Here is a 55,794-nt window from a genome sequence, read left to right on the forward strand (position 1 = left end):
AGGGCGCGGCGCGCGGGCGAGGGCGCGGCGCGCGGGCGAGGGCGCGGCGCGCGGGCGTGGGCGCGGCGCGCGGGCGAGGGCGCGGCGCGCGGGAGCGCGAGGGCGAGGGCGTGGGGGCGGGGGCGCAGCACAAGGGCGTGCGCGCGGCGCAGCGCGGCCCAGCGAGGCGGCGCAGCGAGCGGAGGCTGAGCACAGGCCAAGGAGTGGGCGCGCAATACAGCCCGGGAAGGGGTCTCACAGCTCAGCGTGGGCCGCGGAGGCGGAACGGGCCCGGGCCGAGTAGGTGAAATTCGGGCGCGACGCGGCTGCGATCACCCCGCCGGCGTCAAGCGCGCTGGGCTGAGTAGATCGCGAGGTTTGTGTAGGCGGCCGCCAGAGCCGGCACCGGGACACCGTGTTTGTCGGCTTCGGTGACGAAGTCGCCGAGGATGGCGTCGGCCTCGACGGGGAGGCCGGCCATCATGTCGCGGTACATGGACGAGGTCATGGGCTGGTCGGTGGCCAGGCCGTTCTGCAGGACGCTGACCGCGCCGGGGCGGGGGGTGTGGCCGGCGGCGGTGGCGATGGCCATGGCTTCGGCGGCGATGCGGGCGCCGAAGGCGTTGCCACCGGGGGCGCGGTTGATGTCGCCGACGGTGGCCCGCATGAGGGTGGTGGCGGCGCCCAGGCTGGCCAGGAAGACCCATTTCTCCCACATGTCCTGGACGATGGTGGGGGTCGCGAAAGCGTCGAAGCCGGCGTCGCTGAGGGCGGCCACGACGTCGCCGGGGACGTCGGAGCCGTCCAGGCGGCCGAAGCCGAGGCGGTGCAGGTTGGTCAGCTGCACGACGTCGCCGTTCTTGTCCAGGCTGGCGTGGATCATGCAGACGCCGCCCCAGGCCCGGGACGGGCCGAAGGCGCCGACCAGCTCGTCGACGTGCCGCATGCCGTTGAGCAGGGGGATCACGACCGTGTCGGGGCCGACGGCGGGGGCGAGGTCGATCATCGCCTGTTCCAGGCCGTAGCTTTTCACCGCGATCACCACGACGTCGTACGGGCCGTCGATCTGCCCGGCGACCACCGTTCGCGGGCGCACCTCCGTCGTACCGTCGGGTCCCATGATCTTGAGGCCGCGGGACGACAGGGCCGCGGCCCGGGCCGGGCGGACGAGGAACGTCACGTCCCGGCCGGCCGCGGCGAGCCGGCCGCCGAAGTAGCCGCCCGTGGCCCCGGCCCCGACGAAGAGGATGCGCACGTCAGTAGCCTAGAAGCTCGTCGTCGAAGCACCACTTCCAATTCTCACCCGGTTCGAACGAGCGCATCACCGGGTGACCCGACTCCTGATGGTGGGCCGACATGTGCCGCCGCGGCGACGAGTCGCAGCAGGCGACCTTGCCGCAGGACAGGCAGACGCGCAGGTGGACCCAGTCGTGGTGGCCGGCGGCCACGCACTCGGGGCAGCCGTCCTCGTACGCCGACAGGGGCGCCGGGTCGCCGGACTCCTTGAGGTGCAGGCAGGTCAATCTTCACTCCGTAACAGCTGGGACTCTTCCAAATCGAGGTCGCGCTGGGCGCGGGTCAGCACCTCTTCGGGGATCCGGCCCTCGTTGCGGGCCACCTTGAAGACGCGCCGTTCCGCACTGATCATCTCGCGCCGCAGCCGACCGTACGCCGCCGACGGCGTCTCCCGCTGCTGATCACCGAGCCGCTCCCACGCGTTGTTGGAGCGGCTGTCGACCAGCGCGCGCAACCGGTCGACGACCGAGGCGGGCGCCCCGTCGGCGTTCTTCTCCAGCGCCTCGAGCGCGGCCCGCGAGGCCTGATGCTGCACGCCGGCCTCGGCCAGCGCGTCCTCGGTGCTGGTGTCCTCGCGGACGCCGAGCTTGCGGGCGAGCCAGGGCAGGGTCGTGCCCTGCAGCAGCAGGGTAACCACGATCACCACGAAGGCGACGAAGACGAACAGGTCCCGAGGATAGTCCGGCACGCCGTCCTCGCCCGGCAACGGCAGCGTCTGGGCGGCGGCCAGGGTCACCACGCCGCGCATGCCGGCCCAGGAGATCACGGTCGGCACCGACAGCGGCGGCCGTTCCTCGCGGTTGCGGACCCGCGGCGCCAGCCGGGCCAGGTACGTGGCCGGGTACATCCAGATGAACCGCATCACGATGACCGCACCCACCACGGCCGCGCTGACCGACACGGTCGTACCGACCGGGGTCTCGATGCTCTCGCCGATGCTGCGCAGCTGCAGGCCGACCATGAGGAAGACGACACCCTCGAGCAGGAAGTTGATCATCCGCCAGATGGCGTCCATCTGCAGCCGCGAGGTGGCCGAGAGCAGGTACGGCCGGCGGTGGCCCAGGTAGAGGCCGGCGATCACCACGGCCACGACGCTGGAGCTGTGCACCTCCTCGGCGATGATCACGACGACGAACGGCGTGAGCAAGGACACGGCGTCGTCCAGCAGCGAGTCCTCGATCTTGCGGTGCAGCTTGGCCGCCAGGAAGGCCGCCACGAAGCCGATCACAAGGCCGCCGCCGGCCATGAGCGCCACCTCGCCCGCGATCGGCCAGAAGCCCACCGCCGCGCCGGCCAGCGCGCCCACCGCGACCCGCACCATCACCAGGGCGGTGGCGTCGTTGAGCAGGCTTTCGCCCTCGAGGATGGTGACCACCCGGCGAGGCAGGCCGACCCGGCGCGCGATGGCTGTGGCCGACACCGCGTCGGGTGGGGCCACCACCGCGCCCAGGGCGACGCAGGCCGCGTACGGAATCTCGGGAATCAGCAGGTGAACGACGGTGCCGACGACGAACGCGGTGACCAGCACCAGCCCGACGGCGAGCAGCAGAATGGGGCGCAGGGCCCGGCGGAACGCGGGCACCGACGTCTCCAGCGCGGCCACGTAGAGCAGCGGCGGCAGGATGCCGATCAGCACCAGCTCGGGCTCGAGATGAGCCTCGGGGAAACCGGGGACGTACGACAGCGCGAGGCCGGCCACCAGCAGCACGAGGGGCGCGACGAACCCCAGGCGGCGGGCCAGAGCGGCGCCGACCACCGAGATCGCCACCAACACGACCACGTCGACGATGCTCTCCATGGCCGCCAAGCTTATAAGTATTCGGGCTCATGACCATCTGGCGTTCGTACGGCAGGCTGTCGCCCATGAATGTGGGAATCACCGGGATCGCGTACGCCCTGCCGGCGCGCGAGGTCACCACCGCCGAGCTGCAGCAGCGGGTTGCCCCGGGGCTTCCGCCGCGCATGTTCGAACAGGCCACCGGCATCGCCCGGCGGCGGGTGGCGGCCGACGACGAGTACGCGTCCGATCTCGCCATCGACGCCGCGACCAAGGTGCTGGCCGAGACCGGCCGTGATCCGCTCGATGTCGACCTGCTGCTGTTCGCCAGCGCCACCCGCGACATGGCCGAGCCGGCCACCGCGCACGTCGTGCAGGCCGTGCTGGGCAGCCGGGCCCACGCGCTGGACGTGACGAACGCCTGCAACAGCTTCCTCAACGGGATCGACCTGGCCCGCTCGATGATCCTGGCCGGCCGGGCCCGGACCGCGCTGGTCGTGACCGGCGAGACACCGACCCGGGCGATGCGGCCTTCTCTCAAGAGCCTGGCCCAGGCCCGTACGGCTTTGGCCGGCTACACATTCGGTGACGCGGGGGCGGCCGCGCTGGTGGAGCCGGTCGCGTCGGGCGGGATTCTGGACGTCGACGCCGAGACGCACTCGGAGCACTGGACCGTCGGTGGCATCTTCGGCGGCGGGTCGCGGAATCCGCGGGGCGACGAGCACACGTACTTCACGGGAGACGGCCGAAGGTTGCGGGCCGTTTTCGAGAGCATCGGGCCCGGCCTCCTAAGCCGAGTGTTGAACCGGTTCAACTACGGGTGGGACGACTTCGCGCATGTCCTCGTCCACCAAGTCACGATGCCGTACCTCGATCGGTTCGTGGAGGTCGCCGGCGTCCCCCGGGACAAGCTCGTGATCACGGTCGACGATCTCGGCAACATGGCCTCGGCCACCCTGGGCGTACAGCTGGCCCGGATATATCCGGATCTGAACCCCGGCGATCGGGTGCTGCTGGTCGGCCTGGGTGGCGGCGTCAGCCTGATGACCATGGTGTGGGAGGTCTCGTGACGCTCTGGGTGATCGTCCCCGCCTACAACGAGGAAGCGCGGATCAGGACCACCCTGGAGGCGCTGCGGGCGCAGACCGACACCGACTTCACCCTGCTGGTCGTCGACAACAACTCCACGGACGGCACGGCGGCGGTGGTCCGCGACTTCCGGGCGCCGTTCCCGGTGCTGCTGCTCACCGAGACCGACAAGGGCGTCGGCTGCGCGGTCGACACCGGCTTCCGGCACGCCATCGCGGCCGGGGCGACACACCTGGCCCGTACGGACGCCGACTGCCTGCCCGCGCCGGGCTGGGTGGCCGCCGCCCGGGCCGCCCTGACCGCCGGCGCCGGCCTGGCCTGCGGCAAGATCACCGCGCGGGCCGACGAGCACGGCCCCTTCGGCCGCGCCTTCTTCCGGCTGCTGGTCGTCACCGCCGCCGGCTTCGGCCGCGTCCGTCCGGCCCACCGGGGCTCCGAGTTCAAGGCCCCGTACCGCATGCATGCCGGCAACAACATGGCCATCACCGCCACCCTGTACGAGGCGTGCGGCGGCATGCCGCGCCGCCCCTCCCCCACCGACCGGACGTTCCTCAACCGCGTCCGCCGCACCACCGGCGCCATCACCCACCGCCGCGACATGGTCGTCGCCAACTCCACCCGCCGCATCCGCGCCTACGGGGTCCTGGGCACCGCCAAGTGGTACCTCGACCGCGGCAGCGGCCCCCGAACGGCGGACCCGCGGTGACGCCTCGAGCCTTTTCCCCCTGCTGGAGCGTGTGCTGATGCTCACCGAACTCATCGACGGCCTGCGCGAGGGCGACAACCGGCCCGCCTTGCCCGGCGCGACCCGGGGCGAGCTGGCCGAGCTCGTCCGTGGCTACGCGGTCGCCCTCTCCGGGCTCGCTCCGGGCGACACTGTCGCGCTGGCGGTACGCCCGGGGCCCCGATCCCTGGCCACCTTGCTCGCGGCGTACCACCTGGGTCTGCGCGTTGCCGTCCTTGACCCGACCGCCGGCCCGGACGTTCTGAGAGCCCGCCTGGCCCTGGCCGCCCCCAAGCTGGTGCTGGCCGACACCGCCGCGCAGGCCGTCGCCGGTTGGGCCGCCCGCCTGGCCCGCCGCGCCCACCTGGAGCTGCCTACGCTCGGCGCCATGGCGCCGGTCAGGACCATCGGCCGCCGGCTCCCCGGTTCGCCGCCGGCTCTGCGTCCCCTTCCGGGCCGTCTCCCCCAGCCGTACGAGGGTGAGGGTGACGCGGTGATCGTCTTCACCTCCGGAACGACCAGTAAGCCGCGCGCCGTGGTGCACACCCGCCGCTCGCTGTCGGCCGGGATGACCGCCGTCCGCGATCTGGTGCGCCCCGTCCCCGGCTCGCCGGTGGTCGGCGGCACCTTCTTCGTCCTGCTCCCGTCGCTGGCGAGCGGCGCCCCCGTGGCCTTCCCGTCGCGGCGCCGCCTGGCTCGCCAACTCCGCGAGCTGCGGCCGCAGGCCACCTACCTGACGCCACCCCAGATCCGCGCCGCCCTGGCCGCGGGCACCTCTTTCACCGGCCGCGTCTACAGCGGGTCGGCCCCGGTGAGCGCGTCACTGCTGTCGGCCGTACGCCGCTCCGGCGCCTCCGAGGCCTGGGGCGTCTACGCCCTTACCGAGGTCTTCCCCGCCGCCGCCATCGAGGAGTCGGAGAAATCCGCCCACACCGGCCCCGGCGACCCGGTCGGCCGCCTCCTTCCGGGCGTCACCGCCCGCGTCGGTTCCTCCGGCGAGCTGCTGCTCGCCGGGCCGACCGCAGCCGACCGCTACCTGGGTGAGGAGCCCTTGGACTGGGTGGCGACCGGCGACATCGGCCGCGTCCGGGACGACGGGTCGGTGATCCTCGGCGGCCGGGCCAAGGACATGATCCTGCGCAACGCCGAGAACGTCTATCCGGGCCTCTACGAGCCGTCCCTGCACGTCCCCGGCGTCGAACTGGCCCTGCTGGTCGGCGTCCCCGCCGGCGACGGCGACGAGCGGGTGGTCGCCGTCGTGCAGACCACCGCCGGCACCAGCGAGCGCGAGGTCCGCTCGGCCCTGCGAGACCCGCTGGCCCGCATGGGCTCGGCCCGCCCCGACAAGCTCATCTTCGCCCAGATCCCGCTGTCCGGCCGCTCCCGCAAACCCGACCGCCAGGCCACCGCCACCCTGGCGGCCCGCCGATGAGCGCCCGCGGCAGGGATCGCTGGGTCTACCTACGTAGCCATCCCGTCCTGTTCGCGTTGCTGGCCGCCACCCGGCACCGGCCCGCTCTGCGTCTCGGCGGCAATGTCCTCGTGCACGACCGCGAGGCGTACCGCGCGGCCCTGACCAAAATCCCGCTGGACCGAACCGCCGAGGGCACCACCGGCGGCGCCGCCGGCTCGCTGGCCGGCCCCGGCGCCCTCTTCGACCAGCACGGCGACGATCACCGGGGCACCCGCCGGGATACCGCCGACCTGCTGAGCGCGGCCGGCGTGGCTCGCCTGCGCCCGGTCTGGACCACCCTGCTGGCCGACCGCCTACCGAGCCTGGCCACCGGCCATTCCCTTGACGTGGTCCCCCTGGCCACGGAGCTCGCCGGGGCCACCGCCGCGGCCCTCCTGAAGATCGACGTAGACCCCCTCGAACTGGCCGCCGCCGCTCAGGACGCCGCCGCGACCGCCGCCCGCGCCCACCTACCCGGCCCGGCCCGCAAGCGCTCCGAGAAAGCAGCCGAAGCCAAAGCCGCCTACCTGCTCGACCTGCTCACGACGAAGATCCCGAGCAGGACCCGCCCTCAAGATGACGGGCACAGACAAGGCCCGGGCAGCTGTCCAGCGCGTCAGCCGGACACCGGCGACCGGGACGACGCGGGCCTTGCGGCGATGCTGGCCGTGGCGGCCATCAACACCACCGTGGCCGCCATCCCCCGGGCCGTGGCCTGGGCCTGCGACGCCGACCTCTGGGAGCACGCCTCCTCCCCGGCGCTGGCCGACGAGCTGTTGCGGGTCACTGCCCCCACGCCCCTCCTTCCGCGAGTGGCCGCGGCCGAGGCCCGACTCGGCGGCTGCCCGGTGCACCCCGGCGACCGCATGCTGCTCGTCGCCCGTCACGCGGCCGATGCCCACCGCAGCGACCCCGGCCCCGCACATCCGGCGCCCGCCCAGATCTCCCAGCTGGTCTTCGGCGCCGGCCCGCACGCCTGCCCCGGCGCCCGCCTGGCCCGCACCCAAATGCAGGATGTCCTGGCCGCTCTCGCCCCCTACCGCCCCGAAGTCATCCGCGCCCGAGCCGACCGCCGAGCAGCCCTCCCCGGCTGGCGCTCGCTGACTGTGCGAGCCACGCGATGAAGGTCGCGGTCACCGGCGCCAGCGGGTTCTGCGGCGGCGAGGTCGCTCGGCTCGCCGCGGCCGAGGGGCACGAAGTCGTCTGCTTCGGCCGGCGGCCGGGACCCGTCGGACGGCACGAGAGGTGGGATGCGACGCGGGACATACCCGACTTCACCGGCGTCGACGTCGTGGTGCATCTCGCGGCGGCCGTCGGCGACACCAAGAGGGGCGACTTCCACGGCGTCAACGTCGGCGGCACCCAACGGCTGCTCGCGGCGGCCGGTGACACACCAGTGGTCTGGGTCAGCAGTGCCAGCGTCTATCGCCCGGGTCCCTACGACGGCCCGGTCACCGAGGATCATCCCCAAGACGGGCAACGGACGGCCTACGGGCGCACGAAAGCCGCCGGCGAGCGGCTCGCGCTGCGAGCCGGAAAGGTCGTGCTGCGACCCCGCGCCGTCTACGGCGACGGCGACCCGCATCTGCTGCCGCGGCTGCGCCGGACAGTGCGCGCGGGCCGGGCCTGGCTGCCCGGCCCGGACGTGCCGTTGAGCCTGACGAACGTCACCAACCTGGCGGCGGCCTGTCTCATGGCCCACCGCTGGCCCGCCGGCGCCTACAACATCGCCGACGATGTCGTCTACCGGCGGGACGAGGCCGTCGCCGCGGTGCTCGGAGTGCCTGTCCGGCATGTCCCGGTACGAGCGGCACGAGCGGTTGCGGCCCTGTCCGCGCTGAGGCGGGCGCCGGCCGTCACCGCGTACGGCATCGACCAGGTGACCGACGGCCTCGTGCTGTCGATCGAGCGCGCCCGAGCGCGGGGTTATGCCCCGGTCAGCCGGTTGTGGTGACGACGCCGGAGCGGGCGACGGTCTTGGAGTAGGTGCCGTCGAAGCCGCGCCGGGTGGACACCGCGTCGACCGAGAAGACATAGCGGGTGCCGCGGTCGAGGCCGGTCACCGTGGCCGTCATGGTCGAGCACTCGGCGCCGGGCGTGACGACGGTCCAGCCGATGTCGCGCTGCTCGCCGAGCATGGCGTCCTGGCTGATCGCCGTGACGCGGTAGTCGACCAGGTTCTCGGCCGAGCCGTGGAACCAGGAGACCGTGGCCGAGGTGGCGCCGGCGACCGCGGTGGCGCCGTTGATCGGGTTCCGCTTGTTCGGCGGGCAGGTGGGCGTGCCGGTCGGGGTGGGTGTCGGCGACGTGGTCGGCAGCGGCAGGTAGCCGGTCGGGAACGGGGTCGCGGTCGACTTGGCGCCGGTCACGACGGGGGACGGGGTGGCGCTGCCGCTCGTGACGACCACCCAGGCCCGGCCGTCGGCGGCCTTCTCGGCCTCCGGCTTGGTGTCACCGCTGCCGCAGGCGGCCAGCAGCGGCACCAGCGCGAGCGTGCCCAGACCCATGGTGCCCAGCCAACGACGACGCACTCGCAGCCCCCATTCCGTTCGGTAACCGTTCAGCGGTTCCGTTCGGCCGGGGGACGCTTCTCCTTAGTCGCGGCGGTACAGCTCCCGCGTACGGCCGGCCAGGTTTTTCGTGGCGGAGGAGTTGGCCCACGTGCCCAGCACCACGGCCGCGCCCGGGACCAGCTTGGCGAAGACCTTCTTGGCCGTGTGCACGCCGGCCATGCCCGCGAGTTTGACGCCGAGCCGGACCATGACGCCGCTGAGCGGACGGCCGGCCGCGCTGCCGAGCAGGCGTACGGCTCGTTCCCGGCCGGCGGCGACGCCGAGGGCGAGCCGGGCCGACTGGGCGACCTTGTGCACCCGCTGCAGGACCAGCAGGTCGGTGGCGCGCTCGGGGGCTGTCGGATCGTGGTCGTAGGCGGCGGCGACGTGCAGCACCATGCGAGCCTGGTTCCACGCGAGGACGCCGACGTCGAGGACGGCGCCGGGCAGACCGGTGGCCCCGGAGACGGCCCCGGAGATGCGGGCGAGGGTGGTGAATCGCTTGACCGCCAGGTCGGCGAGCTGGTCGGGGGTCAGCTCGGGATTGTCGGCGCGGGTGATGCGGGCCCACTGCTCGGCCTCGGGACCGAGGCGGCGGACGGCTTCGAGGGCCAGGTGCTCGGGGGCGTACTGGGGATCGGCTTTCATGCGCGCCCAGAGAGAGCCGGGCGGTTCCGCGGTTTCGGCGACGAGGGCGGGACGTTGCGGGGCTTCGGTCACAGATCGCTCCGAGGGGGAAGGGAACGTTCCTGTGCCATTGTGCCGTGCGGATGCACGTGCACGCGAGGTTCGATCTTCAGTTGTGCCTTGTCTGAGATCTTCCCTGCCCGAACGTCAGGGCCACATCACCGATTCGGTACGTTTTTCATGTGTTCACGGGCACATGCTCATCGCCCGGAATGAAACACGCGGCAGGCTTGTTCGCAGGGGTTACCGCTTTGACCCACAACAGGAGGCGTTCGACGTGCTCGACCCACACGAGCTCTACGAGCTGGCCGACGACCTGCCCGAGCTCGACGAGCCGGTCCTCGTGCAGGCGCTCACCGGGTTCGTCGACGCGGGCAGCGCCATCCAGCTGGCCCGGGAAACACTTCTGGACGCCCTCGAGAGCCGCGTGATCGCGACCTTCGACGTCGACCAGCTGCTCGACTACCGCTCCCGCCGCCCTCCGATGATCTTCGTTGAGGACCACTGGGAGAGCTACGAGGAGCCCCAGCTCGCCCTGCACCTGGTGAAGGACCAGCTCGGCACGGAGTTCCTGCTCCTCGCCGGCCCCGAGCCCGACCTGCAGTGGGAACGCTTCATCACCGCCGTCGTGGCCCTGATCGAGCGGCTCGGCGTCCGCGTCACCGTCGGGCTCAACGCGATCCCGATGGCCGTCCCGCACACCCGCCCGGGCAGCGTCACCGCCCACGCCACCGACAAGTCGCTGCTCGGCGACCGCGAGCCGTGGCTGCAGCGGGTGCAGGTGCCCGGCAGCGTCGGCGGCCTGCTCGAGTTCCGGCTCGGCGAGGCCGGCCACCGCGCCATGGGCTACGCGGCCCACGTCCCGCACTACCTGTCGCAGACCACCTACCCGCCGGCGGCCGAGCTGCTGCTCGACTCGCTGTCGTCCAGCACGGGCCTGGCCCTGCCGACCGGCGAGCTGCGGTCGGCGTCGCAGGCCGTCCGGGAGGACGTCGACAAGCAGATCGCCGACGACGAGCAGGCCACCCGCCTGGTCGCCTCGCTCGAGGCCCAGTACGACGCGTTCCTGCGGGGCCGCGAGACCAACCTGCTCGCCGACACCGACCGGCCGCTGCCTACCGCCGAGGAGCTGGGGGCGGAGCTGGAGCGCTTCCTGGCCGAGCAGGGCCGCGACCAGGAGTGAGCAGGAAGTCCAGCACCGTCTGGATCTCCCGGTCCCAGTACGCCCAGTTGTGGTCGCCGGGAGTGAACGCCGCATCCAGCGTCACTCCCGCGTCCGCGCACGCCCCCACGAAGCGTTCGTTCTGCTTGACCAGGTAATCCTCGGTGCCGCACCGGAGCATCAGGCGCGGTTTCTCCCCCGGCCCGCGTAGCAGCTCGAAAAGGTCGTCGTCCGTGCCTTCGGTCGCCGTCCCGGCGAAGACCCGGTCCATCAGGGCGCGGATGTGCGGCCTGTCGTCGTGCGCCTGGAGGTACGCGACGTCGAGCGCCCCGGAGAGGCTGGCCGCGGCCGCGAACCGTTCCGGCTGACGCAGCGCCCACTTGAAGGCGCCGTAGCCGCCCATGGACAACCCCGCGACGTACGTCTGGTGGGGTTGCCCGGAGACCCGGAAGAACCGGTGGACCAGGCGCGGCAGCTCGTCGCTGAGAAAGGTCCAGAACCTCAGGCCGTACGCCTCGTCGGCGTAGAAGCTGCGGTGAACCTGCGGCATGACGACCGCGAGACCCCGCTCCGTGGCGTACCGCTCGATCGAGGTGAACCGCGTCCACGCGGTGTCGTCGTCAGTCAGACCGTGCAACAAGTAGAGCAGCGGCGGCCTGTCCGGCCCGTCCTCCGGCAGCACGACGGTCATCGAGGTGTCCAGCTCCAGCACCTCGGAGGCGAAATCAACGCGGATCAAGGCCATTCGGCGACGGTACGCCTCGTGTCGCGCCACGCGATCCACCCCGTACGCCACCGGGGTGATCCGACCTCCCGGCCCTGCCGGCGAGCGGCGAGCTCGGACCGCAGCCAGGCCGGAGCCCGAACCTGGTCGATGGCCCGGGTCTTGGTCAACAGGTCGCCGTCGGCCAGGGCGTGGCGGGCGCGGGCCATCGAGGTGAGGCCGAGATCGGCCAGGCCGGGGTCGAGCCAGATCCACGGGCGGCGGGCGGCCCAGGCCCAGTAGCCGGTGAGCTCGGCCCGCGCGGCGGCCCGGATGTCGTCGGCGGTGACCGCGGGGAAGACCTCGCGGGGCTCGCGCCCGAAGATCGCGTAGCCGTGGCGGACCAGCTCGGCTCGCGTGATGCCGGACAGGATCCGGTCGACCAGCCGGCCGTGGGTCCAGGTGGGGTGTTTGCCCTCGAGGCCGGCTCGCACATCGACGTAGACGCAGCCCAGGTTCTTCGTCTCACTCTGATCGACTTGGCGGTGGAGGCGGACGACCTCGGCGGTTCGGACCGGTCCGTCGACCAGCGCCACGAGGTCGAGATCGCTGACCCCCGGGACGTAATCGCCGGTCGCCAGGGAGCCCGCGACCATCAGATCGGTGGCCAGCCCACGCCGGCGCAACTCGTCCCCGAAATCGTTCGCGGCTGCACTTCGCATATCGACCATTGTGCCCGCCGCCGGGTTGGGAATGTCGTACCCGTCGATTAGAATGTATGTACGAAAGAGGCCCTCTGACCTGCTGATCTTCAGCCGGTTTCCGGGTGCTCGAGTTAGGAGATCGACGTGACCTCGTCCGTCCTGAGCGTTCCCTCGACCAACCCCGTGCCCGTCATCCCGCCGTATGCGACCATGCTCGGTTTCACCCGGTATGTCACCCGCACCGGCCCGGCCAAGGCCACCTTCGTCGGCGGCCTGCGCCGCGCGCGCGAACGCCGTAGCGGCTTCAACCCGCACGGCCAGCTCGTCAAGGCGCTCAAGGCCGACATCGCCTTCCGTACCGGTGGCAGCTACCTGTCCGGCGTGGTCGATCTCGTCAAGGAGCGGTGGAAGCCGCTGTACGAGTCGGTCAGCGCCGGCGCCAAGACCTATCTGGCCTCCCTGGGCGACCCGGCCCAGGTCGGCCTGGCCCAGACCCGCGACGCCCTGGCCACCGTCGGCCCCCTCGCCGTGAAGATCAACCCCCACTTCGGCCTGCGCTACGAGGACGGCCGCCGCGAGGCCGTCCGCCTCCACTTCGACGAGGCGCCACCCACCCCCGAGGCCATCACCGCCACCCTGCACCTGATGGCCCGCCACATGGACCAGATCCTCCCCAACGCCGAGCCGGTCCTGGTCGATCTGCGCCGCGGCACCACCCACCGCATGGACCCGGCCGCCAAGCCCAACGACGTCGAGGCCTGGCTCTCCGGCGAGGCCGCCGCCTTCACCGCCATGTGGGCCGCCCCCGCCTGACCCCACCCACCCTCCGACCCGCGGCCGCCCCGACCCGACCGCCCAGTCCACCGGGGGCGGCCGCGCCCTTTCCCAGCACCCCCACGCTCGCCGTGCAGTCCCACCCCGAGCCCCGGACGCGCCCTTAGGCCGCGCCTCGGCCCACGACATCGCCGATCCTCCTCCACACGCCCCTCTGCCTCGCGCAGGGGCGGAGCACCACGTCTGACCTGCCCTGGAACACCGGAGAGGGAATTTCCGGGTTTCGGTTGCGGAATGCCTTAGGTGCAGATCGGTTGCGACGATGCTCTCGGTGTACAGCAGGGGTCAGGCGCGTCGGGGGGCGTTCGTCATGAAGGCATTTGGTCGAGTAGTGGGCCTGACGCTGGCGGGGGTCGCGGCGGGCGCCTTGATCCAACCGGCGTCGGCGTGGGCCGGCGCGCGCGGCATCACTTCCACCAGCGCCGCGGGTGCGAACAGCGCAGCCGGCGCAACCAGCGCGGCGAACACGGCCGGCGCCGCCGCCGTGAGCCTGCCGGGGTTGGTGGCTTATGTCCGCAGTGGCGACATCTTCGTCAGCCGAGGGGCCTCCGAGAAGCGGCTCACCAGCGGGGCCGACCATGCCCGGCCGCGGTGGGCGCCGGACGGGAAGCAGATCGCCTACCTGAAGGGCGGGCTGCTCTGGGTCATGCGGGCCGACGGGAGTGGGCAGCGGCGGCTCACCACGCGTCCGGCGGCCGGGCCGTCCTGGTCGCCGGACGGGAAGTGGATCGCCTTCGCGTCGCTGTCCTGTTCGGGTGGGCCCGGGGTTTATCGGATTGCCGTTAACTCCAAGGCACAGCCCGAGGTTCTGTTTCCGCGGGACTGTCGCGGGGAGGATCTGCCGGCCGAGCCGAAGCCGGTGACGTCGCGGACGGGGTCGCTGAGCGAGCGGCTGGCCGGGGACGACGCGGTGGCCTGGTCGCCGGACGGGACGAAAGTAGCGTTCCGCGGTGGGGACTGCGAATCGGTCTACGACGCCTGTCTGAGCGTCGGGACCGTCGCCACCGGCGGGGAGCAGACCGTGGCCGCGTACGGCGGTGGCTCCTTGCAGAATCGCGGTTTCGCCGTCGTGCCGAGCTGGCGGCCGGACGGCAAGAAGCTGGCCTGGACCGCGTACCAGCAGGGCGAGACGGCCGCGCAGAACGAGCCGGTGCACCTCGTCGAGTACGACACCATCACCAAGGCCAAGCGGACCGTCGGCGGCGCCGGGGATCGCGAGATGGCGTACGTCGACAAGACGCGCGCCGTGGCGACCGGCCAGAACGCGGGCGGGTCGTGGGTGATGGTCGTGGGCCTGACCGACGGGACGCGGCGGCCGTTCCGCTCCGGGTCACAGCCCAGTGTGCAACCGGTGCGCTAAGCAGGCCGGTGGACAGTGCCGATGAGGTTGTCGACCGGTGGCAACGAGGTTGCCACCGGCCGGCGCATCTGATGGAGGAAACATGTCCGTCTCCGGTCTCGGCACCGCACGAACCCCGCACCCACCGATCACCCCGGTGCACCGGGCCTCCCGCACGGAGAAGCCCCCGGCGCCCCGCAGCGACTTCGACACGCTCACCGGAGCCGACCGCGAGCTGATCTTCCAGGTCACCGGGCAGCGCGTCCCACCCGGTTTCGACCCGGCCAAGGAGCACCCGACGGCCTTCGCCGCGATCATCGCCGGTGAGCGCGCGGCCGGCCGTCTCGCGCCCGGCCAGGAGGCCTCGGCCCTCTACATCAAGGACCTCAACCGGCGGTACGAGCGCACGGGCGGCCCCAATCCGGTGGCGCCGTACATGGACAAGGCCCTGTCCTACCTCACCGCAACCACGGCCGCCCGCCGGATCGACGTCAGCGCCTGAAAAACTGGGCGGGTGCAGCATCACCCACCGATCCGTACCTTCCATCCGCGCCGGGGCCGCATGTCGGCCCGGCACGCCGACGCCCACGCCGAGCTCTGGCCGCGCATCGGCCTGACCGTCGAGGACGGCGACCGTACGCCCCTCGACCTGCCCGAGCTCTTCGGCCGGGACGCGCCGGTGGTGCTGGAGATCGGCTTCGGCATGGGTGACACGACCGCGGCGATGGCCGCCGCCGACCCGGCCCGCAGCTACCTGGCCATCGAGGTGCACACACCCGGCATCGGCAACCTCCTCGCCCTGGCCGGCGAACAAGGCCTGACCAACCTGCGCGTGGCCCGCGGCGACGCCATGGAGCTCGTGCACCGGCTCGCACCGGCCTCCCTCGACGCCGTACACATCTTCTTCCCCGACCCGTGGCCCAAGGCCCGCCACCACAAACGCCGCCTGGTCCGCCCCGGCAACGTGGCCCTGCTCCGCGAACGCCTGCGCCCCGGCGGCATCCTGCACTGCGCCACCGACTGGCCCCACTACGCCGAAACGATGGCCGAGACCCTCGACGCCGACCCCGGCCTGCAACGCCTCGACACCGGCCGCGCCACCCGCCCGGAAACAAAGTTCGAACGCCGCGGCACCCTCGCCGGCCGCCCCATCACCGACCTGCGCTACCGCCGCCGCGCCGGGTAGGCGCAACGACGCGTACCTCGGGAATTGGGGCTTTCAAGGTATTGGCACCTTATAGGGTGAAGGGAACGGAGGCGGGCCGGAAGGTAGGCGATGCGGCGAGAGGAACCCGGCCTGGGCGGCGGACGACCCGCGCCGGACGCCGGGGGTGGGCTCCCGTGGCGGCCCGAGGGGCTTCTGGAGCAGGTGGCCGAGCTGCATCGCGGGGTGCTGACCAGCGGGGCCGCCGATCAGCTGGCGGCGCTGGTGGCGCGGGCCGCGCACGCGCCGGTCGGGATGATCCACTTCGTGCAGGCGGGCAAGCTCCGGCTGTACGGAGGGTACGGGCTCACGACTCCGTGGGAGGACGTGGCCGACACGCCCCTCGACGATTCGCTGGCCGGTCTGGTCGTGCGCGGGGACGCGCCGCTGGTGATCGACGACATCGGCGCCGACGAGCGGGTGCCCGCCGACAGTCCCGGGTCCGGTGGCGCCTATCTGGGGCACCCGATCCGGGACCGGGACGGCGCCGTGCTCGGCATCTGCTGCGCGGTCGACGAGCGGCCCCGGGCCTGGTCGGCCGCGGACATCGCCTCGGTGGCCGAGGCGGCGCAGGTCAGCACGCTGCTCATCACCGAACAGCTCAACCGCTACGAGATCGACCGGCAGCGCCGCTTCCTCGACGCGGTGCTGGACAGCTTGCACGATGGGGTGACCGCATGTGACGAGCGGGGGCGGATCGTCTTCGTCAACGAGCGGATGCGCAAGCTGTGGGGCGACAGCGGCCTCTCCGACGAGACGCTCGACCAGCTGACCGACGGGGACGGCAAGCCGATCGGGCGGGACGATCTGGGGCTTTTCCGGGCGCTGCGCGGCGACCACGTCACCGACACCGAGGTCGTGCTGCACGGTCAGCACGGCCGCTCCCGGCACTACCTGGTCGACGCGCACCCGATCGTCGGGCCGGACGGGCACACGGTCGGCGCGGTCCAGGCCGTGCAGGACGTGACGCGGCGCAAGCGGGTCGAGCGGTTCCGCACATGCGAGCTGGCTGTGATCACCGCGCTGGCCGAGGCGCCCAGCATCGAGGCGGCCGGGCCGCGCGTGCTGGAGTCGGTGGTCAGCACGCTCGACTGGGTGCACGCCGAGTTGTGGCTGGTCGACAAGGCGGCCGCGGTCGTGCGGGCGGCCGCCCGGTGGAGCGCGCCCGGCTGGCAGGAGGACATCGAGACACCGGTCGATCTTCCGTACGGCAAGGGTCTGGCTGGTCGTTCCTGGCAGGTCGGCAAGCCATTGTGGATCCGGGACGTGGGCCGGCCGCAGAGCCTGATCGCGGCCGAGACCGCGGCCACCTCGCGGCTGCACACGGCGCTGGCCATCCCGGTGCGGGAGGGTTTCGAGACGCTGGGCGTGCTCACCGTTTTCGCCGACACCATCGAGGACCCGGAGGACGAGCTGCTCGCCCTGATGTCGGGCATCGCCGCGCACATCGGCCAGTTCGTGGAGAAACGGCTCGTCGAGGACCTGCAACGGCAACTGATCCGTACGAAGAACGAGTACCTCGCGCTCGTCGGGCACGAGCTGCGGACGCCGTTGACGTCGATCAGCGCCTACACCGAGCTGCTGCGCGAGGCGGACGAGAAGTCGCTGGTGGCCGACGGCCCGCGGCTGCTCGAGGTGATCGAGCGCAACACGAACTCGCTGCGCGACATCATCAACGAGCTGCTGGAGCTGAACGCGCTCGACACCGGCCACGCCGACGTCCAGCTGACCCCGATGGACCTGGCCGAGGTGGTCCGCGACTCGGTGGCCAAGGCGCGGGCCGCCATCGACGGCGCCCCGCTCGTGATCGAGGACGAGGTGCCGGACGAGCTGGTCCTGCCGGGCGACCGCAAGCGGCTGCGGCAGGTGGTGGACAACCTGCTCGGCAACGCGGTCAAGTACAGCCCCGACGGCGGCCGCATCGGGGTGACGCTGCGGGCGACCGGCCACGCGGCCGAGCTCGCCGTCTCCGACACCGGCCTCGGCGTCTCGGCCGAGGAGCGGGAGAAGATGTTCACCGGGCTTTACCGCACGGCCCGGGCCCGCGACGGGGCCATGCCGGGCACGGGCCTCGGGCTGACCCTGAGCCGCGCGGTGGTGAGCAAGCATCACGGCAGCATCGAGCTGCTGGACCACGAGGGTCCGGGGACGACCGTGCTCGTCCGCCTGCCGCTGGTCACCCGCTGATCGTCAGTCCGGCGGCTCCTGGCGGTTGGCCTTCGTCTCGTTGATGCCGGCGTTGGTGCTGCCGTCGGCCGGCGTGGTCGCCGTGGGCGTCTTGTCGGTGGTGAACTCGCCGTGCTCCTCGAGGCCGCTGACGTGCTGGTCGGTGCTGGAACCGGCGTCCTTCTCATCGCTCTCATCGCTCATCCTCCGCGAGTACCCGTTCTGAGGGCTTTCACCATACCCTCGGAGCCGATATATTCCGTGACGTGGAAACACCGCTTCGAGAACCGACGTTCCTGATCCTCACCGCGCTGGCGGGTGCGGCGCTGCACGGCTACGCGCTGATCACCGAGGTCAGCCGCCTCTCCGACGGCCGGGTGACGCTGCGGCCGGGCACCCTCTACGGCGCGCTCGACCGGCTGGCCGACGCCGGCCTGGTCGAAGTCGACCACGAGGAGGTGGTCGACAGCCGGCTGCGCCGCTACTACCGCCTCTCCGAGCAGGGCGGCGAGATCCTGGCCGAGGAGACCGAGCGGATGCGCCGCAACGTCGAGGCCGCCACCGCCCGACTGCGGGGCGTGACCCGGCTCAAGGAGGGGCTGGCATGAGCGACCTGGAGCGCCGCTATCTGTGGCTGATCGGCTTCTTCTACCCCGGCTCGTACGGGCACGGGCGCGCCACCGAGCTCGTCGGCACCTACCTCCAGCTGGCCGCCCCCGGGCAGCGCTGGCCGACATTCCGCGACGTGGCCGACCTGGCCGGCGGCGGCGTGCAGCAACACCTACGGGCCACGGCGGCGACCAGCCTGCGCCCGGGCCTGCGCCTGGCCGGGGTCCTCGCGCTGCTGACCGGGGTGGCCCTGGCCGTGCGCTGGTCGGTGCTCGAGGTGCAGCCGTCCCACGAGCAGTGGAGCCCACCCCCGGTCGGCCCGTTCGTGTCGCTCGGGGCAGCAGTGTGGGCGGCCTGGCTCCTGACGGCCGTGGCCTTCGCGGTCGACCGGGGCCGCGGGTGGGCGCGCATGGCGACGGGCCTGGCATTGGTCATCACCGTGGCCGTGGTGCCGGTGTCAACACTGACCGGTTTGCTGCGACCACCGCTGTTCGTGCTCGTGGCCCAGGCCGCGCTGGGCGTCGTCGCCCTCGGCGCCGGCGGCGGCTTCCCGCTGTGGGTGCGGCTGCTGCCGCTCGGCGTGGTCGCGGCCACGGTGCCGATCGTCCTCCAGTCCCTGTCGAGCGGCGATTCCATCCTCGGCTACTACGGCTACACGATCGACCAGACGCTGACCGCAGCCGGCATCACGCTGCTCATCGCCGCGGTCCTGCTCGGCGTAACCCTCGCCGCCCGGGGCGACGCCGCAGGCGGCTGGGCCCTGCTGGTCCTCATCGGACCGATCGGCATGCTGTTCCTGCGCGAGATGGCCGGCACCCTCGCGTCCCAGTGGTACGGCGGCGGCCCGATCCCGGACTGGAAGACCCTGGCCACCAGCGCCATCATCGTCACCACCACGGCCGCAGCCGCCCTCCTCTTCACCCTCACCATCCGCCACCACATCGCCGCCCGCCCCGACCACCGCTGCGCGTCGTGCGGCGCCCCCGCCCGCAAACAGCTCCCCAACCACGACCAGGCCCACCCGTGACGAGCCCCGCCCACAGCCGCCCCCAGCCACACCCGCGCGACTCTGAATAAGCCGGACCGCCTTGACGGGCCGCCCAGGCTGAGCGAGCCCGCCGGCGCCGAACCGACGGGCCGCGCGGGCCTGGCGGGCCGGCCGCGACACCCACGCGGGCCGGGCGGGGGTGGGCCGGGGCGGGCCGGGCGGAGGTGGGCCGGGGCGGGCCGGGCGGAGGTGGGCCGGGGCGGGCCGGGCGGGGGTGGGCCGGGCCGGGGCGGGCCTTGGGGGCCTCGCGGACCAGGCTGGCCTCGCAAGCCTCGCGGGCGAACCTCACAGGCCCGACCGGCGGGGCCTCGAGGGCGAGCAGTGTGGGCCGAGTTGCGCAGGTCAGGCCTAGTGGAGCCGGACGGTCCGGCCTCCTGGCCGCCGCCCTCGCCCGCGACCGTGAAAGACCTGAGGCGCGGGTGACCGACCGACCGGTTCGGCCGGCCGGGCATGCTGAGCGGACCTGTCGGGGCAAATCGCGCGACAACGGCTGGCGCGGCGGGCCGGGCTGAGTGGCCCGGCTTGGTGAACCGGGCGGACCGGGCCTTCCTGGTCGCCTTCTCCTACGCGGCCATCGCCCACGGCCGCGAGAGGTCTGACGCGCGGGTGGCTGGCCGATCGGTTCGGCGGGCCTGGCCGGCCGATCGGTTCGGCGGGCCTGGCCGGCCGATCGGGGCCGAGCGGGCCCGGGCGGGCCGGACAGACCAGGTAGGCCGAGCGGGCCTGGTGAGCCGAGTGGACCCCATCGGCTCACGCACCCCGTCGGCCCAGCACCTCGTCAGACCAGGGCACCCCATCAGCCCACGCACCCCGCCGGCCCAGCCGGGCCACCAGACGAGGGCACGAGCTGGCTGCCTACTAGCGCCGCGATGGGCCAGCGGACGCGCCGGGCGGATCTGGTGGGCCGGCGGACCCGGTAAGCCGGACAGGCTGGTGGCGGAGGAAGGTCAGGCGTCGGCGGTGCAGGTGGTGGTGGGGGCGTTCAGGGCTTCGACCAGCTTGGTGGCGGCGGGGGTGTGTTTGGCGTAGGCGTTGGGGAAGGCGGAGATCTGCACGGCCTGGGCAGCGTCGGTGAGGCGCATGGACTGCCAGCCGTCGATGCGGAGGAGCTTGTCGTAGAACTTCTGGGTCTGGTAGGCCGGGTCCGACAGCTGTTTGGGGGTGCCCCAGCCCTGGCTCGGGCGCTGCTGGAACAGGCCGATGGAGTCGCGGTCGCCGCCGCGGAGGTTGCGCAGGTGGGACTCCTGCAGGGCGGTGGCCACGGCGATCACCTGGCCGGCGCTGGGTACCCGGCGGTCGTGGCCGATGTCGACGATGAGGCGGGCGTTGGCGATCTGCTCGTCGCTCCACTTGTCGAGGGCCGTGGGGGCGGCCGTGCAGGCGGCGTTGGCCCGCAGCAGGGGGCTGATGATGAAACCGGCGAGGACGGCGACGACGATCACGAAAAGCGGGCGCACGACGGCGAACAGTACAGGTCATCGATGTCTGTGATCCAGGGGCGAAACACTAGATCGTCCGTGCGCCGGGGCGGCATGGCTCCCCGGGGATCCGCTGTGGACCGAACGGACATTCCGCCAGGGCGGGGCGGCCGGCGGGCATGGCCGGGAGGGCCGGCCATGCCCGCGGGGATCAACGGGTGGGGTGGACTACTGCGGCGGCGCCGCTTCCGCGGCGTACCGGCTCGGCCGTGGCTATGAAGCCGCCCCGGGGGGTCAGTTCGATGGCGGTGGCGGCGCCCAGCTCGGCCACGTCGGGGCCGAACGTGTGACCGAGGGCGGTCAGCGCCGGGCCGTACGTGGTGTGGAAGGCCGGTTCGGCCTGGATGCCGGCCGTGTTGCGCTGCGAGGCCCGCGGGGCGGCCATGGCGGCGGGCAGGGACTGGCCGAGGACCAGGCGGTTGACCAGGATCTGCAGGACGGTGGTGATGATGGTGGCGCCGCCGGGCGAGCCCAGGGCCAGGAACGGCTTCCCGTCCTTGAGCACGATCGTCGGCGACATGGAGCTGCGCGGGCGCTTGTTGGGGCCGGGCAGGTTCGGGTCGGCCGCCGGGGCCTGCGTGTTGGTGAAGTTGAAGTCGGTCAGCTCGTTGTTCAGCAGGAAGCCGCGACCGGGCACGACCATGGCGTTGCCGCCGGTCTGCTCGATGGTGAACGTGTACTCGACGACGTTGCCCCACTTGTCGGCCACCGTCAGGTTCGTGGTGCTCATCCCCTGCTCGGCCGGGCCGCCCACACGCGCCGGCGTACAACCGGTGGCGTTGATGTCGCCCGGCGGGACCGGCTTGGTCAGCGCCTTCGCCGGGTCGATCTGGCAGGCGCGCTGGCCGGCCCACCGGTCCGAGACCAACTTCTTCAGGACCTCAGGCCGGGTGTACGCCCCGACGTAGCGGTTCCGGTCGGCGAAGGAGAGGGCCGATGCTTCCAGGTAGTAGTGCAGCGCGTTCTGCGGAGTGACCTTGGCCTTCTCCAGGATGTTCAGGGCCTCGCTGACCGCCACCCCGCCGCTGGACGGGGTCGACATGCCGTAGACGGTCAGGCCCCGGAAGTCGGAACGCGTCGGAGACGGCGTACGGACCCGGTAGTTGCGCAGGTCGGACGTGGTCAGCGTGCCCGGGCGGATCGGGTAGGCCCAGTCGCCGATGGGGTCGGCCGCGACCGGCGGCCTCTGCACGGTCCGGACGATGTCGGCACCGACCGGGCCGTTGTAGAGGACACCGATGCCCTTGCGGGCGATCAGGCGGTACGTGTCGGCCAGATCCGGATTGCGCAGCGTGGAGCCGACCGCCGGGGGCGCGCCGCCGGGCAGGTAGATGTCGCTGGTCGACTCGAACTGGCCGAACGCGGCCGCGTTGTCGGCCACCTGCTGGCGGAACGTCGCGTCGACCTTGAAGCCGCGGTCGGCCACCTTCGCGGCGGGCTGCAGAAGGCTGGCCAGCGAGCGGGTGCCCCACTTGCGGGCGGCCGTGTCCCAGGTGGCGAGCGTGCCCGGCGTGCCGACCGACAGACCGGAGACGCGCGCCTCCGGGAAGTCGTACGGCTGGCCGTCGGCCGGGTCGATGAAGTGGGTCTCCTTCATTGTCGCCGGGCCCGACTCGCGGCCGTCGATCGTGGAGACGGAGCGTTTGCGGGCGTCGTAGTAGACGAAGAAGCCGCCCCCGCCGATGCCGGCCGAGAACGGCTCGGTCACGCCGAGGGTCGCCGCGGCGGCCAGGGCGGCGTCGACCGCGTTGCCGCCGCGGCGCAGCACGTCGAGGCCGACGGCGGTCGCGGTCGGGTCGACGGTGGCCACGGCCCCGCCGTACCCGGTGGCCGTGGGGGCGAGGGTGGGAGTGCCGGCGAGAGCCGGTGTGGGGGCGGCGAGCGCCGTCGCCGAAAGGGAAAGCGCAGCCAGTACCGGCAAGATCCGCATCGATCCTCCGAAGTAGTCAGAGCTGACGGTCTATCTCTGCCTACCAGACTCAGTGCGAATGTGCCGCCCACGTCTCGAACATTGCCGCGTACGGGCCACCCGCGGCCACCAGCTCGGCGTGCGAGCCGGACTCGATGATGCGGTGGTGGTCGACCACGATGATCCGGTCGGCCCGCATCGCGGTGGACAGCCGGTGGGCGACCAGGATGGCCGTCCGGCCCTCGAGCAGGGCGTCCAGGGCGGCCTCGACGCGCAGCTCGGAGCGCAGGTCGAGGCTGGAGGTGGCCTCGTCCAGCACGACCACCCGGGGCGAGGCCAGGAAGGCGCGGGCCAGGGCGAGCAGCTGCCGCTCACCCGACGACACCGACTGGCCGCGCTCGTGCAGCGGGGTGTCCAGGCCCTCCGGCGAGCGTTCGACCAGCTCACGCAGGCCGACCGCGTCCACCGCGGCCCACACCTGTTCGTCCGTGGCCTCCGGGTGGGCGAAGGCGATGTTGTCGCGCAACGTGCCGGCGAACAGGAACGGCTCCTGCGGGACGACCCCGATCTGGCGGCGCAGCGACTCCAGGGTCACGTCGCGAAGGTCGTACCCGTCGATCTTGATTGCGCCCTGGGAGGGGTCGTAGAAACGCGTCACCAGTTTGGCCAGGGTCGACTTGCCGGCGCCGGTCGGGCCGACGCAGGCGACCGTCTCGCCCGGGGCGATCCGCAGGTTGACGCCCTCCAGGACCGGGCGGTCGGGCCGATAGCCGAAGGTCACGTCGTCGAAGACGATCTCGCCCTCGACCGGCGGCAGCGTGGCGGTGCCGGGCACGACGGACGGCTCGGACGAGAGCAGCCCGCGGATCTTGCCGATGGCCGCCTTGCCCTGCTGGTACTGCGTGTAGAGCTGGACCAGCTGCTGCACCGGCTGGAAGAACGAGTTGATGTAGAGGACGAACGCGGTCAGCTCGCCCACGGTCAGCTCGCCGCGCAGCACCATCCGGCCGCCCAGCAGCAGCATCACGGCCATCGCGATCAGGCCGATGACCGACGTGCCGGGGCCGTAGATGGCGTTGATCCGGCCCGTCCAGTCGTTGGCGTCGCGGTACGAGCCGACCACCTCGCGGTGCGCCTCGACGTTGCGCTCCTGCCGGTTGTGCGCGGTCACGACGCGTACGCCGTTGAGGGACTCGGCCAGATCGGCGAACATCGCGGCGATGGTGTCGCGCTGGCGGTTGTAGCCGCGGTCGGCGGCGTGCCGGAACCACAGCGACGCGATCGTCAACGGCGGCACGACCAGCACCAGCGTGATGATCGCGAGCTCGGCGTTGTAGTGGAACAGCACGCCGGTGACCACGACCATGGTCAGCCCCTGGATGAGGAACTGGGCGAAGCCGTCCTGCAACAGGTTCTGCAGCGACTCCACGTCGGAGGTCATCCGGGTCAGGGTGACGCCGGCCTTCTCCCGCGTGTAGTAGTCGAGCGACATGCGCTGCAGGTGGGCGAAGATGCGGATCCGCAGGTCACGGGTGGCGGCCGCGGCGAGCAGGCCGCTCTTGCGCATCCGGATCGCGGTGGCCAGGCCGGTCAGCAGGATCGCGGCCACGAAGCAGGCGGTCGCGATGACGAGCACCCGGACGTTGCGGTCGGCAATTCCATGATCGATACCGACCTGTACGAGATAGGGCCCGGCCTGCAGCAGCAAGGTCTCGACCAGGATGGCCAGGGACGCGGCGATCAGCAGACCCGGCCGGCCGATCAGCAGCCGGCCGATGGAGATCCGCGCGCCCTGGTCGCCGTGCGGGTCGTAGCGGGCGCCGGGGTCGCCGTGGTCGGGTTCGCGGGACTCGAGCTTGGCCACGCCCTCGGCCAGGTCGTCCGGGATGCCGGAGAACGGCAGGCCGTTGCCCTTGCGGCCGGCCGCGCCCATCGTGGGCCGCCCACCGGTGTTGAAGCCGCCGAAGCCGCCCCCGAACATGCTCATGCGGTCACCTGCGCAGCCAGAACTTCCGCATAGCGCGGTTCGGTCGCCAACAAGGATTCATGGGTGCCGTCGGCGATCACGCGGCCGTTCTCCATCAGGACCACGCGCTCGGCCAGGCTGATCGTGGAGAGGCGGTGGGCCACGATCAGGGTCGTCCGGCCGCGCATCTTGTCGCGCAGGGACGAGTGGATCATTTGCTCGACCGTCACGTCGATCGCGCTGGTCGCGTCGTCCAGCACCAGGATCGGCGGGTTGACCAGCAGCGCCCGCGCGATCGCGACCCGCTGCCGCTGCCCGCCGGAGAGCGTGTAGCCACGCTCGCCGACCACAGTGTCGTACCCCTCCGGTAGCTTCCGGATGAACTCGTCGGCGCCGGCGGAGACGGCGGCTTCGACGACTTCGTCCCGGGAGGCGTGCGGCTTGCCGTACGCGATGTTGTCGTGGATCGAGAGGGAGAAGAGGAATGGCTCGTCCGGCACGATCCCCACCTGCTCGCGCAGCGACGCCAGGCTCAGATCGCGCACGTCGTGCCCGTCGATGCTCACCCGCCCCGACGTCACGTCGTAGAACCGCGCGGCCAGCCGCCCCAGCGTCGACTTGCCGCTGCCGGTGCCGCCGACCACCGCCACCGTCTCCCCCGGCTGGATGCGCAGGTCCAGGCCGTCGAGGGCGACGGTCCCGTTGGGGTACGCGAAGACGACCCCCTCGAACGCAAGCTCGCCGCGCAACGGCACGACGACCGGGTCCGGGCCGTCCACCACGTCGGACGGGGTATCGAGGATCTCGTAGATGCGCCGCGCCGACGCCGACGCCCGCTGCCCCATCATGATCATCATGCCGAGCATCCGGAACGGCGGCTGCAACATCAGGACGTACGAGTTGAAGGCGACGATCGTGCCGATGGTGGTGTGCCCGTCGATCACCATGAGACCACCGACCAGCAGCACCAGGGCCAGCCCGAGCCGGGGCAGGTTGTCGAGCAGCGGGTTCCACCGGCTACGGATGCGCGCGTCCTGGCGGTACGCCCAGCGGATGCGGTCGGCGCTCTCGGCCAGCGACCGCAGTTGGCGCCCCTCGGCCGCGAACGCCTTCACGATGCGTACTCCCTGGATGTTCTCGTCGACGACAGTCGCGAGCTGGGCCAGGCGGGCCTGGATGAGCCAGGAGACCGGGAAGATCGCCTTGCGCATGCTGACCCCGAGCACCCCGATGACCGGCATGGTCACCATGGCCACGATGGCCAGGGGCACGTTGATCGAGAGCATCAGGCCGAAGGCGACGACCGCGATCAGGCACTGCACGAGGATCGACGGGCCGAACGAGAGGTACATCTGCACGGCCCGGATGTCGGAGCCGGAACGCGACATCAGCTCGCCGGTCTGCACCCGGTCGTAAAAGCCGAACGGCATCCGCACCAGATGCGAGTAGACGATGTTGCGCAGGTCGTACTCGAGCTCGTACGCGGTGCGGAGCAGGTAGAGCCGGGCCAGGTAATTGATCAACCCTTGGATCAGGGCCAGGCCGACGATCCACCAGACGTACTTGGTCAGGTCGCCGGTCCGCTCGACCACCGCGTCGTCGATCCCGATCCGGACCAGGTTGGGGATCTGCACCTGCACGATCAACCCGACGAAGGACAGGGTGAGCGACGTGATGAGCAGGGTCTTGTGGGCCTTGACCAGCGGCAGCGCCCGGCGCAGCCAGCTCTTGCGGACGTCGCGGTCGATGGACGCCCGGGGCGCTCGGCGACTCAAAGGCGCCTCCTCATCTAGTTAGCCTGGCTAACAATACTCGCGGCGGGCGGCCGCGCCGGGGTAACCCGCCCCACCAGGACGACGGCCACCGCGCCCAGCGCCTGACAGACCCCGATCCCGACCAAGAGGGCCACAATTCCGGCATCCGCCGCCAACCCGGCGACGGCCGCGCCGGTGGCGGCCGCGGTGACTTTCACGCCGGCCCCGAGTGTGAAGACCTGCGTACGAATCTCCGGCGGCGACTCCTGATCCCGTACGGCAAAGACCGCGACCGAGACCGGCACGCCCAGCGCCCCCGCCACAGCGAAGAGCGGCAGCCCGGCCCAGCCGGGCGGAAGCAGGGTGAGCAGGAAGAACGGCACCGCCGTGGCAGCCAGCGAAACCGCCACCACCGACTCCGGCGACCAGCGCCGGATCGGCCACCGGGTGAGCACCAGCGAGGTGAGCAGCCCCCCGGCCGCCCCCGCCGACAGCGTCAGACCGGTCAGCTCGGACCGCCCCGCCTCATCAGCCAGCAACGCGGCGACCAGCGGCAGCGCACCCACCCCGAGCATGCTGAAGATCGTCCCGAGGGTGACCGCCCCCAGCCGCGGCCGCCGAACCATGACCACAACCCCCGCCAACGGCGACTCGATCCGAAACCGCCGCCGCTCGCCCGACGGCGCGGAAGAGCGCCCGGCGGGCAGTGGCAGCGAGACGACCAGAAGCGCGCCGGCCACGACCAGGGCGACCAGGGCCGTGACCGACCAGGAGGCGCCCGCGAGATCGGCCACGACGGCGGCCAGAGCCGGCCCGGCGATCCCCGCGATGCTGTACGACATCACGTCGAACCCGAACGCACGCTCCAACCGGCCCGGCGCGAGATCGCCGAGCAGGCTGCTCAGCCCACCGATCAGCAGCGGCGCGCAGCAGCCGGCGAGCACCAGGAGCACGACCGAAGCCGCCGTCGAGTGACCGATCAGCTCCGCCCCGGCCAGCAGCGCACCCGCGTACCCCAAGAAGGCCAAGAAGTAGAGCAGCCGCCGGCTGCGCGCGGCATCGGCCAGCGCCCCCGTGACCGGCGCGGCCAGCACATGCGGCACCATCAGCGCCGCGATCAGCAGCCCACCGAGCGCCTCGTCCCCGGTCCGGTCGAGCGCCAGCAGCAGAATCGAAACCCGCGCCCCCTCATCGGCCAGCCGCGCACACACGGCAGCCCCCACATAGCGGGTCAAAATCATCGCGGCGGCCCCCGTGCCCTCGTTCCCGCCGAATCCTGTACCCCGCCCGCCCGCACCTGAACGACCGGCCTTACCACATCCCATTGATCCGTAGGCGCTATCCACAATGACCGGTCATCCACAGCGCCCCGTCCTGATCATGCGACCCCGCGGGAGAATGGCATCGGGGCGGTCCCCCGGGTGGGTGGGCACTGTGGGGCGCGGCCCGAGCGGGCGGACCTGCGGGCACGGCCGGTCTGGCGCGCGGGGCGCAGCGGGCTCGACATGGGCGGGTGCAGCGTGCTCAACGCGGGCGGATGCAGTGCGCCCAACGCGGGCAACGGCCCCGGCCCTGGCGCGGAAGGCGCGGGCAGACGGGTTGGTGGGCGAGCGCGGCACGGCAGACAGGGCGGGTCAGGGCGAGGGCGGCGCGAAGGCGCGGGCACGGCAGGCGCGAGCGCAGCACGGCAGGCGCGGGCGCAGCACGGCAGGCGCGAGCGCAGCACGGCAGGCGCGGGCGCAGCACGGCAGGCGCGGGCGCAGCACGCCAGGCGCGGGCGCAGCACGCCAGGCGCGGGCGCGGCACGGCGGGTCAGGGCGAGGGCCGCGCGAAGGCTCGGGCATGGCAAGCGCGGCATGGCAGGCGCGGGCGCGGTGGTCGGGGCGGCATACGCGGCGACCGAGCGCGGGACGGCAAGCGCGGCGGTTGGCGTGCGGCAAGTGCCGCCGGGCGCGCGTGGCGGTAGGGCGGCACGCACGGCGGCAGGGCGGCACGCGCGGGCGGCGAGCGGGCGAAGCGCGACACGGCATGGCACGGCGAGCGCGGCGCGGTGGGCCTGGGCACATCGAGCATCGGCTCGCGCGGGCGGCGAAGACGGCGCGGCCGATGGGGGACGGCGCGGCCGATGGGGGACGGCGCGGCCGATGGGACGCCGAGGGATCAGCCAACCCCGAAGGGCTGGGGATCCACCTTCGGGCATGTCGTGCGGGCGGCGGGCACGGCCAGCGTCGTCAGGTACTTGTCGATGGCGGTGGCCACGCATGGGCTTCGGCTGTAGATCACATGGCCCCAGCCGTCGTAGGTCAGCAAGGTGGCTCGGGGGCCTAACTGCCGCGTCACGCGCTGGGCCCACGGGTAGGCGGTGGCCGGGTCGTGGCGGGAGTTGACCAGCAGGATGGGGGCGGTGGTGCGGGGTGGCGGGGCCGGCCGCTGCGGGTTGTCCGGTGGGGACGGCCAGCCCAGGCAGCCGGCTACGGCGGCGAGGGCCAGCGGGGAGACCAGCATCTTCGGTGAGCGGCGGGCCAGGGTTTGCAGGCGGCCGTTGAGGTCGCCGAAGCTGGTGATCGGGAGGCGCCAGTCCTCGCAGATGACCGCGGGGAAGCTGTGGTCGATCAGGTCGACCGGTGGGGGCGGGGCGCTGCGGGCGGTGGGCTTGGCAGCCAGCGCGTCCCGCAGGTAGTAGGCGAAGGAGTACCACTGGGGCTCGTAGAACGCCGCGAACGCGGCCCCGATCAGACCGGACAAGGTCAAGGGCTGGGGCGGGTCGTACGGGTTCTGCAGTGTGCCGGCGCGGGCCCGGGACACGGCTGTGGCCCACACCTTGGTGACGTCCTGGCCGCGCAGGATGCACTGGGGGTCGCGGCCGCACCAGGCGATGAACTGGTGGAAGGCGTCCTCGGCGGCGTCGGTCTCCTCGGTCAGGAAGGCGTTGAGGTCGACGCTGTGGTCCATGACGCCGTCGAGGGCCAGCGCGCGCAGGCGGGCCGGGTAGAGCTGGGCGTACTGCTGGCCGATCAGGGTGCCGTAGGACGCGCCGTAGAAGCTGATCTTCTGTTCGCCCAGGGCGGCCCGGACGGCGTCCATGTCGCGGGCGACGCTGGCCGTGTCGACGTGCGGGAAGACGGGGCCGGTGCGGGCGGCGCAGTCGGCGGCGAGCTTGCGGTTGTGGGCGATCGTGGCGTCGTACGCCCGCTGGCTGGTGATCAGCGGGTCGGGCTGGGCGTCGACGAGGTCGCGGGAGCACAGGACGGGGGTGCTGCGGCCGACGCCGCGCGGGTCGACGCCGATGATGTCGAAGCGGGCGCGGACGTCGGCGCCGAAGAAGGTGGTGGCGCCGAAGGCGAAGTCGACGGCCGAGCCGCCGGGGCCGCCCGGGTTGACCAGCAGCGCCCCGAGCCGGCGGGCGGGATCGGTGGCCTTGCGGCGGGCGATGGTCAGCATCACGGCCGGGCCGGACGGGTTCTTCCAGTCGGCCGGGACGTGCATCGTCCCGCACTGGACCTGGGCGTCCTCGGGGCAGGCCTTCCAGGTGATCGGGTAGGTGGCCGCGGAGACCGGGGCCGGTGTCACCCCGTACGCGAGCAGGGTGATCACGGTGAGGATCGCGGCCCGGAAGGGTCGCGCGGTTGCTCGCACGCGCTGCATCTCCGCCCTGCACGGCCGTTCGCCGCGCGGCCCCATCTTCGGACGAACGAAGATCGCGGGTCTGGCGAATGGGTGAAGTCCACCGGGGCGTGGCACCGTTGACCGATGACTGCCGCCGCACGAACGCGTCTCGCCTTCGCCGCCGCCGGAACGGCGCTGCTCGTCGGCTGCTCGGACGCGGAGAGCACGCCGAGGGGCGAGGCCACCTATGCCGCCGCACCGAGCACGTCGAGCTCGGCGGGCGCGAAAGATCTGAGACTGGAGAACCCGCAGACCATCGCCACCGGGATCGAGGTCCCCTGGGGCCTGGCCTTCCTGCCCGACGGCAGCGCCCTGGTCAGCGAGCGGGAGAGCGGCGACATCCTGCGCATCCCGGCCGGCGGCGGCGACCCCACCACGGCCTATCACGTGGACGGCGTGTCGGCCGAGGGCGAGGGCGGCCTGCTCGGCATCGCCGTCGACCCCGGCTACGACGAGAACAAGTACGTGTACGCGTACTTCACCGCCGCCGGCGACAACCGGATCGTCCGTTTCGACGGTGACCGGAAGGCGAAGGTGATCCTTGACGGGATCGACAAGGCCGGCATCCACAACGGCGGCCGGCTGGCGTTCGGCCCCGACGGCTTCCTCTACGTGGGCACCGGTGACGCCGGGGACGGCCGCGCCGCGCAGGACCGCGACGACCTGAACGGCAAGATCCTGCGGATCACCCGGGACGGCGCCGCCGCGCCCGGCAACCCCACCGAGGGCTCCCCCGTCTGGTCGCTGGGTCACCGCAACGTGCAGGGTCTGGCCTGGGGCGCGGACAAGAAGATGTACGGCATCGAGTTCGGCCAGAACACGTGGGACGAGGTCAACGTGATCGAGCCGGGGAGGAACTACGGCTGGCCCGAGGTCGAGGGCAAGGCCGGCGACACCCGGTACGAGGACCCGATCGTGCAGTGGTCGACCGATGAGGCCTCGCCGTCCGGGGCGGCTGTCGCCGGCGACAACTTGTACGTGGCCGGGCTGCGCGGCGAGCGGCTCTGGGTCGTGCCGTTGAACGGTGGCGGCGAGCCCCGGGCCGAGCTCGGCGGGACGTACGGCCGTCTGCGCACGGTCGCGGTGGAAAAGGACGGCTCGCTGTGGGTGACCACCTCGAACAGAGACGGCCGCGGGGATCCGCAGGACGGTGACGACCGGATCCTGCGGTTCCCCGCGGCCTAGAGCATTTACTTGTTGTTGGGTGGCAATTCGGGAAGGGCCGAGATCGCGGCGGCGTACACCGCGATCTGACGGCCGTTGGGCACCACGCCGACGGCGCGGAGCTGGTCATGGATGGCCTGCGCGACCGAGTCCTCGGTTTGTCCTCGGTGGGTCTGCATGACCTTGTTGACCACGTAGTCGACTCTGACCTGTTGTTGCCACCCGGCGGAGCGGTAGCCGCCGCTGGTGGCGTAGCTGATGGGGGCGACGCGTTCCATGCCGTGTCTATCGGACGGCGGGCGCCCGCACTCCAAGGATTGGGGAGGCGGTGCAACCCGACCGCAACCGGGTCACACCGTCTCGGACATCAGTGGCGGTCGCCGGTGGGGCTGACATCCTCGGAATCGGTCACTTCGGGGGCTTTGGGCGGGTTGAGCCGGAGCCAGAGCAGGAACAGCACACCCAGGACGAGCATCGCGATGCCCATCCAGAGGTTGATCCGGACGCCCTCCGCCTTGTCGATCTCCGACTGGTTGTCGAAGATTCCGAGCAGCGTGACGATCACGCCGTACACGACGAACAGGCCGCCGATCACCCGCCGTACGTCGAAGAGCCGCGCCGCCGCGGAGGCTTCTTTCTTCTCGTCTTCAGCCATGACGGGCTCTCCTTACCAGACCGGGATGTACAGGACGAAGGCCAGCACGACCGCGATCGCACCGAGCAGGACCGGGTTGCGCCACCACACCTTGTCTCCCGCGATGATCGTCTCGCTGCTGGTGCTGGAGCCGCCCAGGCCGTAGACGAGGCCGCGCAGCTCCTCCTCCGGCTTGGCCGGGGTGAACAGGCTGACCAGAATCGCCACGACGACCGCGGTGATGAAGGCCGCGCCGGCGCCCCAGAAGCTCTCCTCCAGGTCGGAGTTGAAGTGGATGGTCTCGGTCAGGTGCCCGATGTACAGCGCCAGCGAGGCCAGGAAGCCCAGCAGCAGCGACCAGAAGCCGGCCCAGGACGACATCCGCTTCCAGAACATGCCGACGATGAAGGTCGCGAACAACGGGGCGTTGAACAGCGAGAACAGCGCCTGGATGTAGTTCATGATGTTGTCGTAGCCGGCCGCGATGAACGCGGTGCCGATGCCGATGACCACGCCGCCGAGGGTGGCCCAGCGGCCCACCTTCAGGTAGTAGTCGTCGCTGCGGCCCTTGCGGATGTAGGGCTGCCAGATGTCGTACGTGAAGACGGTGTTGAACCCGCTGACGTTGGCCGCCATGCCGGCCATGAACGAGGCGAGCAGACCGGTGACGGCGACGCCGAGCACACCGTTGGGCAGCAGGTCACGCATCAGCAGCGGGATCGCGTTGTTGTAGGTCAGGTCGCCCGACTCGGCGCCCAGGCCCTTGACCGTGACCAGGGCGATCAGGCCGGGGATGACGGTGACGACCGGGATCAGCAGCTTGGGGAAGGCGCCGATGATCGGCGTACGCCGGGCCGCGCTCATGTCCTTGGCCGACAGCGCCCGCTGGACCTCGGCGAAGTTCGTCGTCCAGTAGCCGAACGAGAGCACGAAGCCGAGGCCGAAGATGATGCCGATCCAGTTCGCGCCGAGCGGGTTGTCACTGGAGGCGGTGTTGGCCCAGGTGTGCAGGCCGGCCTCGCCGAGCGAGGTCTGGCGCACCTTGTCGAACAGGCCGTCGATGCCGCCGACCTTGACCAGGCCGACGATCGTGATCGGGAGCAGACCGGCCAGGATGACGAAGAACTGCAGCACCTCGTTGTAGATGGCCGAGGAGAGGCCGCCGATGCCGATGTAGATCAGCACGATGGCCGCGCCGAGGCCGATCGAGACCCACAGCGGCCAGCCCAGCAGCGCCTGCAAGATCAGCGCTAGGGCGAACAAGTTGACGCCGGCGATCAGGACCTGGGCCACCGCGAAGCTGACCGCGTTGAACAGGTGGGCCGAGTTGTTGAAGCGCCGCCGCAGGAACTCGGGGACGCTGTGCACCTTGGAGCCGTAGTAGAACGGCATCATCACGATGCCCAGGAACACCATGGCGGGCACGGCGCCGATCCAGTAGTAGTGCAGGGTCATCAACCCGTACTGGGCGCCGTTGGCGGCCATGCCGAGGATCTCCAGCGCGCCCAGGTTCGCCGAGACGAATGCGAGACCGGTGACCCAGGCTGGCATCGAGCGGCCGGACAGGAAGAAGTCCGCGCTCGTTTTGATCGCTCTCCGCGCCGCGAAGCCCACACCGAGCACCGTGCCGAAGTAGAGGATCAGGATCAGGTAATCGAAGATGTCGAGGTCGAGCCGTAGGCCGCTCGCCGCAAGTACCTCCACAGGCCACCTCCATGGCGAAAGTCGCCATGGCCTACCCCATGCGAAGATCTTTCACACCTGAATGTGTCCTTCGCGTTACCGGCGTTGGATGAGGACCTCCATCCCGTCTAGGATCCGCTCGATCCCGAACCGGAAGGCCTGGTCCTGGCCGCCCCGGGCGGCGGCGTCGGTCACCGCCGCGGTCAGCGCCGGAAATCGATCGGCATGCTCGCGCAGCACCAGCCCGATGGTGGCGGTCAGCTCGCTTTCCGCGGTGCCGGACTGGCCGGCGATCATCCGCACCTGCCCGGCGATGGTGGCCACGGCATCCATCCGCTCGGCCCCGGTCAGCCCGGCCGGCAGCACAGTCAGGGCGCTTTCCATCCACGCCAGCTCGTTCGGCCCGATCGGCCGGGCCCCGGCGGTCGCCTCCAGGGCCCACCGGTGCGCCTCGTAGCGCTCGAGCAGAGACGACGCCCACGCCGACAGCGCGTCCCGCCATGACAAATCCGACAGATCCCCGGGCGGCCCGCCGAGCGCACGCTCGAGCATCACCGCCACCAGCTCGGTCTTGCCGGGCACGTAGCGGTAGAGCGACATCTTCGTGAAGCCGAGCTCGGCCGCGACCCGCTGCATGGAGACCGCCGGGAGCCCCTCGGCATCGGCCACCGCGATCGCGGCCCCAGCGATCTGATCAAGAGTCAGCGCCGGCTTGGGGCCGCGGGTCCGCGGCCGCTCCTCCCAGAAGAACATCTTGCCTCTCCTCCAAACAGTGTCTACCGTACACAGAATAAATCGAGTCCGGTGGACACAGTTTGGAACGGGGAGGACGTCATGAAGGTTCTGATCTCGGGCGCGAGCATCGCGGGGCCGGCGCTGGCCTACTGGCTGGGCCGCTTCGGCCTCGAGCCGGCCGTCGTGGAGATCGCGCCCGAGCTGCGGACGGGCGGCAACGCGGTCGACTTCCGCGGCCCGCTGCACATGGGGCTGCTGGAGCGGATGGGCGTGCTCGACGAGCTGCGCGCCGTCGAGACCGGTGGCACGGCGATGCGCTTCGTCGACGCGAGCGGCGCCAAGCTGATGGAGTGGCCGGCCGGGCTGGCCGGCGGCGATCTGGAGGTACGCCGCGGCGACCTGGCCCGGATCCTCGTGACGGCCGGCGCCGATCACACCGACTACTTGTTCGGCGACAGCATCGCGTCCCTGGACGAGCACGAGGGCGGGGTCGACGTCACGTTCGCGAGCGGCCGGCAGACAACGTTCGATCTGGTGGTCGGGGCGGACGGCGTGCACTCGCGGGTGCGGCGGCTGGCCTTCGGGCCCGAGGAGCGCTTCGTCAAGCATCTGGGCTATTACGTGGCGACCTGGGCCGCGCCGGGCACGGAAGAAGACCTCGTCCTCTACAACGAGCCCGGCCGCATGATCAGCACCGGCCGGGACGGGGCCTTCGCCGCTTTCGTCTCGCCGAAGCTCACCTACGACCGCCACGACCTCGCCGAGCAGAAGTCGATCCTGCGGGACCGTTATGCCGGCATGGGCTGGCGGGCTCCCCAGCTGCTCGACGCTCTGCGGAAGGCCGACGATCTCTACTTCGACCAGATCTGCCGGGTCGACGCCCCCGAGTGGACGCGGGGCCGGGTCGCGCTGGTGGGCGACGCGGCGAGTGGGGCCACGATCGGCGGGCAGGGCAACGGCACGGCGCTCGTCGGCGCGTACGTCCTGGCCGCCGAACTGGCCGCCGCCGGCGGCAACCACCGCGAGGCCTTCGGAGCGTACGAGAAGCGGATCGGCCGGTTCGCCCGCGGCACCCAGAAGGGTGGCGACACGACCGGCCGATTCCTGGCCCCCAGGACGGCCCGCGGCATCCGTCTGCGCAACTACCTGAACAACCGCCGGTGGTTCCTCGACCTGACCTTCAAGATCGCGGCCGACCGGGCCACGAACCTGGAGCTCACCGCAGAGCCGCGACCGCTTCGGCCGTCACCTCGCCGACCCGCTTGACGACCAGGGACGCCCCGGCCAGCGCGTCCGGCGCCGGTGGGTAGACGCCGTGCGGGACGGCGATCACTGCCATCCCGGCGGCGGCGGCCGAGCGCAGGCCGTTGCTGGAGTCCTCGATCGCCGCGCAGTCGGCCGGCGCCACCCCGAGCCTCTCGGCCACGGCCAGATAGACATCCGGCGCCGGCTTGCCCCGGGGCACCTCCTCGGTCGACATCGTCACCTGGAAGGCGCCGGTCAGGCCGGCCGTGGCCAGCACCTGGTCGATCAGCACCCGGGCCGACGAGCTGGCCAGCCCGAGGGTGAAGGTCGAGCCGAGCCGGCGCACCACGTCCACTGCGCCGGGAATGAGCGGCAAGTCAGATTTGTACCGCAAGGCCATCTGCCCGAGCACATCGTCGGCCACCTGCTGCGGTGTGCGCGGAACGCCGACTTCCTCCGCGAGGTGGGTGGACCACTCACCCGTACTCATGCCCATCATGCGATCTTGCGTATCGGGCAGGAAGGACCGGCCGAAGGAGGCGACGTAACTGCGGCGGACGTCCTCCCAGACCTCCTCGGTGTCGATGATGACGCCGTCCAGGTCGAAGATCACCGCGGAGACGGTCACAACGCCTCCGCCGCCGGCACGATCTCCTTGGCGAAGATCTCGAACTGCTTGGTGTCCCACACGTTGCGCAGGCCGCCGTGCCCGACCTCGAAACCCATCGCGGCGTACCGGGTGAGGGCCTCGATGATCTCGCCGGTCTTCTCGCCCCTCTCGCCCAGGTCGAAGGGGACCATCACGGTCTTCTGGATCTCGTCGTAGTCACGGCCGACGTCCTCGCAGTGCTGCTTGAGCACGTCGAGCTTGTGCTGCAGCTCCGGCACCGGGAACAGATTGCAGGCGTCCGCGTACTGCGCGACCAGCCGCAGCGTCTTCTTCTCGCCGCCGCCCCCGATCAGGATCGGCGGGCGCGGCCGGCTCAGCGGCGCCGGCGAGTTCAGCAGCCGGCCGAGCCGGTAGTGCGTGCCCTCGAACGGCGTCTCGTCGCCGGCGAACATCTGCCGGCAGATCTTGAGCGCCTCCTCCAGCCGCTCGAAGCGCTCCTTGGTGGGCGGGAACGGCAAGCCAAGGCCCTTCGACTCCTCCTCGTTCCAGGCGGCGCCGATGCCCAGGATGGCCCGGCCCCCGGAGAGCACGTCGAGCGTGGTCACCGCCTTGGCCAGCAGGCCCGGCTCGCGGTAGACGACCCCGGTGACCAGGGTCAGCAGCTTGGCCCGCTTGGTGTGCGCGGCCAGGAAGCCCAGGGCGGTGTAGGCCTCGAGCATGTCCCACTCGGGCGGGCCGATCGGCCCGATCTGCCACAGGTGGTCCATCACGCTGATCCGCTCGAAGCCGGCCTCGTCGGCCGCCGCGGCGACCTCGCCCAGCACCGGCCCCAGCCTCGGCGCTCCCTCGGGCCAGGTGAAGTTCGAGATGTGCAAGCCCAGTTTCACGGCCGTTCCCTTCGCACGCAGCGATAGACAGAGAAAAACTTAACCCCATTTGCTGTACGGAGGGTGGCGGCGTCCCAAACGCGGGGACGGGTTCGACCCGCGGGACCGATCCTCCTCGGCCGAACTGGTGAGTTGCTGATCGGTTGCCGACCGGTAGTTTCGAAGATCAGGAACAAGCTTGAGGAGCACCGCCATGCTTCCTTCGCCGCTTTCCGCAGCGACGAACCGCGCCCGCCCGTCATCACCCTCCGTGAGTGTCGTCCTGCCCGTGCGGGATCCCGCGAGCCTGCCGCTGATGCTGCGTGGCCTGCCCCCGGTCGACGAGGTCGTGGTGGTGGCCGAGGCGGGCACGCGGGCCGCAACTGCGGCGCGGGCGCTGCGGCCTGGCGCGGTCGTGGTGTCTCCTACCCGGCCCGGCCCCGGTCATGCGCTGGCCGCCGGGGCGGCCGTGGCCCGGGGCGACGTGGTGGTCACCCTCAACGGCGACGGCTCGACCGACCCGGCCGAGATCCCGCGGTTCGTCGAGGCGCTGGTGGCCGGGGCCGACGTGGCGGTCGGCTCGCGGTACTCGGCCGGCGGGCGCGACCTGACCGGGGGCCGGTTCCGCCGGTGGGCCGACCTGATCCTCGTCTGGTGCCTGAACGCGCTGCTCGGCACCCGCCGCACCGATCCCGGTTTCGGCTATGCCGCGTTCTGGCGGGACGCGCTGGCCCACCTGGACCTGCCCGACCCGGCCGCGCGGGCCGGCGCCGCCTGGGGCGAGGGACCGGAGATCGGCCCGCTGCTGGCCATCCGCCCGGCCGTCCGCGGTCTGGTCGTGGCCGAGGTCGCCACCGTCGCCTTCCCGCCGATCCGCCGGGCCCGGCGGGCGGACCGCTCCCGCCTGCACCACTGGCTGCGCACCGCGCTCCGCGAGCGCGGGGATCGACGGTCCTACACCCCGCCCCCGACCGTCCCGGCCACCCCGCAGGTGCGGCACGGCTCCGGCTTCCGCCTGGCGCAGGACGGCCCGGGTTACCGGATCACGCCCGAGCCCGGCTCTCCGGCCCGCACCGCGAGAATGCGCCCGGCCGAGCCCGGCCCAGCGAGCCTTGGCGCAGCGGAAGCGGGCACAGCGGCCGGGGCGGGCGCAGCTAGCCACGACGGCCGGGTCACCGCCGACGTCTGGCGGCAGGCCGACCGGCGGGCGCCCGGCGAGCCCATCTGGAGCGCGGCGCGCCGCGCCACCGGGCCGTCGCGTGATCTGTGGCGCGAGCGGCGCGCGCTCAATCCCCCGCTGCCGCCCTACCCGTCGGCCCACCCCGAGCCGCTGCTCGGCCCGGACGTCCAGCCCCGCACGGCCGAGGACGGATGGCTGCCCCTGCCGCGCGCCCCGAAGCAGACGGGTGAGGTGGGCGCCCGGCGCCGCCGCATCACCGGCCGCCAGTCCCAGCCCGACCTACGGGTGATCAACGGCGAGGGAACCGGCCCGGGCGACCGCCGGGGCCGGCTCCGTTCCGTCAAGAAGCCCTAGCGCGCAGCTGGGGCAGGATCTTCTCGCTGTACAGGCGCAGGAAGCGCTCCTGGTCGGGCCCGGGCGCGTGGAAGACCAGGTGCTTGAAGCCCATGTCGAGGTACTCGGTGATCTTCTCGGCGTGCTCGTCGTGGTCGGACGAGACGATCCAGCGTGAGGCGGTCCGCTCGACCGGGAGCTGGTCGGAGAGCCGCTGCATCTCGATCGGGTCCTCGACGCCGGTCTTCTCGTCCGGGGTCAGGGCCAGGGCGCCCCAGTGACGGGTGTCCTGCCGCGCCTTCTCGTGGTCGTCGTCGAACGAGACCTTGACCTCGATCAGCAGGTCGAGGTCGTCGATCTGGCGGCCGGCCTTCTCGGCGCCCTCGCGCACGGCCGGCAGCAGCGTGTCGGTGTAGAGCTCGCGGCCCTTGCCGCTGGTGGTGATGAAGCCGTCGGCGATGCGGCCGGCGAGCCGGGTCGCGGACGGGCCGGAGGCGCCGATGTAGATCGGCACCGGGTTCTCCGGCTTGTCGTAGATCGTGGCGTTCTCGGTGGAGTAGTACTGCCCCTCGAACGTGACCCGGTCCTCGCGCCACAGCTTCTGGATGAGCTGCACGGCCTCCTTGAGCCGGGCGAAGCGCTCCTTGCCGTCGGGCCAGGCGATGCCCAGCGGCACCTCGTTGAGCGACTCGCCGGAGCCGACGCCGAGCACGACCCGCTCGGGCGCGAGGCAGCCCAGGGTGGCGAACGCCTGGGCCACCACGGCCGGGTGGTAGCGGAACGACGGCGTGAGCACGCTCGTGCCGATCAGGATCCGCTCGGTCCGGGCGGCCAGCGCGCCCAGCCAGGGCAGCGCGGCCGGGGCGTGGCCGCCGTCGTGCCGCCAGGGCTGCAGGTGGTCGCTGACGAAGACGGAGTCGAAGCCGAGCTCCTCGGCCAGGACGCTGTAGTTGAGGAGTTCCGACGGCGGGAACTGCTCCGCCGACGCCTTGTACCCGAACCGAATCATGCTTCTGACACTAGCCCGCGGCTTTGTAGGCCTTGCCGGCCTCGGTCGGACTGTCGCCGTCCTTGTAAAGACCGAAGTCCACGCTGTCGCCGACGGCGGGCAGGCCGAACCACGCGTACCGCTCGAGCCACGATCGGCTCTCCAGCCCCTTGGTGGCGCCGTTGATGAAGGTGACCAGCTGGGCCTGGGTCGGGTACTTGGGCGTGCCGGAGAAGTTCATCAGGCCGAACTCGGTGACCCAGATCGGCTTGCCGTAACGCTTGTGCACGGCGTCGACGTAGCCCAGGAACTGGTTGACGGCGGCCGCGCTGAAGTCGGAGCCGTACCAGTGCAGGGTGATGAAGTCGACGCGGTAGCCCTTGTCCTTCGCCCCGGCCATGAAGCGGTCGAGCCAGCCGCCCGCGGTGTCGCCGCCGTAGGCCACCGACGGGCTGCCCAGCCGCAGACCGGTCGCCTCAAGCTTGGGCCACGCGGCCAGCGCGTCCTCGACGGTCATGTTGGCCTGCCCGCCCATGTCGGGCTCGTTGAAGCCGAGCAGCTCGCCGCTGCTCTCCTTCTTGGCCTCGGCGATCGTGGCGTCGGTGGCGTTGGCCTTGCCCCAGATCATCGGGACGTACTCGACGCCGGCCGGGCCGGGGATGTCGTTGTTGTTCGGGCCCCAGTCGTAGTACCAACCGGCCCCGACATCGGCCAGCGCGGCCTTCGCGCCGGCGAACTTCCACGTCCCGACGCCTTTCTTCTTGCTGTCGGTGGCCGGGATCACGATGGGCGCCGCGCTGCTCGGCTTGAGCGACGGCGTCTTCGACGGTGTCGGGGAGGGCTTGGCCGAGGTCTTCGACTTCGACGGTGACGGGCGCCGCGTGGCGGGGGTCGAGGGGGTGGTCACGGCCGGCGCGGGCGCCTGCACCGCGGCCGTGGTGACCACGGGCGGGTCGGGTTGCTGGGTGACCACGACAGCGACGCCGCCGCCGACCACCGCGGTGGTCGCCAGGGCCGCCGTCAGCACCTTCTGCGAGAGCCCGAAACCGATCTTGGCCGCCACGTGCGACCCGGCGCCGGCCTTGGCCGCGCCGGCGCCCGCGCCCGCCTTGGCCGCGGCGCCCGCGCCCGCCTTGGCCGCGGCGCCCGCGCCCGCCTTGGCCGCGGCGGCCGCGGCCGACGCGCTGCCGGCGCCGAGACCCTTGCCGATCAGGGTGGCCGGCAGCGGCACGAGGGCCATGCCGGCCAGCAGCCGCTCGGCCGCCACGAGCCCGTTCCACGACGGCGAGCAGTACCGGCAGTCGCGGGTGTGCCGGGCGATCCGCTTGCGCCACAGCGCGCTGGGCCGGCCGTCCCACTCGGCCGTGACCGCCTGCAGGTCGGGGCAGGGCGGGGTGGCGGCCAGCGCCCGGACCACGACCCGGGCCGTCTCGAGCTGGCCTTTCATCCGCTGCACGCGCACCGCCGCGTGCTGGCGGGTCACGTCGGTGGCGGCCACGATCTCGTCGCGGGTCAGCTCGCCCGAGGCCTCGAGCCACCAGAGCGAGAGCAGCTCGCGGTTGTCCTCGTCGAGCCAGCGGGTCGCCTCGGCCGTCTCCCGCCGCTGCCCGGAGAGCTCGAGCCGGGTGATGGCCAGGTCGGTGAAGTCGGCCCCGGGGTCGCGCAGATCCTCGTGCAGCAGCGCCTCGGGGGCGCCGCGGCGGGCCCGGAAGCGCTCGCGCACCTGCCGGACGGTGATCGCGACCAGCCAGGACCGGAACGCCTCGGGCTCGCGCAGGTCGTGCAGGTTGCGCAGGACCCGCAGCATCACGTCCTGCACCACGTCGTCGACGTCGGCGTGACCCTCCAGGGCCCGCCCGACGATCGTGTAGACCAGCGGCAGGTAGCCGGCCACGAGCCGGTCGACCGCGACCGGGTCGCCGGCCCGCGCGGCGACGACGGTGGCGATGTCGGGTTGCTCGGCCATGGTCCTACCTTCCTAAGGGCGTCGGTTCAGGAAGGGAGACGCCCCGCTCTTCCTCGGATAACACGTTTTTCGCGGTGGATCGGATGAGCTTGTCTCGCGGCGAACGCGATTAACGAGGGCCCGGTCCGGGAAAACCCAAGCACATGCGTATGACAGTCCGGTTGGCCCTTCCCACCGAGGCGGACAGTGTGCCCGCCGTCCGCCGGCTGCTGCGCTCCGCCCTAGAGGTCCTGCACGTCAACCGGGGTGACTCCGACGATCTGGAGATCGCGATCACCGAGGCGTGTTCGAACGTGGTGCGGCACGCCAGCGGCACGGACACCTTCGAGGTCTCGCTCGACGTGGGCGACGACCGGTGCTCGATCGACGTGACCGACGGTGGCCCCGGTTTCGACCCCGATGCGTCGGGTATGCCGCCCGCCTCGTCGAGCGAGCACGGCCGTGGCCTGATGCTGATCAAGGCGCTGGGCGAGAACGTGCGCATGCACTCGGTCCCCCGCCGCGGCAGCCTCATCCATTTCGAGAAGTCGTTCGCCTGACACCTCGCGTCACCTGGCCACGGGCAAGCCTCTATCATGCTTGCTCTGTGGCAACTATTGTCGTGGGCCGGACCACCCGGCTCAGCCACCCGCACACAGGAAGGACGATCGCGTGACCACCCGCCCGGCATCAGTCGGTTCGCTTCTGCGTGCGGCGCCACCCGATCGCCTCGCCGAAGTGGCGGCCGACCATCTGCGCGCCCTTTACCCGGTGACCGCCGCCGAGATCTTCCTGAGCGACCTCACCATGACCTCGCTCTGGCCGGTGATCGACCCCGAGGCCGAGGCCGGCGGCCGGTCCGAGCTGCGGGTCTTCGGCAGCCAGGAGCCCCTGCTGGACGGCCCGGACCGGCTGATCCTGCCGCTAACCGTGTGGGGCGACCGCTTGGGCGTGCTCCGGGTGGACCTGCGGGAGGCGTACGGCCCCGAGGTGGTGACCGAGCTCCGCGCGCTCGCCGACGAGCTGGCCATCGCGCTGCGCGCCGCCGACAAGGACACCGACCGCTACCACCAGGTCTCCCGCCGGCAGCGCCTGACGATGGCGGCCGAGCTGCAGTGGGCGCTGCTGCCGGGCCGCTCGCTCGAGGGCGACCGGTTCAAGCTGGCCGGCCAGCTCGAGCCCGCGTACGCGATGTACGGCGACCATTACGACTGGGCCCTGACCGGCGACCGGCTGACCCTGACCGTGCTCAACGGCAACGGCGACGGCATCGAGGCCGCCCTGCTGACCACGGTCGCGGTCAACGCGATGCGCAACGCCCGCCGCTCCGGGGCCAACATCGTCGAGCAGGCCGAGCTCGCCTCGGACGCCGTCTACTCGCGCTACGGCGGCGCCACGCACGTGGCCACCCTGCTGCTGGAGATCGATCTGACCGACGGCGCGGTGGAGGCGGTCGACGCCGGCTCGCCCCGGGCCCTGATCGCGCACGAGGGCGAGATCCGCACGGTCGCCCTGGAGCAGCAGCTGCCGCTCGGCATGTTCGGCGACGGCCGCTACGAGACCCAGAAGTTCCAGCTCGAGCCGGGCGACCGGCTGCTGGTGGTGAGCGACGGCGTGCACGCCGCGACACCGGCCGGCCGGCCCGAATACGGCAGTTCCGCCCTGTTGAGCGCCCTGCGCCGGACGCGGCTGCAGCCACCGGCCGAGGCCGTCGGTACGGTCATGCGAGCGTTGCGCGACTACCATGCGGGCACCGAGCCGGAGGACGACGCGGTCACCGTCTGCTTGGATTGGTTGCGATAACCGCTCAAAATCCGGCATGACCCGCCCCCCGGCCGGGTAGAGGCAGATCCGGGCGCAGGGCCGAGCACGTCAGCAGAACGAGGAAATTTCCGACATGGACCGGCACACCGATGTTGCCGCGGCTGTCGAGTCGACGGTCGATTCACTGGTGTCCGTGCTCGAGGCGGCCCGGCTGGCCCAGTCCCCCGCGGTGCCGCCGGCCCAGCTGCGCGTGCTGACGATCATCGCCGCCAACCGGCACACCAACATGAGCCGCCTGGCCGAGACACTCGAGGTGGTGCCCTCCTCCGCGAGCCGCCTGTGCGACCGCCTGGAGGCGACCGGGCTGCTGCGCCGGGTGCCCGACCCGCGCGACCGGCGCGAGGTGCGGCTCATGCTCACCCCCGCCGCCCGCCGCCTGCTCGACCAGCTGCGCGAGCGCCGCCGGCAGGCGCTGGGCGAGGTGCTCGACAAGATGGAGACGGCCGCCCGGCTCGAGCTCGTGCACGCGCTGGAGGCCTTCGCCGCGGCCACCACCCACGACGGCGCCGCCGCCGAGGGAGCCGACGAGGACCGCCGCACGGCGTGAGATAGCGTCGCCCGATGCGCATCGGCATCGTCATCCTCCCCGACCAGCGCTGGTCCGTCGCCGGGCGGCGCTGGCAGCGCGCCGAGGAGTACGGCTTCGACCACGCCTGGACCTACGACCACCTCGGGTGGCGCGACCTCGTCGACGGCCCCTGGTTCGACGCTGTGCCCACCCTGACCGCGGCGGCCATGGTGACCCGGCGGATCCGGCTCGGCACGTACGTGGCCTCGCCCAACTTCCGGCACCCGGTGCACTTCGCCCGCGAGGTGACCGCGCTCGACGACATCTCGCAGGGCCGGCTCATGCTCGGCCTGGGCGCGGGCGGCGTCGGCTTCGACTCGGCCGTGCTCGGCACGCCGGAGCTGACCCCGGGCCGGCGGGTGGACCGCTTCACCGAGTTCCTCGACGTGTTCAACCGGGTCCTGACCGACGGCCCGGTCACCCATCACGGCGATTTCTACACGGCCGTCGACGCCCGCGGCAATCCCGGCCCGGTGCAGCGTCCCCGCCCGCCGTTCGTGGTGGCGGCCAACGGCAAGCGCACGATGCGGCTGGCGGCGCGCGACGGCGACGGCTGGGTGACCACCGGCGTCGCCGGGGTGGCCGGCGGGGCCAACTTCAGCGTGCCCGACAGCGCCGCGCAGTGGTGGGAGTCGGTGGCGCGGCTGTCGGCGAGTTTCGACGAGGCGCTGGACGAGGCGGGCCGGGCCCGGGACGCGATCCCGCGCTATCTGAACCTCGACACGTCGCCGCTCTTTTCGATGAGCAGCGTGGAAGCCTTCACCGACGCGGTCGGCCGGGCGGCCCGGCTCGGCTTCACCGACGTCATCACGCATTGGCCTCGCGAGCGGAGTTGGTACGCCGGCGACGAAAAGGTGCTGGAATCGGTCGCCGCCCGCCTGCCGCGACTGCGCGCGGGCGGTGCCTAATCAGCGGCCGTTGGCGGCCCGGTAGGCGTCGGTGACGCTCTGCGGAATGCGCCCGCGCTCGGAAATCTGGTGACCGTTGGCGACGGCCCACTCGCGGATCGAGCGGTTTTCGTCGCGGGAGCTCGCGGTGCGGCCGCCGGGGCCGCGACGAGCCGGGATGCGGCCGGTCGAGGCGCGGCCGAGCCGGGTCCCGGCCGAGATGTACGGGTCCAGGGCCTTGCGCAGCTTACCCGCATTGGCCTCGGAAAGGTCGATCGTGTAGTTAATACCGTCCAGACTGAACTCGACCGTGCGATCGGCCTTCTTTCCGTCCAGATCGTCGATCAGAGTGGTGATTACCTGCCGCGCCATGACGACTCCCGAGTAGTAATCCGACCAACCGCGGTGCAAGTGTTGCTCGCCGCGCGTTCGCGCGCAACTGTTTCTCCGGAAGAATTCGCCATTCTTTTGACGGGGCGGCCCGGCCGGTATTGAAATGGCCGGCCGTCATTCCCGGTATTCGGCGGGGATAGCACGGTTGGCCCCGCGGCGGCGCATCACTTAGGGTCACTGGCATGACCCCGGACGACGACTGGCAGGAAAAGCGCCGGCAGGCCGTCGCCGGTCACGCCGCCGCGTTCGAGGAGAGCCGTGCGGCTGAGGCCCGGGAGGCGGCGGCCCTGCTGGCCGACTTCGTCCGGCGCGCCGCCGAGCGCGAGATTCATCCACAGACCTTGATGGCTCGAACCTTCGACGGAAGATCCACGTATCGAACCCATGTGCGCGGGTGGTACCTGAAGTCGAATCGTTCCGTGGCCGTCGGCGAGGACGGCCGGTACTACGTGCTGACCGTGCCCGCCTCCTGGCGGGCCCGGTTCGCCGGGGCCGATCTTTCACCGAGCGTCCCCCGCTTGATCGTCGGCGCCGGTGGCGGCGACGGCGAGACATTGCCCCTCTCCCAGTTGCTCGATAAGCGACTTGAAGCAGGAGTTTCTACCCCAGATGTGACATCGGTTTTCCGCCGCGGGAGAGCACAGCCTTGATCCGTTCCATCCTGGCGTCGCTGACGGCCGCCGTCCTGGCCGTCCCGGTCGTGGCCACCCCCGCCATGGCCGCGCCACCGGTCATCCCCTGCCCCAAGCCCAAGGTCGCCCCGCCCGCGGGCGTCCCGGCCCGGCCGGTGCCGCCGCCCGACGACCCGGTCGGCTTCGCCATCGGCGGCGACGCCCTGGCCACGCACGGCCTGGTCGTCCCGGCCGGGGTCAAGGCGCCGCCGGCGGTCACCGCGACCACCTGGATGGTGGCCGACCTGGACACCGGCGAGGTGCTCGGCGGCTGCGGCCCGCACGTCTACCAGACGCCCGCCAGCGTGCAGAAGACGCTGCTGGCGGCCACCGCGATCGGCCAGCTGGACCCGAAGAAGCAGATCACCGTCGTGCCGGGCGACCTGAACATCGAGCCCGGCAGCTCGGCGGTGGGCCTGGTCGTCGGCGGGAAGTACGCGATCTCCACCCTCTGGCTGGGCCTGCTGCTCAACTCCGGCAACGACGCCGCCAACGCGCTGGCCCGGCTGGCCGGCGGGGGCGGCCCGGACGGCGTGGCCAAGACCGTCGCCGCCATGAACGACACCGCCAAGCGGCTCGGCGCGTACCAGACGCACGCCGTGACGCCGTCCGGCCTCGACGGCCCGGGCCAGTTCACCAGCGCGTACGACCTGGCCCTGATCGCCCGGGTGTGTTTCGCCAACGCCGACTTCCGCAAGTACGCGCTGACCCGCTCGGCCCAGATGCCGGCCCAGCCCGCGCTGAAGAAGGGCGGCTTCCAATTCCAGAACGAGAACAAGCTGATCTTCAAATACCCGGGGGCGCTGGGCGGCAAGACCGGCTTCACCCAGCTCGCCCGGCACAGCTACGTGGGCGCGGCCCAGCGCAACGGCCGGCGGCTGGTGGTGACCCTGCTCGGCGCCGAGGCGCGGCCGCAGCGCGGCTACGACCAGGGCGCGGCGCTGCTCGACTGGGGCTTCTCGCTGCCCAAGGACGCCTCGGTGGGCAAGCTGGTCACCCCGGAGGAGACGGCCGAGAAGGAGGCCACCCCGGCCCCGGCCCCGGAGCCCAGCGCCGCCACCGGCCAGGCCGCGGCGGTCGCCTCGCACACCCGCCCGACCTCCCCGCAGCTGCTCTCGGTGGCCGCCGCCGCCTCGGTCGCGCTGCTGCTGGCCGCCACCCCGCTGCTGCTCCTGCTCATCCAGCGCAAACGTTCCCGTCGGCGGGTTTCACGTCAGTAGCAGGCCGAAGACCCAGATGACGGCGACGGCCAGGGCCGTCGTGAACTCGATCAGCATGGCCATGCCGGCCGCGGCCAGGGCGTGTTTCGTCGACGGCCAGGCGCGCTCGTGACCGAGCCGCTGCAGCTCGACCAGGTAGACGCCGAGCACAAAACCGATCACGATGCCGATCACCGGGATCACGAAGAAGCCGATCACGCCGAGGACGCCCCCGGCCAGCAGCGCGGTGTTGGGCACCCCCACGCTCTTGAGCCGCTTGCCCGGCACGAGATATTTGACCGCCGCCCCGAGCAGCGCCACCAGGGTGGCCACCGCCAGCACCACCCAGCGGCCCGCCCCGTCCGCGCCCAGCAGCGCCCAGAGCAGCACCCCGGCCCAGCTCAGCAGCAGGCCCGGCAGCACGGGAATCACCACGCCGACGATCCCCACCGCGATCGCCACCCCGGCGATGATCGTGATGACGCCGTGCGAGTCGGTCAGATCCATGCCCTCACTGTGCCGGAACACCTCAAGTTCGGCTTCTTGAGGGTTCCCCGGAGAGCAACCTTTCCGCACCCAGTTACGACTGCACCGGGAACCGACCCCGGTCGAACTTCCTCATGTACGCCGGAGAGCCCGCCCGATCGGGCCGCCGACAAACATGGGGGAAACGCACATGACCAGCATCGCGACGAACGCTGCCGACATCAACGCCGACAACGCGCCCGCCACGACGGTGCTGTCCGCCGCCGAGCAGGAGGCGCACATCCGCGCCCACATGCCGCTCGTCGGCCACCTGGTGCGCGACATGCTCAGCCGTATCCCCAACCACATCCACCGCGACGACCTGACCAGCGCCGGCCTGCACGCTCTGGTCACCGCGGCCCGGGGCTGGGACCCGACCCGCGGCATCCCGTTCCACCGCTTCGCCAGCACCCGCATCCGCGGCGCCATCCTCGACGAGCTGCGCTCGCTCGACTGGGCCACCCGCTCGGTGCGTACGAAGGCCCGCGCCACCGACACCACCCGCCAGGCCCTGACCACCGCCCTCGGCCGCACCCCGACCTCGGACGAGCTGGCCCAGGCCCTCGGCACCACCACCACCGACCTCAAGCAGACCGACACCGACGTGCAGCGGGCCACCGTGCTCTCGCTGCAGGGCTTCACCACCAGCTCGGCCGACGACCTGGTGACCGAGAAGAACCCCGGCCCGGAGGACATGCTGATCCGCCGGGAGCAGATCGGCTACCTGCACCACGCGATCGGCTCGCTGCCGGAGCGCCTGCAGGTCGTCATCACCGAGTACTTCCTGCACGAGCGCCCGATGGCCGACATCGCGGCCGACCTCGGCGTGACCGAGTCGCGGGTGTCGCAGCTGCGGGCCGAGGCCCTGTCGCTGCTCAAGGACGGCCTCAACACCCACCTCGACCCGGAGCTGGCCCCGGTGCCGGACAACCCGGAGAGCATCACCGCCCGCCGCCGCGCCAACTACTACGCCAACATCGCCAGCAGCACGTCGGTGCGCTCGCGCCTGGAGATGACCAACGCGCACGGCCACACCAAGTACGGCAACGGCCTGCTCCGTACGCCCGCCACCGCGGCCTGACCTCATGTCCACCAGGGCCCGGCGTCTTCGGACGCCGGGCCCTTTTCCCTTACGCGAGGGAGCTCAGAACCTTCGGCAGATCCGCGGTGTGCAGCACGCCGAGCCGCCGGGTGGCCCGGGTCACGGCCACATACAGATCCGACAGGCCGCGCGGGCTCTCGGCGATAATCGCGTCCGGCTCGACCACGATCACCGAGTCGAACTCCAGGCCCTTGGCCTGTCGCACCGTCATCAGCACCACCTGGTTGAGCAGGTCGGGCTGTTCGCCGACGGCCGCGCCGGGCACGGCCTCGACCAGCGCACGGCCCAGATCGTCCTGGCGCGCCTCCGGCACGAGCACCCCGACCCGTCCTTCACCGGCTTCGGCGGCTTCCACGCGTACCGCCGCAATCACCTCCGCGCCCAGCGCGACCGGCGGCACCCGCAGCGCCCACGGCGCCACGCCGGCCGTCCGCACCGACCGCGGCGGCTCCAGCGCCGGGTCGACCGCGGCCAGCACGTCGGCCGCGACCGCCATCACCTCGGCCGGCGTCCGGTAGTTGACCGTCAGCTCGACCAGGTTCCAGCGCTGACCGACGTACGGCTCGAAGACCTGCTCCCAGGTCGTCGTGCCGGCCAGCTCCGAGGTCTGGGCCACGTCGCCGACCACGGTCATCGACCGGCTCGGGCAGCGGCGCATGAGCAGCCGCCAGGCCATCGGGGACAGCTCCTGGGCCTCGTCGACGATCACGTGACCGAAGACCCACGAGCGGTCGGCCGCGGCCCGCTCGGCCGCCGTCCGGGTGTCGAGCACCTCGTGCCGCTCGACGAACGCGCCCGCCTCGACCACGTCCAGCGCGGAGAGGATCTCCTCCTCCTGGTCCTCGAAGTCGAGCGACCGGGAGCCGGCCAGGATCTCGAGCACACCCTCGGCGTAGTCGACCGCGTCGCGCCGCTGCCGGGCCTCCTCCCGGGCCCGCAGCGTGTCGTCGACGCCGAGCAGCTCGGCCAGCTCGTCCAGCAGCGGCACGTCGGCCGGGGTCCACCGGTCGTCGCGGTCGCGCAGCAGCAGCGCCCGCTCCTCCGCGGTGAGCCCGGCCCCGGCCGACTCGAGCCGATCGGCGTCCGAGAGCAGGTCGCGCAGCACCTGGCGCGGGGTCAGCACCGGCCAGAAGTCGAACAGCACCCGCTGCACGTCGATGTCCTCGCGCAGCTCACGGCGGGTCTCGGCCAGGTCGGCCTCGGACAGCAGGTTCTCCCCGCCCAGCGGGTCGGCCCCGATCCGCTCGGCGATCTGCAGCGACAGCGCGTGGATGGCCTCGGTGACGAACATCGCCCGGGCCACGTTGTGCGGGCGGCCCGAGCGGCGGGCCGCGGCCCGCGCGTCCTCCAGGACGGCCCGCTCGATGCGCAGCGGGTAGCCGTCGTGGTCGACCTCGGCGTACGTCTCGGGCACGGTCTGCCGGTCGGCCACCGCCGCCGCCAGCACGTCGAGCATGGCCAGGCGGCCCTTGACCGCGGCCGCGGCCGGCGCCTCGACCCCGCGGGCGCGCACGCCGGGGAACATGTCGCCCAGCGTGGCCAGCAACACCCCGGTCTCGGCGAGTGACGGCAGCACCTGCGAGATGTAGCGCAGGAAGGTCGGGTTGGGGCCCAGGATCAGCACGCCCTGCTTGGTCAGCTGCTGGCGGTACGTGTAGAGCAGGTAGGCGGCGCGATGGAGCGCGACCGCCGTCTTGCCGGTGCCCGGGCCGCCCTGCACGACCATGACCCCGGCCAGCCCGGCCCGGATCACCTCGTCCTGCTCGGCCTGGATGGTCTCGACGATGTCGCGCATCCGGCCGGTGCGGTTCGCGGTCAGCGCGGCCAGCAGGGCGGCCTCACCGGTCACGTCCTCGCGGCCGGGCTCGGCGCCGCCGGCCGCCAGGTCGAGCACCTCGTCGTCGAGGCCGGTCAGCACCCGGCCCTTGGTCCGCAGGTGCCGCCGCCGGGTCACACCGTCCGGCGAGACCGCGGTGGCCAGGTAGAAGGGCCGGGACGCGGGCGCGCGCCAGTCGATCAGCAGCGGGTCGCGGTCGTGCTCGGCGGCCGAGAGCCCGAGACGGCCGATGTACAGCGGGGCGCCGTCGGCGAAGTCGAGCCGGCCGAAGCACAGGGCGTTCTCCACCGAGTTCATCTGGGCGAGCTGTTCGGCGTAGTGGGCGCGCTGGGCCTCACGCTGCGTACGGCCCTGCGGGGTGCCGCCGGACTCCAGCAGGATGCCGCGCAGCCGGTCGTCGGCCTGCGCGCGCAGGTCGTCCAGCCGGTCGTAGAGGGTGGTGAGGTACGCCTGCTCGGAACCGAAGTCGTCCGATGCGGAGCTTGACAAATCCACTCCCCTTAGTGGTATCATTCCCGGGTCAAGACGCCCTTTGTGGCGTCTTTTTTCGTGGCCAGCAAACGGTCAGGATAGCGCAGGTTACGGCCGCCCCGGAAAGTGTCAGCTTTCGGTCATCATTCCCGGCGAGCCGTTACGCGGAACGGCCGAGATGGATTAACCCGGTCATGAACCGCATCCACCCGTTCCGACGTCTCGGCGCGCTGACCCTCATCGCAGCCGCCTCGCTCACCCTCACCACCGCCTGCACCGGCGACGACGACGCCCCCGCCGGCAACGCCGCCCAGGCCGCCCAGGCCGGCCCCGAGGCCAAGACCATCGAGGGCGCCAAGGCCGCGGCCCAGACCGTCTTCGACCGCTTCTCCGGCGGTGACTTCGCCGGCGCCTGGGACATGTACACCGCCGCCGGCAAGCAGGCGATCAGCAAGGACGATTACGTCAAGCTGAACGTGGCCTGCTCCCGCAAGGGCCTGGCGATCCAGCTGACCAGCGCCCGGATGGAGGGCACGGACCGCGCGATCGTGATCGCCAAGCAGCTCGTGGCCGCCCAGTCGTACACCATGGTGTACGAGGGTGACGCCTGGAAGCTGGAGCCCGCCAAGGAGGGCCTGGCCCTCTACAAGCAGGGCGCGGCCAAGGCGATCGCCGCCCAGAAGAAGGCCGGCACCTGCGCCAACCAGTAGTAACGCGGAAAAGGGGGCCCGAACCGGGCCCCCTTTCTCATGCCGCTACCGCTATCGGCAGGCCGTCCGGCCCGGTCACCGCGAGACGCGTCTTGAGCGTCCCCCGGCTGGCGATCTGGTCGTAGTAGGCCGTCCGGCGCCGGGCCACGCAGCCCTCCTTGGCCGGGGCGGCCAGGGCCGGGTCGAGATGGGTGTTCAGGCCGTCCTTGAGCAGCACCAGCGCCTCGGCCCGGAGCTGGGACACCCGCGACTCGGTGACCCCGAGCTCCTCGGCGATCCGGGCCATCGGCCGCTCCTCGAAGAAGTAGCCCTGCACCACGGCCCGTAGCCGCTCCGGCAGCGCGTCCACCGCGTGCCGCAGGTAGCCGAGCCGCTCCCGGCGGATCAGCATCTCCTCCGGACCGGCGCTGGGCTCGGTCACCATGTCGTCCGCGCCCGCGGTGGCGAAGCCCTGCAGGCTGAACACCACGGCCCGCTGGACGTCGTCGTCGGCCGCCTCGATGTCCTCGACCGAGCAGCCCAGGCGGGCGGCGACCTCCTGCGCGGTGGGGTTGCGGCCCAGCTCGGCGGTGAGCTCCTGGCGGGCCGAGTCGGTGCGCCGGGCCCGCTGGCGCACCGAACGGCTGGCCCAGTCCAGCCCGCGCAGCTCGTCCAGCAGCGCGCCCCGGACCCGGGCCGCGGCGAACCGGGCGAACGGCACGCCCCGGGAGTCGTCGAACCCGCGGGCCGCGTGGACCAGCGCGGCGTATCCGGCGGACATCAGGTCGTCCCGGTTCACATGTGCCGGGACCCGGGCCAGCATCTCGCGCACCAGGTGGCCGACCAGAGGCATGTGCTCCTGGACGACATCGGCACGACGGCGATCGTCTCCGCTCATGATGGGGGGTCTCCTCGCGGTACCGGCCGGGTCGGGGGGGTGTTCCGGCGCTGAGGAGAAAGGTGATCCTCGCTGAGAGCGATTCGGGTCCCGTTCGGGTGCAGCCCGGTTGCTTCGCCCGGGCGGGTACACTTGATCTCGCGGTCCGCACTGTCTTGCCTCGGGCCGCTCTCGGACGGGTGCTCGTGAGCACCACAACCGTCCGCCGGATCGGCCACCACGCGCCGCGACTGAGAACAAAGTCTGCGCCGGGCAGGACGACCCCTCGACCCATCTGGAGCTTCCGCTACATGACCACCTTCACCGAGTTCGGCGTGCCCGCCGTGCTGTCCACGGCCCTCGCCGACCTCGGCATCACCACCCCCTTCCCGATCCAGTCGGCCACGCTGCCCGACTCGCTGGCCGGCCGCGACGTGCTCGGCCGGGGCCGCACCGGCTCCGGCAAGACGTACGCGTTCGTGCTGCCCGTGCTGGCCCGCCTGGCCGCCTCCAAGTCGCCCCGCAAGCCGGGCCGGCCCCGCGCGCTGATCCTGGCCCCGACCCGCGAGCTGGCCACCCAGATCGAGGCCACCATGGCCCCGCTGGCGGCCAAGATGGGCCTGCGGACCCTCACGGTCTTCGGCGGCGTCGGCGCCAACCCGCAGATCAAGGGCCTCAAGGCCGGCGTCGACGTGCTGGTGGCCTGCCCCGGCCGGCTCGACGACCACCTGCGCAACGGGCACGCCTCGCTCGACTCGGTCGAGATCACCGTGCTCGACGAGGCCGACCACATGGCCGACCTCGGCTTCCTGCCGGTGGTCCGGCGCCTGATGGACCAGACCCCGCGCGACGGCCAGCGCATGCTCTTCTCGGCCACCCTCGACAACGGGGTGGACGTGCTGGTCAAGCGCTTCCTGCACAAGCCCGTGACGCACTCGGTCGACTCGGCCACCGAGGCCCCGGTCCAGATGGACCACCACGTCCTGCACGTCCGCGGCGACGACCGGTTCCCCGTCCTGGTGGACCTGCTGGCCGCGCCCGGGCGCACGGTCGTGTTCACCCGCACCAAGCGCCGGGCCAAGGTGCTGACCCGCCAGCTCGTCGCGGCCGGGGTGCCCGCCGTCGAGCTGCACGGCAACCTCGCCCAGAACGCCCGCAACCGCAACCTGGCCGCGTTCTCCGACGGCACGGCCGAGACCCTGGTCGCCACCGACATCGCCGCCCGCGGCATCCACGTCGACGACGTGGCCCTGGTCATCCACGCCGACCCGCCGGTCGAGCACAAGGCCTACCTGCACCGCTCCGGCCGTACGGCCCGGGCCGGCGCCCGTGGCACGGTCATCACCCTGATGACCGACGACCAGCAGGCCGAGGTGCGCGACCTGACCCGCAAGGCCGGCGTCCGCCCGACGACCAGCCGCACCCGCCCCGGCGACCCGCTGCTGGCCGAGCTGGCCCCGGGCGAGCGGGTCTTCGTGGCCCCGCGCCCGGCCGCCGAGTCGGCGCCGGCCGATTCCGACGACGCCGGTGGCACGCCGTCCGCGGCCCGCAGCCGCCGTGGCCGCGGTCGCGGCCGGGGCGCGGGCCGTCCGGCCGAGTCGCGCCCGGAGCAGACCGCGAGCGCGACCCGCCACGGCGAGGGCCGCGCCCAGCGGCCCCGCACCGAGCAGGGCGCCGGCAGCCGCCAGTCGCAGGGCACCGGGGGCGGCCGCGGCCGCCGGGGCGGCACCGGCTCGACGCCGGTGCACACCAGCCAGTCCCGCAGCGCCGGCGGATCCGGCCAGGCCCGCCCGGCCTCCTCGGGCGGCGCGGCCGCATTCTCCTCCGGCACCCGTGTGGGCGGCCGCCGCTCCGGCCGCTGACCCCACGCCGTAGGAGACTCCGCTCAGGCGGCGGCTCCTACGCGGGAGTCGCCGTTCAGGCGGCGGCTCCCCCGCGCGAGCCGGCGCTCAGGCGGCGGCTCCGGCGCGCGAGCCGGCGCTCAGGCGGCGGCTCCGGCGTACAGATCCAAGGTGAGGCGTACCGGCCGGGCGATGATCGCCCGGCCGGTCGTCACTCCGGCCGCGACGCGGTCGACCACGCCGGTGGCGACGAAGTGGCAGCCGGTGGCGGTCGGCTCGGCCACCTCCAGGGCGAGCGTGACCTCGCTGTCATGGCCCCGGACCCGCAGCACGCCGGTGAGCCGCCAGCCCTCAGGTTCGCGGCGCAGACCCGTGCTGCGGAAACTGATCATCGGATGGTTGGCCGCGTCGAGGAACCGGCGACCCGTGATGTCCTTGTCACGCCGTACGTCATCGGTCGTGAAGCTCTTGACCTCCAGCGCCGCCGAGGCGGTGGACCGGGCGGGATCGGCCGCCACCGTGACCGTTCCGCCGCGCAGGGCCATGGTCGCCGCGACCGGCTTGAGCCCGAAGACGTGGGTGGCGGTCAGCCGGCAGGCCGAACGGGCCGGGTCGATGGTGTAGGTGCCGGGAACGAGTTCGGTGTGCACGTCAGTTGTCATGCTCACCAGGCTCGGCTTCGGCGGGCCGGCAGACCTCAGTGCCGGTACTGAGATGCGCCACGTAGGTCGGTACGGCGGCCGAGACCGAGCTTGGCCAGGATGTTGCGGACGTGCGTCTCGACCGTCCGCTCGGACAGGAACAGCCGCTCGGCGACGGCCCGATTGGACAGTCCCTCCGCGACCAGGGCGGCGATCTCCCGCTCGCGGGGCGTCAGATCGTCGCGGGCCAGCTCGGCGGCGCCTTTCAGGTGCGGCGCTTCGGCCAGGGCCTCCGTCGCCAGCCGGCGGCTCAGGCGGGAGTCGGTCGTCCGCACGACCCGGGCGTACGCGATACGCGCCAGCGCCGCGAAGGACGGCGCCCCGATCTTCTCCTCCATGGCCACCGCGGCCGCCAGATGCCGCTCCGCCGCGGGGCCGTCGCCGAGCGCGGCCGCCATGCTCCCCAGCACCCGGTCGATGGCGCCCTGGCAGCTCGACATCGAATTCAGGTAGAGGCCGGCGTACGGCAGCGCCCGTTCGTAGCAGGCCCTCACCAGGTCGAGATCGCCGGTCCAGGCGGCCAGCTCGCCGGCCATCACCACCACGAAGGCCCGGCGCGGATCGGCCGGCAGCCGCCCCAGGGACATCCGCAGCCGACGGGTGCACTCGGCCGCCAGCGCGGTGTCCCCCAGCCCCCGGGCCATCAGCCCGACCTGGGCCACCGCGATCGGCAGGTCGTCACCCGCGAACGTCGCCGGGTCGGCGAACGTCCAATCACCCGTGTGCT

53 protein-coding genes (1 of these 53 only partly in view) are annotated in these 55,794 nt (G+C 72.1%); 25 read left to right on the forward strand and 28 right to left on the reverse strand.

Annotated elements, in window-relative coordinates:
• Positions 1-325 precede the first annotated feature (325 nt).
• From AB0J66_RS45935 to AB0J66_RS45945, 3 genes are read right to left on the reverse strand one after another with little or no spacing between them, the layout of a single operon-like run.
• Positions 326-1,234 carry a ketopantoate reductase family protein gene (locus AB0J66_RS45935; RefSeq protein WP_364674709.1) on the reverse strand — a complete coding sequence of 303 codons (909 nt, stop codon included), beginning with the start codon at positions 1,232-1,234 and terminating at the stop codon, positions 326-328.
• Position 1,235: 1 nt separating this feature from the next.
• Positions 1,236-1,502 carry a UBP-type zinc finger domain-containing protein gene (locus AB0J66_RS45940; protein WP_364674712.1) on the reverse strand — a complete coding sequence of 89 codons (267 nt, stop codon included), beginning with the start codon at positions 1,500-1,502 and terminating at the stop codon, positions 1,236-1,238.
• Entirely contained in the window at positions 1,499-3,073 is a 1,575-nt protein-coding gene (locus tag AB0J66_RS45945; protein WP_364674715.1) for a Na+/H+ antiporter, read from the reverse strand. The genes AB0J66_RS45940 and AB0J66_RS45945 overlap by 4 nt, the downstream gene beginning before the upstream one ends.
• 65 nt (positions 3,074-3,138) lie before the next feature.
• Here AB0J66_RS45945 and AB0J66_RS45950 point away from each other — a divergent pair, with 65 nt between their 5' ends.
• From AB0J66_RS45950 to AB0J66_RS45970, 5 genes are read left to right on the forward strand one after another with little or no spacing between them, the layout of a single operon-like run.
• Complete coding sequence (locus AB0J66_RS45950; RefSeq protein ID WP_364674718.1) at positions 3,139-4,122, forward strand: ketoacyl-ACP synthase III; 984 nt, start codon at positions 3,139-3,141, stop codon at positions 4,120-4,122.
• A complete protein-coding gene (locus AB0J66_RS45955) occupies positions 4,119-4,847 on the forward strand; it encodes a glycosyltransferase family A protein (protein WP_364674721.1) in 729 nt (242 codons plus the stop codon). The genes AB0J66_RS45950 and AB0J66_RS45955 overlap by 4 nt, the downstream gene beginning before the upstream one ends.
• 37 nt (positions 4,848-4,884) lie before the next feature.
• Positions 4,885-6,297 carry a class I adenylate-forming enzyme family protein gene (locus tag AB0J66_RS45960; protein ID WP_364674724.1) on the forward strand — a complete coding sequence of 471 codons (1,413 nt, stop codon included), beginning with the start codon at positions 4,885-4,887 and terminating at the stop codon, positions 6,295-6,297.
• Positions 6,294-7,442, forward strand: a complete 1,149-nt coding sequence (locus tag AB0J66_RS45965) for a cytochrome P450 (RefSeq protein ID WP_364674726.1) — start codon at positions 6,294-6,296, stop codon at positions 7,440-7,442. Before AB0J66_RS45960 ends, AB0J66_RS45965 begins: the two co-directional genes overlap by 4 nt.
• Complete coding sequence (locus tag AB0J66_RS45970) at positions 7,439-8,272, forward strand: NAD(P)-dependent oxidoreductase (RefSeq protein WP_364674729.1); 834 nt, start codon at positions 7,439-7,441, stop codon at positions 8,270-8,272. The genes AB0J66_RS45965 and AB0J66_RS45970 overlap by 4 nt, the downstream gene beginning before the upstream one ends.
• On the opposite strand, the gene AB0J66_RS45975 is transcribed toward AB0J66_RS45970, so the two are convergent.
• Positions 8,256-8,849, reverse strand: a complete 594-nt coding sequence (locus AB0J66_RS45975; protein WP_364674732.1) for a fibronectin type III domain-containing protein — start codon at positions 8,847-8,849, stop codon at positions 8,256-8,258. The genes AB0J66_RS45970 and AB0J66_RS45975 overlap by 17 nt on opposite strands.
• Positions 8,850-8,912: 63 nt before the next feature.
• Positions 8,913-9,590, reverse strand: a complete 678-nt coding sequence (locus AB0J66_RS45980) for an EcsC family protein (RefSeq protein WP_364674734.1) — start codon at positions 9,588-9,590, stop codon at positions 8,913-8,915.
• Between the two features lie 244 nt (positions 9,591-9,834).
• On the opposite strand from AB0J66_RS45980, the gene AB0J66_RS45985 reads away from it, so the two are divergent.
• On the forward strand, positions 9,835-10,740 hold the full coding sequence (locus AB0J66_RS45985) for a PAC2 family protein (protein ID WP_364674737.1): 906 nt from the start codon (positions 9,835-9,837) through the stop codon (positions 10,738-10,740).
• Here AB0J66_RS45985 and AB0J66_RS45990 read toward each other — a convergent pair.
• Together AB0J66_RS45990 and AB0J66_RS45995 are read right to left on the reverse strand one after the other, a co-directional pair.
• Positions 10,673-11,464, reverse strand: a complete 792-nt coding sequence (locus tag AB0J66_RS45990; RefSeq protein ID WP_364674740.1) for an alpha/beta hydrolase family protein — start codon at positions 11,462-11,464, stop codon at positions 10,673-10,675. The two genes, AB0J66_RS45985 and AB0J66_RS45990, sit on opposite strands and share 68 nt — an antisense overlap.
• Complete coding sequence (locus AB0J66_RS45995) at positions 11,455-12,144, reverse strand: nucleotidyltransferase domain-containing protein (protein WP_364674741.1); 690 nt, start codon at positions 12,142-12,144, stop codon at positions 11,455-11,457. Before AB0J66_RS45995 ends, AB0J66_RS45990 begins: the two co-directional genes overlap by 10 nt.
• Before the next feature lie 192 nt (positions 12,145-12,336).
• Between AB0J66_RS45995 and AB0J66_RS46000 the strand changes: the two genes are divergently transcribed.
• From AB0J66_RS46000 to AB0J66_RS46020, 5 genes are all read left to right on the forward strand, one after another.
• Positions 12,337-12,939 carry a hypothetical protein gene (locus AB0J66_RS46000; protein ID WP_364674874.1) on the forward strand — a complete coding sequence of 201 codons (603 nt, stop codon included), beginning with the start codon at positions 12,337-12,339 and terminating at the stop codon, positions 12,937-12,939.
• Between the two features lie 352 nt (positions 12,940-13,291).
• Positions 13,292-14,320, forward strand: coding sequence for a hypothetical protein (locus tag AB0J66_RS46005; RefSeq protein WP_364674744.1), 1,029 nt, complete (start codon positions 13,292-13,294; stop codon positions 14,318-14,320).
• 82 nt (positions 14,321-14,402) lie between these two features.
• A complete protein-coding gene (locus tag AB0J66_RS46010; RefSeq protein ID WP_364674747.1) occupies positions 14,403-14,801 on the forward strand; it encodes a hypothetical protein in 399 nt (132 codons plus the stop codon).
• Between the two features lie 60 nt (positions 14,802-14,861).
• Positions 14,862-15,485: a tRNA (guanosine(46)-N7)-methyltransferase TrmB gene (trmB, locus tag AB0J66_RS46015; protein ID WP_364674876.1), complete on the forward strand. Its 624-nt coding sequence runs from the start codon at positions 14,862-14,864 to the stop codon at positions 15,483-15,485.
• Positions 15,486-15,575: 90 nt separating this feature from the next.
• Positions 15,576-17,690, forward strand: coding sequence for an ATP-binding protein (locus AB0J66_RS46020; protein WP_364674749.1), 2,115 nt, complete (start codon positions 15,576-15,578; stop codon positions 17,688-17,690).
• Between the two features lie 3 nt (positions 17,691-17,693).
• Here the strand turns inward: AB0J66_RS46020 and AB0J66_RS46025 are convergent, their stop codons facing one another.
• Positions 17,694-17,873 carry a hypothetical protein gene (locus AB0J66_RS46025; protein WP_364674752.1) on the reverse strand — a complete coding sequence of 60 codons (180 nt, stop codon included), beginning with the start codon at positions 17,871-17,873 and terminating at the stop codon, positions 17,694-17,696.
• Between the two features lie 62 nt (positions 17,874-17,935).
• Between AB0J66_RS46025 and AB0J66_RS46030 the strand changes: the two genes are divergently transcribed.
• Together AB0J66_RS46030 and AB0J66_RS46035 are read left to right on the forward strand one after the other, a co-directional pair.
• Positions 17,936-18,277, forward strand: a complete 342-nt coding sequence (locus AB0J66_RS46030; protein WP_364674755.1) for a PadR family transcriptional regulator — start codon at positions 17,936-17,938, stop codon at positions 18,275-18,277.
• On the forward strand, positions 18,274-19,305 hold the full coding sequence (locus AB0J66_RS46035) for a hypothetical protein (RefSeq protein ID WP_364674758.1): 1,032 nt from the start codon (positions 18,274-18,276) through the stop codon (positions 19,303-19,305). Before AB0J66_RS46030 ends, AB0J66_RS46035 begins: the two co-directional genes overlap by 4 nt.
• 968 nt (positions 19,306-20,273) lie before the next feature.
• Here the strand turns inward: AB0J66_RS46035 and AB0J66_RS46040 are convergent.
• The 6 genes from AB0J66_RS46040 to AB0J66_RS46065 all read right to left on the reverse strand — a co-directional run bounded on the left by AB0J66_RS46040 (position 20,274) and on the right by AB0J66_RS46065 (position 30,078).
• Positions 20,274-20,783 carry a peptidase M23 gene (locus AB0J66_RS46040; RefSeq protein ID WP_364674760.1) on the reverse strand — a complete coding sequence of 170 codons (510 nt, stop codon included), beginning with the start codon at positions 20,781-20,783 and terminating at the stop codon, positions 20,274-20,276.
• 172 nt (positions 20,784-20,955) lie between these two features.
• Positions 20,956-22,734 (reverse strand): gamma-glutamyltransferase, encoded by a 1,779-nt coding sequence (ggt, locus tag AB0J66_RS46045; protein WP_364674763.1) that lies wholly within the window; start codon positions 22,732-22,734, stop codon positions 20,956-20,958.
• A 49-nt stretch (positions 22,735-22,783) separates the two neighbouring features.
• The gene (locus tag AB0J66_RS46050) at positions 22,784-24,700 is read right to left on the reverse strand and encodes an ABC transporter ATP-binding protein (RefSeq protein WP_364674766.1); all 1,917 of its coding nucleotides are present in this window, start codon (positions 24,698-24,700) and stop codon (positions 22,784-22,786) included.
• Complete coding sequence (locus AB0J66_RS46055) at positions 24,697-26,454, reverse strand: ABC transporter ATP-binding protein (protein WP_364674768.1); 1,758 nt, start codon at positions 26,452-26,454, stop codon at positions 24,697-24,699. Before AB0J66_RS46055 ends, AB0J66_RS46050 begins: the two co-directional genes overlap by 4 nt.
• Positions 26,455-26,468: 14 nt before the next feature.
• Positions 26,469-27,674 (reverse strand): MFS transporter, encoded by a 1,206-nt coding sequence (locus tag AB0J66_RS46060; RefSeq protein WP_364674771.1) that lies wholly within the window; start codon positions 27,672-27,674, stop codon positions 26,469-26,471.
• A 919-nt stretch (positions 27,675-28,593) separates the two neighbouring features.
• Positions 28,594-30,078 (reverse strand): alpha/beta hydrolase, encoded by a 1,485-nt coding sequence (locus AB0J66_RS46065; protein WP_364674774.1) that lies wholly within the window; start codon positions 30,076-30,078, stop codon positions 28,594-28,596.
• A gap of 105 nt (positions 30,079-30,183) precedes the next feature.
• Between AB0J66_RS46065 and AB0J66_RS46070 the strand changes: the two genes are divergently transcribed.
• Positions 30,184-31,284, forward strand: a complete 1,101-nt coding sequence (locus tag AB0J66_RS46070) for a PQQ-dependent sugar dehydrogenase (protein WP_364674776.1) — start codon at positions 30,184-30,186, stop codon at positions 31,282-31,284.
• A gap of 5 nt (positions 31,285-31,289) precedes the next feature.
• On the opposite strand, the gene AB0J66_RS46075 is transcribed toward AB0J66_RS46070, so the two are convergent.
• The 4 genes from AB0J66_RS46075 to AB0J66_RS46090 all read right to left on the reverse strand — a co-directional run bounded on the left by AB0J66_RS46075 (position 31,290) and on the right by AB0J66_RS46090 (position 34,333).
• Positions 31,290-31,541, reverse strand: coding sequence for a hypothetical protein (locus AB0J66_RS46075; protein ID WP_364674779.1), 252 nt, complete (start codon positions 31,539-31,541; stop codon positions 31,290-31,292).
• 89 nt (positions 31,542-31,630) lie between these two features.
• Positions 31,631-31,918 carry a hypothetical protein gene (locus AB0J66_RS46080; RefSeq protein WP_364674782.1) on the reverse strand — a complete coding sequence of 96 codons (288 nt, stop codon included), beginning with the start codon at positions 31,916-31,918 and terminating at the stop codon, positions 31,631-31,633.
• 12 nt (positions 31,919-31,930) lie between these two features.
• Positions 31,931-33,601 (reverse strand): sodium:solute symporter family protein, encoded by a 1,671-nt coding sequence (locus tag AB0J66_RS46085; RefSeq protein WP_364674784.1) that lies wholly within the window; start codon positions 33,599-33,601, stop codon positions 31,931-31,933.
• Positions 33,602-33,676: 75 nt separating this feature from the next.
• Positions 33,677-34,333: a TetR/AcrR family transcriptional regulator C-terminal domain-containing protein gene (locus AB0J66_RS46090; protein ID WP_364674786.1), complete on the reverse strand. Its 657-nt coding sequence runs from the start codon at positions 34,331-34,333 to the stop codon at positions 33,677-33,679.
• A gap of 81 nt (positions 34,334-34,414) precedes the next feature.
• On the opposite strand from AB0J66_RS46090, the gene AB0J66_RS46095 reads away from it, so the two are divergent.
• Entirely contained in the window at positions 34,415-35,581 is a 1,167-nt protein-coding gene (locus AB0J66_RS46095) for an FAD-dependent monooxygenase (protein ID WP_364674789.1), read from the forward strand.
• On the opposite strand, the gene AB0J66_RS46100 is transcribed toward AB0J66_RS46095, so the two are convergent.
• A complete protein-coding gene (locus AB0J66_RS46100) occupies positions 35,532-36,188 on the reverse strand; it encodes an HAD family phosphatase (RefSeq protein ID WP_364674792.1) in 657 nt (218 codons plus the stop codon). The genes AB0J66_RS46095 and AB0J66_RS46100 overlap by 50 nt on opposite strands.
• On the reverse strand, positions 36,185-37,057 hold the full coding sequence (locus AB0J66_RS46105) for an LLM class F420-dependent oxidoreductase (protein WP_364674795.1): 873 nt from the start codon (positions 37,055-37,057) through the stop codon (positions 36,185-36,187). The genes AB0J66_RS46100 and AB0J66_RS46105 overlap by 4 nt, the downstream gene beginning before the upstream one ends.
• A gap of 250 nt (positions 37,058-37,307) precedes the next feature.
• Here AB0J66_RS46105 and AB0J66_RS46110 point away from each other — a divergent pair, with 250 nt between their 5' ends.
• Positions 37,308-38,570 (forward strand): glycosyltransferase, encoded by a 1,263-nt coding sequence (locus AB0J66_RS46110; RefSeq protein WP_364674798.1) that lies wholly within the window; start codon positions 37,308-37,310, stop codon positions 38,568-38,570.
• On the opposite strand, the gene fgd is transcribed toward AB0J66_RS46110, so the two are convergent.
• Together fgd and AB0J66_RS46120 are read right to left on the reverse strand one after the other, a co-directional pair.
• Complete coding sequence (gene fgd / locus AB0J66_RS46115) at positions 38,557-39,558, reverse strand: glucose-6-phosphate dehydrogenase (coenzyme-F420) (protein WP_364674801.1); 1,002 nt, start codon at positions 39,556-39,558, stop codon at positions 38,557-38,559. The two genes, AB0J66_RS46110 and fgd, sit on opposite strands and share 14 nt — an antisense overlap.
• Positions 39,559-39,568: 10 nt before the next feature.
• The gene (locus AB0J66_RS46120; RefSeq protein WP_364674803.1) at positions 39,569-41,503 is read right to left on the reverse strand and encodes a sigma-70 family RNA polymerase sigma factor; all 1,935 of its coding nucleotides are present in this window, start codon (positions 41,501-41,503) and stop codon (positions 39,569-39,571) included.
• A gap of 149 nt (positions 41,504-41,652) precedes the next feature.
• Here AB0J66_RS46120 and AB0J66_RS46125 point away from each other — a divergent pair, with 149 nt between their 5' ends.
• From AB0J66_RS46125 to AB0J66_RS46140, 4 genes are all read left to right on the forward strand, one after another.
• Entirely contained in the window at positions 41,653-42,042 is a 390-nt protein-coding gene (locus AB0J66_RS46125; RefSeq protein WP_364674806.1) for an ATP-binding protein, read from the forward strand.
• Positions 42,043-42,154: 112 nt separating this feature from the next.
• Positions 42,155-43,285: a PP2C family protein-serine/threonine phosphatase gene (locus AB0J66_RS46130; protein WP_364674809.1), complete on the forward strand. Its 1,131-nt coding sequence runs from the start codon at positions 42,155-42,157 to the stop codon at positions 43,283-43,285.
• 94 nt (positions 43,286-43,379) lie between these two features.
• Positions 43,380-43,853 carry a MarR family transcriptional regulator gene (locus AB0J66_RS46135; protein WP_364674812.1) on the forward strand — a complete coding sequence of 158 codons (474 nt, stop codon included), beginning with the start codon at positions 43,380-43,382 and terminating at the stop codon, positions 43,851-43,853.
• A 14-nt stretch (positions 43,854-43,867) separates the two neighbouring features.
• Positions 43,868-44,782, forward strand: coding sequence for an LLM class flavin-dependent oxidoreductase (locus tag AB0J66_RS46140; RefSeq protein ID WP_364674814.1), 915 nt, complete (start codon positions 43,868-43,870; stop codon positions 44,780-44,782).
• On the opposite strand, the gene AB0J66_RS46145 is transcribed toward AB0J66_RS46140, so the two are convergent.
• Positions 44,783-45,133, reverse strand: a complete 351-nt coding sequence (locus AB0J66_RS46145; RefSeq protein WP_364674817.1) for an Lsr2 family protein — start codon at positions 45,131-45,133, stop codon at positions 44,783-44,785.
• 203 nt (positions 45,134-45,336) lie between these two features.
• On the opposite strand from AB0J66_RS46145, the gene AB0J66_RS46150 reads away from it, so the two are divergent.
• On the forward strand, positions 45,337-45,804 hold the full coding sequence (locus AB0J66_RS46150) for a hypothetical protein (RefSeq protein WP_364674820.1): 468 nt from the start codon (positions 45,337-45,339) through the stop codon (positions 45,802-45,804).
• Complete coding sequence (locus AB0J66_RS46155; protein ID WP_364674877.1) at positions 45,804-47,045, forward strand: D-alanyl-D-alanine carboxypeptidase; 1,242 nt, start codon at positions 45,804-45,806, stop codon at positions 47,043-47,045. The genes AB0J66_RS46150 and AB0J66_RS46155 overlap by 1 nt, the downstream gene beginning before the upstream one ends.
• Here AB0J66_RS46155 and AB0J66_RS46160 read toward each other — a convergent pair.
• Positions 47,034-47,531 (reverse strand): DUF456 domain-containing protein, encoded by a 498-nt coding sequence (locus AB0J66_RS46160; RefSeq protein WP_364674823.1) that lies wholly within the window; start codon positions 47,529-47,531, stop codon positions 47,034-47,036. The genes AB0J66_RS46155 and AB0J66_RS46160 overlap by 12 nt on opposite strands.
• 169 nt (positions 47,532-47,700) lie before the next feature.
• Here AB0J66_RS46160 and AB0J66_RS46165 point away from each other — a divergent pair, with 169 nt between their 5' ends.
• Entirely contained in the window at positions 47,701-48,630 is a 930-nt protein-coding gene (locus tag AB0J66_RS46165; protein ID WP_364674825.1) for a sigma-70 family RNA polymerase sigma factor, read from the forward strand.
• Positions 48,631-48,679: 49 nt separating this feature from the next.
• Here the strand turns inward: AB0J66_RS46165 and AB0J66_RS46170 are convergent, their stop codons facing one another.
• Positions 48,680-51,001, reverse strand: a complete 2,322-nt coding sequence (locus AB0J66_RS46170) for an ATP-binding domain-containing protein (RefSeq protein ID WP_364674828.1) — start codon at positions 50,999-51,001, stop codon at positions 48,680-48,682.
• 152 nt (positions 51,002-51,153) lie between these two features.
• Here AB0J66_RS46170 and AB0J66_RS46175 point away from each other — a divergent pair, with 152 nt between their 5' ends.
• Entirely contained in the window at positions 51,154-51,669 is a 516-nt protein-coding gene (locus tag AB0J66_RS46175; RefSeq protein ID WP_364674831.1) for a hypothetical protein, read from the forward strand.
• A gap of 37 nt (positions 51,670-51,706) precedes the next feature.
• On the opposite strand, the gene AB0J66_RS46180 is transcribed toward AB0J66_RS46175, so the two are convergent.
• Positions 51,707-52,546, reverse strand: coding sequence for a FliA/WhiG family RNA polymerase sigma factor (locus AB0J66_RS46180; protein ID WP_364674834.1), 840 nt, complete (start codon positions 52,544-52,546; stop codon positions 51,707-51,709).
• A 290-nt stretch (positions 52,547-52,836) separates the two neighbouring features.
• Between AB0J66_RS46180 and AB0J66_RS46185 the strand changes: the two genes are divergently transcribed.
• On the forward strand, positions 52,837-54,387 hold the full coding sequence (locus AB0J66_RS46185) for a DEAD/DEAH box helicase (protein ID WP_364674835.1): 1,551 nt from the start codon (positions 52,837-52,839) through the stop codon (positions 54,385-54,387).
• A 119-nt stretch (positions 54,388-54,506) separates the two neighbouring features.
• On the opposite strand, the gene AB0J66_RS46190 is transcribed toward AB0J66_RS46185, so the two are convergent.
• Together AB0J66_RS46190 and AB0J66_RS46195 are read right to left on the reverse strand one after the other, a co-directional pair.
• Positions 54,507-55,028: a YceI family protein gene (locus AB0J66_RS46190; protein WP_364674838.1), complete on the reverse strand. Its 522-nt coding sequence runs from the start codon at positions 55,026-55,028 to the stop codon at positions 54,507-54,509.
• A gap of 35 nt (positions 55,029-55,063) precedes the next feature.
• Positions 55,064-55,794, reverse strand: the end of a protein-coding gene (locus AB0J66_RS46195; protein ID WP_364674841.1) for an AAA family ATPase. Its footprint extends 1,888 nt past the window's final position; only the last 731 of its 2,619 coding nucleotides appear in the window; its start codon lies off the right edge, out of view; it ends in the stop codon at positions 55,064-55,066.

Source organism: Actinoplanes sp. NPDC049598 (genome assembly GCF_040675435.1).
In the GTDB taxonomy this organism is placed as follows: domain Bacteria; phylum Actinomycetota; class Actinomycetes; order Mycobacteriales; family Micromonosporaceae; genus Actinoplanes.

Bases quoted from the DNA above. Each gene is read 5' to 3' on its own strand.
- AB0J66_RS46025 (WP_364674752.1), bottom strand. From the start codon at position 17,873: ATGAGCGATGAGAGCGATGAGAAGGACGCCGGTTCCAGCACCGACCAG.
- AB0J66_RS46075 (WP_364674779.1), bottom strand. From the start codon at position 31,541: ATGGAACGCGTCGCCCCCATCAGCTACGCCACCAGCGGCGGCTACCGC.
- AB0J66_RS45995 (WP_364674741.1), bottom strand. From the start codon at position 12,144: ATGCGAAGTGCAGCCGCGAACGATTTCGGGGACGAGTTGCGCCGGCGT.
- AB0J66_RS46020 (WP_364674749.1), top strand. From the start codon at position 15,576: ATGCGGCGAGAGGAACCCGGCCTGGGCGGCGGACGACCCGCGCCGGAC.
- AB0J66_RS46165 (WP_364674825.1), top strand. From the start codon at position 47,701: ATGACCAGCATCGCGACGAACGCTGCCGACATCAACGCCGACAACGCG.
- AB0J66_RS46065 (WP_364674774.1), bottom strand. From the start codon at position 30,078: ATGCAGCGCGTGCGAGCAACCGCGCGACCCTTCCGGGCCGCGATCCTC.
- AB0J66_RS45960 (WP_364674724.1), top strand. From the start codon at position 4,885: ATGCTCACCGAACTCATCGACGGCCTGCGCGAGGGCGACAACCGGCCC.
- AB0J66_RS46120 (WP_364674803.1), bottom strand. From the start codon at position 41,503: ATGGCCGAGCAACCCGACATCGCCACCGTCGTCGCCGCGCGGGCCGGC.
- AB0J66_RS46090 (WP_364674786.1), bottom strand. From the start codon at position 34,333: ATGTTCTTCTGGGAGGAGCGGCCGCGGACCCGCGGCCCCAAGCCGGCG.
- AB0J66_RS46175 (WP_364674831.1), top strand. From the start codon at position 51,154: ATGAACCGCATCCACCCGTTCCGACGTCTCGGCGCGCTGACCCTCATC.
- AB0J66_RS46070 (WP_364674776.1), top strand. From the start codon at position 30,184: ATGACTGCCGCCGCACGAACGCGTCTCGCCTTCGCCGCCGCCGGAACG.
- AB0J66_RS46150 (WP_364674820.1), top strand. From the start codon at position 45,337: ATGACCCCGGACGACGACTGGCAGGAAAAGCGCCGGCAGGCCGTCGCC.
- AB0J66_RS46190 (WP_364674838.1), bottom strand. From the start codon at position 55,028: ATGACAACTGACGTGCACACCGAACTCGTTCCCGGCACCTACACCATC.
- AB0J66_RS46135 (WP_364674812.1), top strand. From the start codon at position 43,380: ATGGACCGGCACACCGATGTTGCCGCGGCTGTCGAGTCGACGGTCGAT.
- AB0J66_RS45945 (WP_364674715.1), bottom strand. From the start codon at position 3,073: ATGGAGAGCATCGTCGACGTGGTCGTGTTGGTGGCGATCTCGGTGGTC.
- AB0J66_RS46035 (WP_364674758.1), top strand. From the start codon at position 18,274: ATGAGCGACCTGGAGCGCCGCTATCTGTGGCTGATCGGCTTCTTCTAC.
- AB0J66_RS45965 (WP_364674726.1), top strand. From the start codon at position 6,294: ATGAGCGCCCGCGGCAGGGATCGCTGGGTCTACCTACGTAGCCATCCC.
- AB0J66_RS46060 (WP_364674771.1), bottom strand. From the start codon at position 27,674: ATGATTTTGACCCGCTATGTGGGGGCTGCCGTGTGTGCGCGGCTGGCC.
- AB0J66_RS46095 (WP_364674789.1), top strand. From the start codon at position 34,415: ATGAAGGTTCTGATCTCGGGCGCGAGCATCGCGGGGCCGGCGCTGGCC.
- AB0J66_RS45970 (WP_364674729.1), top strand. From the start codon at position 7,439: ATGAAGGTCGCGGTCACCGGCGCCAGCGGGTTCTGCGGCGGCGAGGTC.
- AB0J66_RS46170 (WP_364674828.1), bottom strand. From the start codon at position 51,001: ATGATACCACTAAGGGGAGTGGATTTGTCAAGCTCCGCATCGGACGAC.
- fgd (WP_364674801.1), bottom strand. From the start codon at position 39,558: ATGATTCGGTTCGGGTACAAGGCGTCGGCGGAGCAGTTCCCGCCGTCG.
- AB0J66_RS46145 (WP_364674817.1), bottom strand. From the start codon at position 45,133: ATGGCGCGGCAGGTAATCACCACTCTGATCGACGATCTGGACGGAAAG.
- AB0J66_RS46185 (WP_364674835.1), top strand. From the start codon at position 52,837: ATGACCACCTTCACCGAGTTCGGCGTGCCCGCCGTGCTGTCCACGGCC.
- AB0J66_RS46000 (WP_364674874.1), top strand. From the start codon at position 12,337: ATGCTCGGTTTCACCCGGTATGTCACCCGCACCGGCCCGGCCAAGGCC.
- AB0J66_RS46125 (WP_364674806.1), top strand. From the start codon at position 41,653: ATGACAGTCCGGTTGGCCCTTCCCACCGAGGCGGACAGTGTGCCCGCC.
- AB0J66_RS46140 (WP_364674814.1), top strand. From the start codon at position 43,868: ATGCGCATCGGCATCGTCATCCTCCCCGACCAGCGCTGGTCCGTCGCC.
- AB0J66_RS46010 (WP_364674747.1), top strand. From the start codon at position 14,403: ATGTCCGTCTCCGGTCTCGGCACCGCACGAACCCCGCACCCACCGATC.
- AB0J66_RS46050 (WP_364674766.1), bottom strand. From the start codon at position 24,700: ATGAGCATGTTCGGGGGCGGCTTCGGCGGCTTCAACACCGGTGGGCGG.
- trmB (WP_364674876.1), top strand. From the start codon at position 14,862: ATGTCGGCCCGGCACGCCGACGCCCACGCCGAGCTCTGGCCGCGCATC.
- AB0J66_RS45990 (WP_364674740.1), bottom strand. From the start codon at position 11,464: ATGGCCTTGATCCGCGTTGATTTCGCCTCCGAGGTGCTGGAGCTGGAC.
- AB0J66_RS46160 (WP_364674823.1), bottom strand. From the start codon at position 47,531: ATGGATCTGACCGACTCGCACGGCGTCATCACGATCATCGCCGGGGTG.
- ggt (WP_364674763.1), bottom strand. From the start codon at position 22,734: ATGCGGATCTTGCCGGTACTGGCTGCGCTTTCCCTTTCGGCGACGGCG.
- AB0J66_RS46180 (WP_364674834.1), bottom strand. From the start codon at position 52,546: ATGAGCGGAGACGATCGCCGTCGTGCCGATGTCGTCCAGGAGCACATG.
- AB0J66_RS46080 (WP_364674782.1), bottom strand. From the start codon at position 31,918: ATGGCTGAAGACGAGAAGAAAGAAGCCTCCGCGGCGGCGCGGCTCTTC.
- AB0J66_RS45950 (WP_364674718.1), top strand. From the start codon at position 3,139: ATGAATGTGGGAATCACCGGGATCGCGTACGCCCTGCCGGCGCGCGAG.